50 protein-coding genes, 1 tRNA gene and 2 pseudogenes (2 of these 53 cut by a window edge) are annotated in these 55,862 nt (G+C 71.6%); 30 read left to right on the forward strand and 23 right to left on the reverse strand.

Annotated elements, in window-relative coordinates; genetic code table 11:
* From ACFYNX_RS20950 to ACFYNX_RS20965, 4 genes are all read left to right on the forward strand, one after another.
* Positions 1-523 carry the 3' end of a hypothetical protein gene (locus tag ACFYNX_RS20950; RefSeq protein ID WP_388663173.1) on the forward strand. Its footprint begins 611 nt before the window's first position, so the window shows 523 of its 1,134 coding nt (coding positions 612-1,134); its start codon lies off the left edge, out of view; its stop codon occupies positions 521-523.
* Between the two features lie 171 nt (positions 524-694).
* Positions 695-1,231 carry a hypothetical protein gene (locus ACFYNX_RS20955; RefSeq protein WP_388663175.1) on the forward strand — a complete coding sequence of 179 codons (537 nt, stop codon included), beginning with the start codon at positions 695-697 and terminating at the stop codon, positions 1,229-1,231.
* Between the two features lie 119 nt (positions 1,232-1,350).
* The gene (locus tag ACFYNX_RS20960; protein WP_388663177.1) at positions 1,351-2,025 is read left to right on the forward strand and encodes a class I SAM-dependent methyltransferase; all 675 of its coding nucleotides are present in this window, start codon (positions 1,351-1,353) and stop codon (positions 2,023-2,025) included.
* A gap of 74 nt (positions 2,026-2,099) precedes the next feature.
* Positions 2,100-3,272, forward strand: coding sequence for a serine hydrolase domain-containing protein (locus tag ACFYNX_RS20965; RefSeq protein ID WP_388663179.1), 1,173 nt, complete (start codon positions 2,100-2,102; stop codon positions 3,270-3,272).
* Here the strand turns inward: ACFYNX_RS20965 and ACFYNX_RS20970 are convergent.
* From ACFYNX_RS20970 to ACFYNX_RS20990, 5 genes and pseudogenes are all read right to left on the reverse strand, one after another.
* Positions 3,208-3,477, reverse strand: coding sequence for a hypothetical protein (locus ACFYNX_RS20970; RefSeq protein ID WP_388663181.1), 270 nt, complete (start codon positions 3,475-3,477; stop codon positions 3,208-3,210). The genes ACFYNX_RS20965 and ACFYNX_RS20970 overlap by 65 nt on opposite strands.
* Positions 3,478-3,533: 56 nt before the next feature.
* Positions 3,534-5,189, reverse strand: coding sequence for a relaxase/mobilization nuclease domain-containing protein (locus ACFYNX_RS20975; RefSeq protein ID WP_388663183.1), 1,656 nt, complete (start codon positions 5,187-5,189; stop codon positions 3,534-3,536).
* The gene (gene mobC, locus ACFYNX_RS20980; RefSeq protein WP_388663185.1) at positions 5,190-5,636 is read right to left on the reverse strand and encodes a plasmid mobilization relaxosome protein MobC; all 447 of its coding nucleotides are present in this window, start codon (positions 5,634-5,636) and stop codon (positions 5,190-5,192) included.
* 314 nt (positions 5,637-5,950) lie between these two features.
* Positions 5,951-6,733 (reverse strand): annotated as a pseudogene (locus tag ACFYNX_RS20985) (DUF2637 domain-containing protein); the annotation flags it as partial.
* Between the two features lie 193 nt (positions 6,734-6,926).
* Positions 6,927-8,129, reverse strand: a complete 1,203-nt coding sequence (locus ACFYNX_RS20990) for a DUF3631 domain-containing protein (RefSeq protein ID WP_388663423.1) — start codon at positions 8,127-8,129, stop codon at positions 6,927-6,929.
* 293 nt (positions 8,130-8,422) lie between these two features.
* On the opposite strand from ACFYNX_RS20990, the gene ACFYNX_RS20995 reads away from it, so the two are divergent.
* The 3 genes from ACFYNX_RS20995 to ACFYNX_RS21005 all read left to right on the forward strand — a co-directional run bounded on the left by ACFYNX_RS20995 (position 8,423) and on the right by ACFYNX_RS21005 (position 10,962).
* Complete coding sequence (locus ACFYNX_RS20995; RefSeq protein WP_388663187.1) at positions 8,423-8,917, forward strand: helix-turn-helix domain-containing protein; 495 nt, start codon at positions 8,423-8,425, stop codon at positions 8,915-8,917.
* Positions 8,918-9,062: 145 nt separating this feature from the next.
* Complete coding sequence (locus ACFYNX_RS21000; protein WP_388663425.1) at positions 9,063-9,419, forward strand: helix-turn-helix domain-containing protein; 357 nt, start codon at positions 9,063-9,065, stop codon at positions 9,417-9,419.
* 28 nt (positions 9,420-9,447) lie between these two features.
* Complete coding sequence (locus tag ACFYNX_RS21005) at positions 9,448-10,962, forward strand: LacI family DNA-binding transcriptional regulator (RefSeq protein WP_388663189.1); 1,515 nt, start codon at positions 9,448-9,450, stop codon at positions 10,960-10,962.
* Between the two features lie 183 nt (positions 10,963-11,145).
* On the opposite strand, the gene ACFYNX_RS21010 is transcribed toward ACFYNX_RS21005, so the two are convergent.
* Genes ACFYNX_RS21010 through ACFYNX_RS21020 form a run of 3 tightly spaced genes read right to left on the reverse strand, consistent with a single transcriptional unit; the run spans position 11,146 to position 14,913 of the window.
* Positions 11,146-11,892, reverse strand: a complete 747-nt coding sequence (locus ACFYNX_RS21010) for a hypothetical protein (protein ID WP_388663191.1) — start codon at positions 11,890-11,892, stop codon at positions 11,146-11,148.
* Positions 11,893-11,921: 29 nt separating this feature from the next.
* Positions 11,922-14,450, reverse strand: a complete 2,529-nt coding sequence (locus ACFYNX_RS21015; RefSeq protein ID WP_388663193.1) for a hypothetical protein — start codon at positions 14,448-14,450, stop codon at positions 11,922-11,924.
* 16 nt (positions 14,451-14,466) lie between these two features.
* Positions 14,467-14,913 (reverse strand): hypothetical protein, encoded by a 447-nt coding sequence (locus tag ACFYNX_RS21020; RefSeq protein WP_388663195.1) that lies wholly within the window; start codon positions 14,911-14,913, stop codon positions 14,467-14,469.
* A gap of 1,134 nt (positions 14,914-16,047) precedes the next feature.
* Between ACFYNX_RS21020 and ACFYNX_RS21025 the strand changes: the two genes are divergently transcribed.
* Positions 16,048-16,707 carry a helix-turn-helix domain-containing protein gene (locus ACFYNX_RS21025; protein WP_388663197.1) on the forward strand — a complete coding sequence of 220 codons (660 nt, stop codon included), beginning with the start codon at positions 16,048-16,050 and terminating at the stop codon, positions 16,705-16,707.
* A 316-nt stretch (positions 16,708-17,023) separates the two neighbouring features.
* On the opposite strand, the gene ACFYNX_RS21030 is transcribed toward ACFYNX_RS21025, so the two are convergent.
* Together ACFYNX_RS21030 and ACFYNX_RS21035 are read right to left on the reverse strand one after the other, a co-directional pair.
* Positions 17,024-17,097 (reverse strand) — tRNA-Pro (locus tag ACFYNX_RS21030).
* 99 nt (positions 17,098-17,196) lie between these two features.
* The gene (locus ACFYNX_RS21035) at positions 17,197-18,135 is read right to left on the reverse strand and encodes a metallophosphoesterase (RefSeq protein ID WP_388663199.1); all 939 of its coding nucleotides are present in this window, start codon (positions 18,133-18,135) and stop codon (positions 17,197-17,199) included.
* 73 nt (positions 18,136-18,208) lie between these two features.
* On the opposite strand from ACFYNX_RS21035, the gene ACFYNX_RS21040 reads away from it, so the two are divergent.
* Positions 18,209-18,673, forward strand: a complete 465-nt coding sequence (locus ACFYNX_RS21040; protein ID WP_365539360.1) for a GatB/YqeY domain-containing protein — start codon at positions 18,209-18,211, stop codon at positions 18,671-18,673.
* A gap of 75 nt (positions 18,674-18,748) precedes the next feature.
* On the opposite strand, the gene ACFYNX_RS21045 is transcribed toward ACFYNX_RS21040, so the two are convergent.
* The gene (locus ACFYNX_RS21045) at positions 18,749-20,968 is read right to left on the reverse strand and encodes a transglycosylase domain-containing protein (protein WP_388663201.1); all 2,220 of its coding nucleotides are present in this window, start codon (positions 20,966-20,968) and stop codon (positions 18,749-18,751) included.
* Between the two features lie 516 nt (positions 20,969-21,484).
* Between ACFYNX_RS21045 and ACFYNX_RS21050 the strand changes: the two genes are divergently transcribed.
* Positions 21,485-21,829 carry a WhiB family transcriptional regulator gene (locus ACFYNX_RS21050; protein WP_062754170.1) on the forward strand — a complete coding sequence of 115 codons (345 nt, stop codon included), beginning with the start codon at positions 21,485-21,487 and terminating at the stop codon, positions 21,827-21,829.
* 95 nt (positions 21,830-21,924) lie between these two features.
* Here ACFYNX_RS21050 and ACFYNX_RS21055 read toward each other — a convergent pair whose 3' ends face one another.
* Both ACFYNX_RS21055 and ACFYNX_RS21060 read right to left on the reverse strand, forming a co-directional pair.
* Positions 21,925-23,376 (reverse strand): ArsA family ATPase, encoded by a 1,452-nt coding sequence (locus ACFYNX_RS21055; RefSeq protein WP_388663427.1) that lies wholly within the window; start codon positions 23,374-23,376, stop codon positions 21,925-21,927.
* Between the two features lie 86 nt (positions 23,377-23,462).
* Positions 23,463-24,425, reverse strand: a complete 963-nt coding sequence (locus ACFYNX_RS21060) for an ArsA family ATPase (protein ID WP_388663203.1) — start codon at positions 24,423-24,425, stop codon at positions 23,463-23,465.
* A 169-nt stretch (positions 24,426-24,594) separates the two neighbouring features.
* Here ACFYNX_RS21060 and ACFYNX_RS21065 point away from each other — a divergent pair, with 169 nt between their 5' ends.
* The 5 genes from ACFYNX_RS21065 (at position 24,595) to ACFYNX_RS21085 (ending at position 28,337) form a co-directional block, all read left to right on the forward strand.
* Positions 24,595-24,753 carry a DUF4177 domain-containing protein gene (locus tag ACFYNX_RS21065; RefSeq protein WP_106969341.1) on the forward strand — a complete coding sequence of 53 codons (159 nt, stop codon included), beginning with the start codon at positions 24,595-24,597 and terminating at the stop codon, positions 24,751-24,753.
* Positions 24,750-25,220, forward strand: coding sequence for a RidA family protein (locus tag ACFYNX_RS21070; protein ID WP_161373010.1), 471 nt, complete (start codon positions 24,750-24,752; stop codon positions 25,218-25,220). The genes ACFYNX_RS21065 and ACFYNX_RS21070 overlap by 4 nt, the downstream gene beginning before the upstream one ends.
* Positions 25,221-25,550: 330 nt before the next feature.
* Complete coding sequence (locus tag ACFYNX_RS21075) at positions 25,551-26,438, forward strand: NUDIX hydrolase (protein ID WP_365539352.1); 888 nt, start codon at positions 25,551-25,553, stop codon at positions 26,436-26,438.
* Positions 26,435-27,265 carry an MBL fold metallo-hydrolase gene (locus ACFYNX_RS21080; RefSeq protein WP_125666146.1) on the forward strand — a complete coding sequence of 277 codons (831 nt, stop codon included), beginning with the start codon at positions 26,435-26,437 and terminating at the stop codon, positions 27,263-27,265. The genes ACFYNX_RS21075 and ACFYNX_RS21080 overlap by 4 nt, the downstream gene beginning before the upstream one ends.
* A 187-nt stretch (positions 27,266-27,452) precedes the next feature.
* A complete protein-coding gene (locus ACFYNX_RS21085; protein ID WP_125666148.1) occupies positions 27,453-28,337 on the forward strand; it encodes a prohibitin family protein in 885 nt (294 codons plus the stop codon).
* Between the two features lie 99 nt (positions 28,338-28,436).
* Here ACFYNX_RS21085 and ACFYNX_RS21090 read toward each other — a convergent pair whose 3' ends face one another.
* Positions 28,437-29,111, reverse strand: a complete 675-nt coding sequence (locus ACFYNX_RS21090) for a Crp/Fnr family transcriptional regulator (protein ID WP_015034542.1) — start codon at positions 29,109-29,111, stop codon at positions 28,437-28,439.
* A gap of 255 nt (positions 29,112-29,366) precedes the next feature.
* Between ACFYNX_RS21090 and nth the strand changes: the two genes are divergently transcribed.
* From nth to ACFYNX_RS21105, 3 genes are all read left to right on the forward strand, one after another.
* A complete protein-coding gene (gene nth / locus ACFYNX_RS21095; protein ID WP_388663429.1) occupies positions 29,367-30,323 on the forward strand; it encodes an endonuclease III in 957 nt (318 codons plus the stop codon).
* A 157-nt stretch (positions 30,324-30,480) separates the two neighbouring features.
* On the forward strand, positions 30,481-31,215 hold the full coding sequence (locus ACFYNX_RS21100) for an NUDIX hydrolase (RefSeq protein WP_388663208.1): 735 nt from the start codon (positions 30,481-30,483) through the stop codon (positions 31,213-31,215).
* Positions 31,216-31,263: 48 nt separating this feature from the next.
* Positions 31,264-32,463: a MarP family serine protease gene (locus tag ACFYNX_RS21105; protein ID WP_365539339.1), complete on the forward strand. Its 1,200-nt coding sequence runs from the start codon at positions 31,264-31,266 to the stop codon at positions 32,461-32,463.
* Between the two features lie 54 nt (positions 32,464-32,517).
* Here ACFYNX_RS21105 and ACFYNX_RS21110 read toward each other — a convergent pair whose 3' ends face one another.
* From ACFYNX_RS21110 to ACFYNX_RS21135, 6 genes are all read right to left on the reverse strand, one after another.
* Positions 32,518-32,709 carry a hypothetical protein gene (locus tag ACFYNX_RS21110; protein WP_125664514.1) on the reverse strand — a complete coding sequence of 64 codons (192 nt, stop codon included), beginning with the start codon at positions 32,707-32,709 and terminating at the stop codon, positions 32,518-32,520.
* Positions 32,710-32,864: 155 nt separating this feature from the next.
* The gene (locus tag ACFYNX_RS21115) at positions 32,865-33,803 is read right to left on the reverse strand and encodes an alpha/beta hydrolase (RefSeq protein WP_365539336.1); all 939 of its coding nucleotides are present in this window, start codon (positions 33,801-33,803) and stop codon (positions 32,865-32,867) included.
* The gene (locus ACFYNX_RS21120; protein ID WP_388663211.1) at positions 33,800-34,306 is read right to left on the reverse strand and encodes a phage holin family protein; all 507 of its coding nucleotides are present in this window, start codon (positions 34,304-34,306) and stop codon (positions 33,800-33,802) included. The genes ACFYNX_RS21115 and ACFYNX_RS21120 overlap by 4 nt, the downstream gene beginning before the upstream one ends.
* Before the next feature lie 36 nt (positions 34,307-34,342).
* Positions 34,343-35,734 (reverse strand): Na+/H+ antiporter NhaA, encoded by a 1,392-nt coding sequence (gene nhaA / locus ACFYNX_RS21125; protein WP_365539330.1) that lies wholly within the window; start codon positions 35,732-35,734, stop codon positions 34,343-34,345.
* A gap of 273 nt (positions 35,735-36,007) precedes the next feature.
* Positions 36,008-37,963, reverse strand: a complete 1,956-nt coding sequence (acs, locus tag ACFYNX_RS21130; RefSeq protein ID WP_125664522.1) for an acetate--CoA ligase — start codon at positions 37,961-37,963, stop codon at positions 36,008-36,010.
* A 358-nt stretch (positions 37,964-38,321) separates the two neighbouring features.
* Complete coding sequence (locus ACFYNX_RS21135) at positions 38,322-40,781, reverse strand: SulP family inorganic anion transporter (RefSeq protein WP_388663214.1); 2,460 nt, start codon at positions 40,779-40,781, stop codon at positions 38,322-38,324.
* A 317-nt stretch (positions 40,782-41,098) separates the two neighbouring features.
* On the opposite strand from ACFYNX_RS21135, the gene ACFYNX_RS21140 reads away from it, so the two are divergent.
* A complete protein-coding gene (locus ACFYNX_RS21140) occupies positions 41,099-42,427 on the forward strand; it encodes a hypothetical protein (RefSeq protein ID WP_388663216.1) in 1,329 nt (442 codons plus the stop codon).
* 28 nt (positions 42,428-42,455) lie between these two features.
* On the opposite strand, the gene ACFYNX_RS21145 is transcribed toward ACFYNX_RS21140, so the two are convergent.
* Positions 42,456-43,430 (reverse strand): ATP-binding protein, encoded by a 975-nt coding sequence (locus tag ACFYNX_RS21145; RefSeq protein WP_365539318.1) that lies wholly within the window; start codon positions 43,428-43,430, stop codon positions 42,456-42,458.
* Between the two features lie 102 nt (positions 43,431-43,532).
* Here ACFYNX_RS21145 and ACFYNX_RS21150 point away from each other — a divergent pair, with 102 nt between their 5' ends.
* A complete protein-coding gene (locus ACFYNX_RS21150; RefSeq protein WP_365539314.1) occupies positions 43,533-44,351 on the forward strand; it encodes an oxidoreductase in 819 nt (272 codons plus the stop codon).
* Positions 44,352-44,702: 351 nt separating this feature from the next.
* Here the strand turns inward: ACFYNX_RS21150 and ACFYNX_RS21155 are convergent, their stop codons facing one another.
* Positions 44,703-45,572, reverse strand: a complete 870-nt coding sequence (locus ACFYNX_RS21155; protein WP_388663219.1) for an HAD family hydrolase — start codon at positions 45,570-45,572, stop codon at positions 44,703-44,705.
* Positions 45,573-46,109: 537 nt separating this feature from the next.
* Between ACFYNX_RS21155 and ssd the strand changes: the two genes are divergently transcribed.
* From ssd to ACFYNX_RS21190, 7 genes and pseudogenes are all read left to right on the forward strand, one after another.
* On the forward strand, positions 46,110-47,180 hold the full coding sequence (gene ssd / locus ACFYNX_RS21160) for a septum site-determining protein Ssd (RefSeq protein WP_388663221.1): 1,071 nt from the start codon (positions 46,110-46,112) through the stop codon (positions 47,178-47,180).
* Entirely contained in the window at positions 47,177-48,352 is a 1,176-nt protein-coding gene (locus tag ACFYNX_RS21165) for a TadA family conjugal transfer-associated ATPase (protein WP_388663223.1), read from the forward strand. Before ssd ends, ACFYNX_RS21165 begins: the two co-directional genes overlap by 4 nt.
* Positions 48,346-49,221, forward strand: a complete 876-nt coding sequence (locus tag ACFYNX_RS21170; protein WP_388663225.1) for a type II secretion system F family protein — start codon at positions 48,346-48,348, stop codon at positions 49,219-49,221. Before ACFYNX_RS21165 ends, ACFYNX_RS21170 begins: the two co-directional genes overlap by 7 nt.
* A complete protein-coding gene (locus tag ACFYNX_RS21175; RefSeq protein ID WP_388663431.1) occupies positions 49,221-49,997 on the forward strand; it encodes a type II secretion system F family protein in 777 nt (258 codons plus the stop codon). Before ACFYNX_RS21170 ends, ACFYNX_RS21175 begins: the two co-directional genes overlap by 1 nt.
* Before the next feature lie 66 nt (positions 49,998-50,063).
* A complete protein-coding gene (locus ACFYNX_RS21180; RefSeq protein ID WP_388663227.1) occupies positions 50,064-50,324 on the forward strand; it encodes a DUF4244 domain-containing protein in 261 nt (86 codons plus the stop codon).
* A 103-nt stretch (positions 50,325-50,427) separates the two neighbouring features.
* On the forward strand, positions 50,428-50,871 hold the full coding sequence (locus ACFYNX_RS21185; protein ID WP_388663229.1) for a TadE family type IV pilus minor pilin: 444 nt from the start codon (positions 50,428-50,430) through the stop codon (positions 50,869-50,871).
* Between the two features lie 116 nt (positions 50,872-50,987).
* Positions 50,988-51,185 (forward strand): annotated as a pseudogene (locus ACFYNX_RS21190) (Rv3654c family TadE-like protein); the annotation flags it as partial.
* A 40-nt stretch (positions 51,186-51,225) separates the two neighbouring features.
* On the opposite strand, the gene ACFYNX_RS21195 reads toward ACFYNX_RS21190, so the two are convergent.
* Positions 51,226-53,877 carry a DEAD/DEAH box helicase gene (locus ACFYNX_RS21195; protein WP_388663231.1) on the reverse strand — a complete coding sequence of 884 codons (2,652 nt, stop codon included), beginning with the start codon at positions 53,875-53,877 and terminating at the stop codon, positions 51,226-51,228.
* An 80-nt stretch (positions 53,878-53,957) separates the two neighbouring features.
* Here ACFYNX_RS21195 and ACFYNX_RS21200 point away from each other — a divergent pair, with 80 nt between their 5' ends.
* The 3 genes from ACFYNX_RS21200 to ACFYNX_RS21210 all read left to right on the forward strand — a co-directional run.
* Complete coding sequence (locus ACFYNX_RS21200) at positions 53,958-54,311, forward strand: STAS domain-containing protein (RefSeq protein ID WP_030205962.1); 354 nt, start codon at positions 53,958-53,960, stop codon at positions 54,309-54,311.
* A gap of 15 nt (positions 54,312-54,326) precedes the next feature.
* The gene (locus tag ACFYNX_RS21205) at positions 54,327-54,785 is read left to right on the forward strand and encodes an ATP-binding protein (RefSeq protein ID WP_365539290.1); all 459 of its coding nucleotides are present in this window, start codon (positions 54,327-54,329) and stop codon (positions 54,783-54,785) included.
* Positions 54,786-54,942: 157 nt separating this feature from the next.
* A protein-coding gene (locus ACFYNX_RS21210; RefSeq protein WP_388663234.1) for a sodium-translocating pyrophosphatase crosses the window boundary here: on the forward strand, positions 54,943-55,862 show its 5' portion. 1,417 nt of this gene lie beyond the right edge of the window; only the first 920 of its 2,337 coding nucleotides appear in the window; it begins with the start codon at positions 54,943-54,945; its stop codon lies off the right edge, out of view.

Below are 55,862 nucleotides of genomic sequence, written 5' to 3' on the forward strand. Positions count from 1 at the left end.
ACGGGTGCTGCCGTGGCCGTCGGCGGCTGCCTGCGGCTTCGGGCTCCTCGACGCGCTCGGCCTCTTCGAGCCCGTCGCCGACCGGCTCCGCGCCGGGGAACTCATGCACCCCACCCAGGACCAGCGGGTCACCAACGCACTCCTGGCCGGACGGCGCGAGCCGCTGTGGCGGGCGAGCGGCAAGGAGATGAAGCCCCAGTTCTTCCCCGACCAGCTCGACACCTGGCTCGGCATGACCCTGGCCACCGAGGGCCGGGCCGCCGGTCTGCTCTTCCCGCAGATCACCCCGGGCGGCGAGGCGCGGCTCCTCGACGAGCCGCGCCGCCTGGGCGAGGCGGACTTCTTCACCGCCGGTACGGAGGACCGCTACCCCGACGTGTTCGGGTTGCTGCCCATGACCGGCGGCTCCGCCGGTCTCGCGGACCGGCTCGCCGCCCTCCCGCACCAGGCCCTCGCCCTCGGCCACGACACGAGCGCCAACGCGGCCCTGCTGGAGAAGACGGCCGACGCCCTTCTCGACTGAGGCCCCGCCCAAGAACCTGTTCCGGCCGGGGTGACATCGGTCCGTCACTTTGCCCACGGCCCCCATCCGGGACACCTCCACCTCACCGGCCTCGACAGGGCCGGTGAAGCGGGACGGTCGCGACGACCACCCCGCATCGCACCACTCGACCCTTTCGAGAGGAGCACCACCATGACCGTTCTCGCCGAGAACCCCGCCACAACCCCCACGACCCGCGCGGAGACCACAACCGCCGCGACCCGCTCGCGGGACCCGAAGGAGCTGCTCAACGCCGTCACCCCGCACCTCCGGCACCTGACGGTGAACGTCCTCGACAGCGGCCTGACCGTCTGGGAGCGCGAGGTCGCCCTCCTCCTGCGCGATGAGGTGATGGTCCGCGACCTCGCCGAGTGCATCCTCGGCAACGCCGTGATGTACATGGTCGCGTCGATGGAACACCCCGACGTCCACCTTGGCGTCGGCAAGGTCGTCGACATCGGCGTCCACCAGGTCATCCTGGACACCCCGGTCTACTTCGCCCTCTGCGACCTGTACAACGAGGGCCGCTACAAGCACCACGCGCCCTTCATCCAGCGCCGCAACGACGGCACCGTGACCGACACGGCCGCCTTCCTCCGGTCCATCGGCTTCGCCCCCGACGAGGAGCTGTGGGCGCGCGACGGAGCGGACTGCTCGCCGTGCGACTCCAAGGTCCCCGACTCCCACTGACCGGGTGACCGGCGGCCGGAAACCGCCGACGTCCCGGACGAACCGCCCTAGGGTGGGGCCCCGCCGCCGCGCACACGGGTGGCGGGGCCGCCTCCCGTATCCCCCGCGAGGACACGACCATGACCACCGCCCCGCACAACTACGAGCACGAACGCGCTCTGTGGGACACCTTCGCCGAGAGCGCGTGGAAGGATCCGTCCAACGGCGACCCGGTGTTCCGATGGACTCAGTACAAGGATCACCCCGCCGACCCCGGCCCCGGCCTCCTCGGTGAACCCGGCACGGTCCTGGAGATCGGCAGCGGTACGGGACGAGCCTTGGCCCACCTCGCCGGCCGGGGCGTCAAGGCCACCGGCATCGACCTCTCTCCGGTCGCCGTCGCCCGCTCCACCGAGAAGTACAGCCACCTCGGCATCGAGTTCGTGTGCGCCGAGATCCTGGAGCACCTGGCCCAGGACCCGCGCACGTACGACGCGATCTACTCGGCCTTCGGCGCCGTCTGGTTCACCGACCCCGCCCTTCTCTTCCCGCTCGTCACCCAACGCCTGAACTCTGGTGGCGTGTTCGCCTTCTCGCAGCCGCCGGCCATTCCCGGTGCCTACGGCCCGCAGGGCATGTACAAGGGCGGCTTCGCCGGCCCCGCCATGTACACCTACCGCTACAGCCACACCCCCGAGACCTGGGCCGGTCTCCTCTCCGACGTCGGCCTCACCGATGTGTCCGTCACCGTCCTCGACGCCCCGGCCGAGGGCCACATCGGCACCCTCATCGGCCGTGCCGAGAAGCCCCGTTGACGCAGCCGGATCTCCTTCCCCGCGTACGTGCATCGTCCTTCGGGGAAGGCGGTCGCGCTGCGAGGATGAGGGGCATGACGATCATCGACGGTGAAGTCGCGCCCGGGTTCGAGCCGGTCCGCGAGGCGTTCGCGGTGAACTTCGCCCGGCGCGGGGACATCGGCGCGGCCGTGTGCGTCTACCGGTACGGCCGGCCGGTCGTCGACCTCTGGGGCGGCATCGCCGACCCCGAGACCGGCCGCCCGTGGACACGGGACACCTTGCAACTGGTCTACTCGGCGACCAAGGGCGCCACCGCGACCGCCGCGCACATGCTGGTGGAACGCGACCTGCTCGACCTCGACGCCCCGGTCGCTTCGTACTGGCCGGAGTTCGCCGCGAACGGCAAGGCCGACATCCCCGTGCGCTGGCTGCTGTCCCACCAGGCGGGCCTGGTGGCCCTGGACGAACCGCTTCCCGTGGCGGACGCCCTGGCCTGGAACCCGATGACGGCGGCGCTGGCGGCCCAGCGCCCGCAGTGGACCCCGGGCACGGCCCACGGCTACCACGGCCGGACCTGGGGTTGGCTGGTCGGCGAGGTCATCCGCCGCGTCTCCGGCCGGACGCCGGGCCGCTTTTTCGCCGATGAGATCGCCACCCCCCTCGGACTGGACTTCCACATCGGCCTGCCGGCGAGCGCACGCGCCCGGGTCAGCCGCATGGCCTACCGGGGCCCGTCCGTCGACCTCACCACCGTCCCCACCGCATCCGTCCCGGCGGAACTCCGCGAGCAGGTCGCCGCCTGGCGCGACCCCGACTCGCTCAGCAACCGCGCCTTCGCCGTCACCGACCCGGCCGCGATCGACTTCGACGCCCCGGAGGTGCAGGCGGCGGAGCTCCCCTCCTCCAACGGCATCGGCACCGCCCGCTCCCTCGCCCGCATGTACGCCGCGACCATCGGCGAGGTCGACGGCGTACGCCTCCTCACCCCCGCCACCCTGGCCTCGGCCGCCGAGGAACAGGCCAACGGGAAGGACCGGGTGATGCTGCTCCCGAGCCGTTTCGCGAGCGGCTACATGCTGCCCACCGAAGGCAACCCCATGACCGGCCCGAATGCCTTCGGCCACACCGGCCGCGGCGGCTCCCTCGCCTTCGCCGACCCCGATCACGGCCTCGCCTTCGGCTACGTCATGAACCACATCGTCAGCGGGTCCGACGACGAACGCGCGACAGCACTGGTCGACGCGGTTCGGAAGGCAGCGTCGTAAGCACCGCATCGCTGGAGAAGGTCAGCGCTCGGGGGTCGTCGCCGGTGTAGGTGGTGAAACAGGGTTCGACGCCAGCGACCTCGCAGATGGCGAGCCGGCTGCGGCCATCAAGGAGGACACCTTCCACGTCGAGGACGATGTCCTTGCGCAGGCCCTCGGCCTTGATGGATTCGGCGAGATCGAGTAACTCGCCAGGATCGAGCATCGGGAAGATGTCGGCGGCGGAGTGAATCTTCAGGGGGTGCTCCTTGAAGGTGGAGTTCAGCGCGTGCGGCGCTGCTGGCTGGTGGCGGTGTTGGTCGGGCGGTAGGCGGCCGACGGGGGTATCGGGGTACCGCTGGTGGTGACGGCGGTCAGGTTGGCGAGGCGGTGGAGCCGCCAGGTGAGGACTTCGCTGACGCTGGTGGCGGTGTCGGTTTCTCGTCGGGCGGTGGCTTCGGTGAGGAGAGCGGCGGGCTTGTGGCCCGCTGCTTCGGCTCGGTCGAGGGTGGCAGCAAGAGCGGGCCAGCCGGGCTCCGCGAGGATCCGTTCGGCTAGTTCGGGAAGAACTCGGCGCAGGGCGAACTCCTGTCGTCGGCGTAGTGACTCGGCCAGCCGTGTTCCTTGCTGTCGGAGCACGGTCAGTGGCTCGGCGGCCTGGGCCTGATAGGCGGCGCGGAGGTGGCCGGCGGCCTGGCGGGCGGCTTCGGCCTGCTGGGTATGGCCGTGGGTGCGGTGCCAGTGCTGGGCGGCGATGACCGCGAGCAGGAGGGCGTCGAGGACGATCGTGAGGAGGGCTCCATCCTTCGGGGCGGGTTCGCGCAGGATCGCCTTAACCGCCCGGCGGGTGGTTTGGGCCTGCTGATGTCGGGCGCGGATCTGGGACCGGCTGGCTCGTTCGAAGGCGATGGCGGCCTGGACGAGCTGCGGCCGGATTCCGGCGGGGGCGATCAGGGGAAGCACGTCGAGGGCTTCGGCGAGGACGGTGATGTGGGCCTGTCCGGTCTCGTCCTCGCCGTGGGCGAGGTGGTCGGGCGTCCGGTCGACGGCGCGTGCGAGTCGCCGCCAAGCCGGAGCCTCGCTTAGCTCCGTCGGCGTTGCCTCGGTGGTCGTGAGGCGTTCGGCGATCTTGGGGTAGGAGAGGTCGGCGGCGAGGGTGGAGCCGGAGAACCAGACGGGTTCGCCTTGGGCGTTGGTGTCACCGTCGAGGGCGGTCCTGTAGCCGCGGACGTCCCCGGAAGGAAAATGCTGGACGTCGATGAGGGCTCCGGCCCCTTCGACGAGCCGGAAGAACTCCTCGGTGGTCGTAGCGGCCGAGACGGCAGTGCGGACGATGGTGCGCAGGTGCTCGCGAGAGGTCCGGGCGTTCCCTGTTCGATGGGCCTTCTCCTGCTCGGCGCGGGTGGGACGTTTCGCGGCGGTGCGGTCGCCGCGCGGGACCTGCCGTAGGCCGTACTCCTTCTCGATGGCGACGAGTTCCTTGTCGGCGCGCAGGAAGTCGTTCCAGTTGCGGGGCGGGCGGAGGTCGCCCCGGACCTTGGTGGCGACGATGTGGATGTGGTCGTCGGCGTGGCGGACGACGACCCAGCGGCAGGCGTCGGGGTCGCCGGCCGGGGCGATGCCGGTGGCGTTCAGGACGCGGCGGGCGATGGTGGCCCACTCGTCGTCGGCCAGGTGGCGGTCTTCGGGGGCGGCGCGGATCGAGCAGTGCCAGACGTGGTTCTTCGGCGCCTTGGCGCCGGCCTGCTTGACCCGCAGGTCAAGGACGGCGGCGAGCTGAGCGAGGGTGGCGTCGGGGTCGCGGCCGGGGTCGGGGACGAAGCCGTCGAAGGAGGCGACGAGGTGAGGGTCGGCGTGCTCGTTGGCGCGCCCGGGCCCGTAGAGGTAGTTCAGGACGCCTCGGGTTTTGTGGCCGGGCTTGACGATGTTCGCGATCAATCAGGCCGCCCGGCGGTTCGTGGCAGCCACATCCGCGGCGGCGTCGACCGCCGTGATCGTCTGCTTCACCACAGCCACGAGCCGGCGGGCCTCGGCGAGCACGGCGGCGTCCACCGGGTGTGCATCGCCGCCGGAGTTGTAGCGGTGGGCGATCTGGTTCACGTTCGTGCCGATCCTGGTGAGCTCGGTACGCAGGGCTGCGTACTCGTCGACCAGGTCGTCGTTGGCGGTCCGCCCGGCGGGCAGGGCGAGATCGCCGTTCAGGTGGGCCATGACGACGGCACCGACAAAGTGCGCTCCGGCCAGGTTGTGGCGGCGGGCCTCGGCGAGGATCGCCTGCTTCTCGTCGACGCTGTAGCGGACGTCGACACGCTCTGTGCGCTGCACGTCCTGGCGGACGCGGCGGCGGGCGACACGACGCAGCGCGGCTTCGTCGGCGGCACGCACGGCCCCTGTCCCCGGTGCGCCCTCGCACCGGGGACCTGCCTCCGCCACCCCCGGGGCGGAGGCTCCCGCGTTGGACCGACCCTTGGACGGTCCAACGCCATACCTTGCTCCGCCCGGGGCAGAGGTGGTGGTCGGCTGCTGGGTGATGGACGGGGAACTGGGGAGGGGTTGTTCGTGCATGCGCGGGCTCTCCGATCGTGGGGGCGGTGACTGCGGAAGTGGTCTCGCCTCGGAGGAATTCCGAGGCGAGTGTCCGGTGGGTGGAGAGGCTCTGGCCTATCCGGCGACCTCGGTGGAGGACTGGTCGCGAACGCCTGGAGCAGGGCCTTGGCCTTCTCCAGGCGTTCGCGGCGGCCGGGCCTGAGGCCCTTGTCGCGGATGGTCGTCTCGATGTGGCGCCGGGAGACGCGGCCGTCACGTCCCAAGGGAGCGGTACGGCCGATCTCGACCACCTCCTCCCACGTGGCCATCGGCCGCTGATCGCCACGCTTGACGGGCGCTTTCTCGGGCTGGGCCACTTGTTCGGTGGCCTTCTCGGACTCCCCGGCGACGTGGGCGTCTGACGCCGGCTCCTTAGCGGCCACCGCCGCGCCACCTTCCGGAGTGGTGGCCGCCGTGATGTGGCGGCCCTCGTCGTGATGCTCTGCGTGGGCGGGGCGGCGCTGGACGAGGAGGTAGAGGTGGACGGCGCCGGCGAGGGCGAGCGGGGCGATGGCGGAGATGGCGCCGACGGTGATGTCGTCGAGGGCGAGCCCGCCCGGGCGGGTCTGCTGGTTGAGGCGGATGGCGTGCAGGACGTTGGCCCAGATGCTGGTGACGGTCGCGATGCCGACCAGGGCCGAGACGTATAGGCGGGGCTTCAGCGGCGCGCTGCGCAGGACGAGGAGGGCGCCGATGCCGATGGCGATGAAGCCGTCGATGACGAGGGGGAAGGCGTAGGTGAGCAGCCGGTGGATGTGGCTGGCGGCGGCCATTTGACGCAGGGCGTCGTAGGAGAGCGCGAAGGCTGACAGGGCCAGGAGGGCTACGCCGGTACGAATGGCGAGAGCCAGTGGCGTCGGCACGGAGACGGTCGGGGTGGGGGTGGGGGTGGTCAAGCGGTGTGCTCCAGGGATGGGTGTAGCCACCGGGTGAGTGGGTGGCCGTGAGCAGTGGGAACTCGTCCCACTCGTCCCGCCGCTGGTCAGGGCAGGTACGGGTGGGGCGGTGATGTCGGGTCGACTCGTTGCGGGTCGGTGACTCGTCCCCGCGCTGACCTGCGCGGGGACGAGTGGGACGAGTCGGGGAGGGTCAGGCGCCGGGCTCGGCCGGGAGGGTGGTGACTGCCTCGGGCGGGCAGTAGCGGGTCCAGGCGTCGGTGAACTGGGCGCGGGTGAAGCCCTTGGCCTGGTGGCCGCCGGGGAAGCGGCGGTTGGCCGACTTGATGCCGTAGTCCTGGAGCAGGATCTGCAGCCCGCGCGGGGTGAGCCCGTTGGGACCGTGCTCGGCCCAGGGCGCCTCGGGGTCGGCGTTGAGGATGTCCAGGAGGCGGCCGGTGCGGAGCACCGGCTGGTCGCCTTCGGAGGTGAAGGCACGGCGGATGTCGGCGAGGATGCGGATCTTCAGGCCACCGTCCTCGTCGCGCCCGGACTCGTAGTCGGTCATGGCCGTGCACGCGGTGCGGGCCAGGACGGGCCAGCGCCCGCCCGCGAGGTCGGCGACGCTGACCAGCGGCGCCCACGTGTCGGCGGCACGGTCCTCGACCGGCAGCTTCGGCTCCAGAGCGAGAGCCTTCTCGCGTACGGAGGCCAGCCAGGCCGCCAGCCGTGTGCGGAGCTCGCGTACCGCCAGGTCGTCGCGGCCGTAGCGCCAGAAGCTGACCTTCTCGGTCTCGGCCCGCCGCCGCATCCGGATGACGACCGACCGGTCCATGATCGTGTCGGGCAGATCGCCGATGCCGGCGAGGGCGGCCATGGCGAAGGTGGGGAACTTGACCACCTCGTGGCTGGGGCCGGTGACGCGCAGGGTGGGACGGTTGCGCTGGTGGCCGGCGTTGAGCAGGCCGCGCATCTCCTCGTTCTTCTCCGCGACCTTCGCGCTGCCGAAGATCGTGTCGACCTCGTCGACCAAGAGCGTGGGCGGGTCGCCCTCGCCGATCGACCGGAAGATCGCTGCGGCGGAGGCGTTGACCGTGATCAGCGGCTCGTGGACCGCCTCGATCAGGACTTCGAGGAGCCGCGACTTCCCGCACCGTTTGGCCGGTCCGACCACCGCCAGGCGCGGCGCGTGCTGCCACACGGTCTGCAGGTGGGTCGCCGCGGCCCACAGCGTGGTGGCGGTCAGGGCTTCGTCGCTCGGCATGACGACATAGCGCCGGATCGCGTCCCGGACCAAGTCCAGGACTTCCACGCCCTCGGGGTCCGCAGTGGGCGACGGGCTGTTCGGCCGGCCGGGGATCGCCGTCGGCGGCCACTTGACGGGAAGCGATGGCGTGTTCGGGGTGGCTTCGTCCATACTGGACATCGAGCTCCTCAATCTGCAGGCCATATGGGACGGCAATCCCGGCCTTGCGATCGGTCGTTCAGGGATGGGCGGTGTGAGGTTTGCGCTTTGAGCCCCTCGGTGTCTTCAGCACCGGGGGGCTTTCTGTTTGTCGGGCTAGGTGATGGCGGTCTCCAGTGGATCGCAGCGGTGCGGCACATCTATCACTATGCACTAGGCATAGCGGCTTTGCAAGCGGCAGAACATGGTGTACCGTCTAGGGTGATGCGAATTGCAGAAACATGCTGCAAGAGGAAGGAGGAGGAATGTCTGACGACGACCACGAGGACGAGCCCGAGGGCGTCCTGCTCAAGGGCGAGGACAACGCCGCCAAGCGGATCAAGGCCGAGCGCGAGCAGCGTGGCTGGAGCACCACCACGCTCTCCGACCGCCTCAACGAGGCCGGCTACGAGATGAACCCGTCGGCGGTGTGGCGGATTGAGAACGGCAAACGCCGCATCAACCTCGACGAGGCCATCGGCTTCGCCGAGGTCTTCGGGGTCTCGCTGTCCAACCTCGTCGGCCCCCCTGCCCTGGCCGCCGCCGGCCGCGCCATGGAGCTGATCGACACCGTCGTGGCCGCCAACGCGGCCGCCCAGAGAGCCCAGCACGCGTGGCGCAGGGCGACCAACGACCTGGCCGCCTACCTCGACGACCACCCGGGCATCCGCGAGGAAGCCGACGTGATGGTCAGCAACGCCATCGCCGAGAACACCATGAAGATCAACCAGGAGGAGTTCGGGCTCCCGCCTCAGCCGTAACCCGCTCCTCCGGCCGCCCTGGACCGCAAACCCCAGGACCCGGCCGCACCACACGCCCATCCCATCCCTGAACGACACCGGTCCGGCCGGGGTTGCCGCCCCACCCGCCGAGGCCAGGAGAGGACCCCGCTTGCGCCACACCGCGATACCCCACGCCTCCGCACAGCCCCGACACGCCGATACCGTGCCGTCGCGCCTCTACCTTCCCGAGGACGTCGCTGCAGTGCTCGGCTGCTCCGCCTGGTGGGTCAAGGACCGCGCCCGCCGACGGCTGATCCCGTACACCAGGGTTGGTCGGTCCTACCGCTTCACCGGCGAACACCTCGCGGAGATCATCCGCATGCACGAAGCCCAGCCCGCCGTGCCTCAGCAGCCGACTCCGACCGCTGTTTCCAAGGCGCCCCGTCTGGCCTCCCCGTCCACCCCGCCTGTTCCCGTGGTCCGGCTCCGAGCCAGGCCCCCGCGCCGAGTCAGCCAGGGCCACTTCGGGACCGCTGCGTAGCGCGAGGACGTAAGGACGGGAGGAACACATGGGATTCGCGGAGAAGCGCGGAAACTACTGGCGCGGCCGGTACAAGGTCGCGCCCGGCAAGCACCTCACGGTCGCCGACGAGCAGGGCAGGACCATCAGGTTCGCCACCAAGGGCGAGGCCCAGCGGGCCGCGAGCGAGGCCGAGAACAAGTACCGGCGTGGCGACTGGCGCGATCCGGCCCTTGGCCAGGAGACGTTCGGCGAGTATGCGAGCCGCTGGTACGAGGCCCAGGACCTGGCCGCCTCGACGATGCAGAACTACAAGCGCCACATCGAGGAGCACCTGCTCCCCGACTTTGAGGACAAGGCTCTCGTCGGCATCCTCCGCACGGACGTCGAGCTGTGGGAGAAGAAGGAGCGGGCCCTGTACGCGGCCTCCAGCGTCAAGACCTGGCGCTCGACGCTCCACCTAATCCTCGAAGACGCGATCGACGAGGGCCTGATCACTTCCAACCCGGCTGCCAGGCGGCGCGGGCGCGGCAAGCGCGCCGGCCGCTCACGCGACCGTGGACCGGAGAAGGTCATCACCGACGCACTCGGCATCCTGCTCATCGCCGAACGCGCCTCCCTGCTCTCCGGCCGCGACGACGAGTTCGTCGCCGTGGTGCATAAGGGCTACACCGGCGTGCGCTGGGCAGAATTGGTCGGCCTGGAGACAGAGTTCACCCGCCCCGGATCGTTCCGCGTCGAGTGGCAGCTGTACGAGCTGGACACGGGCGAGCTGGTGCGCGTCCCACCCAAGGACGACAGCTACCGCACCATCGACTCGCCGAGCTGGCTCTCTGCCATGGTCGCCAACCACATAGCCCGTACGAAACCGACGCCCTGCCCCTGCCACGGCAAGACCTACGTCTACCGAGGTCTCGGCGCAGCCCGTACCAGTAGCCACCAGGGAGCCAAGCTCGCCGACGTCGCCCGCCGCGCTGGCGTCTCCACGGGCACGGTGTCCAACGTCCTCAACCATCCCACCCGCGTCGCCGAGGCCACACAGGCGAAGGTGGAACAGGCCATCGCGGACCTCGGTTTCATACGTGGCGGCATGGTGTCCGAGCACGCGGCCCACTGGCGCCGAAACGGCTTCGCCACCTGGCTGTTCACCCCAGCGGTCTCCGGCTGGTACCCGAAGAAGGCACCTCAGGAGGCACGCCCCGTCCCGCTCCTCGGTGAACCGTGGCCCGGCGTCCCGTCCCGGGGCCGTAACGCCACCGACCGGGCCGACGCCTGCTGGGTCCCCATCGCCAAGGGCCTCACGCCCCATGGCCTCCGCCACACCCACCGGACGATGATGGAAGACCTCGGTACCGAGAAGGTCCTCATGGACGAGCGCATGGGCCACATCGACGGCTCTGTCTCGGCCCGCTATGCCCATGTCACTCCTGGGATGCGCCGCCGCCTCGTGGCTGGCCTGACCGAGCAGTGGGAGGCGGCGCTCGACGCCCGCCTAGTGATGTGCCCCACGTCACCGGTGCGCGTACTCAACGACCTACTGCAGGCACGTCTCGCCATGCACTGACTTCCCATTACGTATCGTCGCTGCGGTGGCCGTGAAGGCGGTATCCCATCTCGGCTGGGTGCCGCATGACCCGTGCGAGGCGCCAGGCGGCGTCATAGGACAAACGACCACGCTCCCGTAGGCGCAGCCGCAGAGCTAACACGCTGGTGACAGGGGCAAGCGCCCAGCGCAGTGCAGCAGTCTTCACCGCACCTCACCCGAGATGAGCGCGAGGCGGTGGGCGGTGTGCTCGTCGCCGAACGCGCGGACAGCGTCGACAAGGAGGGTGAGCAGTTCTCTGCGCCCTTCCTCCGTCAGACCGGCAGCGAAGTTGTGGAGCAGCTGTGCCACCGTCACCCACTGCTGGCCTGGCTGCCACTGCTGCACCTCTCGCACCAGGTCGTCGAGGTCGGTGCCCGTCGGCGGGCCTCCGAGCCGGGACCAGTGCTTCGACGCTCCCTCCAACAGTCCATAGAGGCGGGCGGCGGCCGGGTTGGCGAGGATCTCCTCCCGGAGGAACGCCTCGCGGGCGCGGACCTGCCGTCGTGCCAGCTCGTCCAGCTCATGGTCGTACCGGATGCGTTCCTCCTGCCGCCGGTACTCTTGCTGCACGCATTCCGAGTGGAGAGCGGCCCTCCGCGTGGTGTCGTCCACGTTGATGCGTACGTGCACGTCGGTGACCACCACGCCGTCGGCCACGAGGGGCAGCTTTGCCCGGACGGCGATGGTGATGTCCTGTTCGGCAGCTTCGGGACGGAGGACGTCACAGGACTCGGCCGCCCTCTCGATCGATCTCCTCGCAAGTCGTGGAGCCGTATGCCGATTCGCCGGCGTGGTGGCGTCGGCGCGGTGCCAGGTCACCCGGACCTCGGTGGTGAAGAACAGCAACGGGTCTGTGCTCTTGACGCGGTCCGTGAAGACGGATGTCCAGCGAGCGTCCTCTTGTGTCATCGGCACAGGTGCTTTGGCGGTCCGGCGTCTCATGCGGCGTCGACCTCCGCAACACCCTGAGGCTCATCACCGGGAGCGCTTGGCGGGGCGTACTGAGACACGACCGGCTCATTACGCCGGGCGATGAGGTCCTGGTCGAGCAGGGCAGACAGTTCGCGTTTGAGGTCCTCCTTCTCCTCGGTGTAAGGGCGGTCCTGCCCCTGCACCCACCATTGGGCGGAAGTTCGCAGAGTTTCGCGAAGGGTTGGCCCCTCGGTGCCTGGAACGTTCACGGCCTGGCGCAGGGTGTCGAAGACGACGGACTTGAGTTCATGCCGTTCCAGTGCCGCGTCCAGCCACGTGAAGACGGCTTTATCGAGGTCGCGTTCCCCTGTTGGCCCTGCGGCCTGGCGCAGCAGAGCGCGCCAGCCCGTCACTAGCCCTTGCACACTGGGGCGGAAGGAGTCCTCCTCGTCGATGTTCTCTTCGAACATGGCTTGGAGGAGTGGCGGAAGGCCGGTTGCCTCGGGCGGGGAATTCAGGGCCAGCGCGGTGAACGTTCGGTGCCCGACGGTCTGGCTTGTCGTGTCCGACTTGCACCAATCGACGACGTACCCGAACAACATCTGCCGTACGGTGGCGTCCTCCCAAAGGACGCGTACCGCCTCGCGTAACACGTCGAGCACGTCGGGACGACCTTGCGCTGCCACATTCCTGAGCCGCCGTAGCGCCTTGGCGGTATGCCGGCGGCCGAACGTGCCCGTACACACTTCTACAACGGCTCTCTGCAGGTGGGGCTGGCTTCGGTTCGACCAGGCGAGCAGCATGGAGTGGATATAGGGAGCGCTGGCGGCATGGATGGCTGCGGAGTCCAGAAGTTCAACGGCCAGCGGCCATAGCTCCTTGGTGGTTCCGTGCTTGTACCACTCCTCGACTATCCGCTCCAGCGGAGTCTGCCGCCGATGGCGAACGGCCCATTGCAAAGCGAACTGGCCCACGCGCTCTGCCAGGGCAAGCCGACCATCCTTGCTGATGATCTCTAGGGCTTCTCTGCTTGTGCTGGTGTCAAGGACAGGTGCCTGCGCGAGCCACTTCAAGAATGTGGTGCGAGCCAGAGGGCGGTCGTTCCAGAAGTACTCGATGACGGCGTCGTCCCAGTGCGGGCGGGTGAAGGTGAGGGTGCCGTCATGTTCACGCTCTGCTCCGATGGCCCTCGTCATAGCGATGACTCCGGGTTCCCGCTGTCCGTCCACCTCCACCTCTGCGCTGTCGAGCTGTTCGGTCAGCTTTGCCGCGCTGGCGTAGACATGCCCGACCGGATCGCTGCGCAGAACAGCCGCAGCCAGTAGGAAGTTGCGCTCGAAGCTGGTACGGGATCGCCCCTCGGGCTCGTGCCACGTGTACAGCGCGTCTTCCCAGTTGCTGTGGGCGGACGCGACGTTGGCCACTTGCTCCTCGAACGTCAGGCGGGGGGAACCGTCCCGCTGATGCCTGAGCGCGTGGCCTGGATTGGATGCATCTACGGCTGCGGATTGGGCCGCCCGGTGCTCTTCCAGCATGAGGTGCACGAGGTTGAGCACATCGGTTGGGGCCTGGTTGGTAAGAAGTGGCTTGATGCTTGGGTGACCAAGCCACTGATCTGCTGGAAAGTCGGGCTCCTGTCCGAGTAGCCAGCGCTCGGCGATGTCACGTGGATCCACCGTGCCTAACTCCGGAGCGACGCCGTCCGGCGCCCCATGGCTTATGCGTCTCCACTGCTCGGGGCGAGTGAGGACGATCAGTCGGCAGTCACGCCGCTGCAGGCGCTCGACGAGCTTGTTCAGGTTGGCCCCGAAGGAGTCCTCGACCGCGAAGTCATCTTCGTCTGGCGGTAGTTCCAGCAGGTACCCGCAACGGTGGTCGTGTGGAAGGCGCCTGGTTGGGAAGTGCTTGGAGCCGCCGAAGGGCAGCGGCCGCACTTCGGCGATGACGCCCTCATTCAGGAGATGAGCGAACAATGCGTAGGCGGTGAAGGTCCGGCTGCTGTTGTGCGGGCGGCTGATGACCAGGACGGAGCCCGCTGCACGCAGGGCTTCAAGAGCTTGCTTGAAGGAGCTGGGAGCCAGTCGGTCCTCGTAACGGGGCTCGGCGTACACCTCGTGGACTACGGCCAGGTACTCGGGCGAGATCGGGGCGTGCGAGTCGAGGGTCTGCTCGTACACGTACTTCGTGCCGACTTGTTCGCCGTTGTTGATGAAGGCTCGTTGCAGCACGGCGGCCTGCCCGACCGCCTCGACCGCGTCACGCGTCGGTGCCCACACCGTAGGCCGCCGCGGAAAGCTGTCGTCGGAGGGGCGCTCGGCGTCCGCGGTCTCTGCCGACGCCTTGATTGCTGGCGCGGTCGACGCATCGTTGCTGGGCGGGTCGGGAGGGAAAGGTGGCAGCTCGGGAAGGCTGGTCGGTTCGATAGCTGGATTCTGCGGTCCCGACGCGGGTTGCGCCCAGGGTGCCGGCGGCTTGCCCTCTCGCCCGTCGCTTTCCGTGGACGGGGGCAGGGCCTGCGGCGGGCGCTCTCCAGTAAGGCTGTCATCGAAGCTCATGCTGTTGCCGCCTGCCTCAGCCGATCGTGCCTTTTACCTCAATGCCTACCTGTTCGCCCGTCTCCTCGATGGTCCCGGCCTCCTGATCGACGCGTGCCCGTCCGCGTTCCGTGATGTCACCGCCGACGCGCATACCGACCTGCTTGCCGCGAAGGGATTCGGCCCTCTGCGAGACCTCCACCCCGGGCCGGTCCGCCTCCTTCTCATCGCCAAAGGGCAAGCGGCGCCCGTATACCTCCTCCAGGTCCCGACGAAGGCGTCCCAGAAGCTCCCGCAATTCGTTGTCGTCGCCCTGGAGAAACTCGGGCCGTGACAGGTAGACGCGGAGCGCGCCATGGGCCCCGGTGATGCGTGCGACGCGCTCGTCAGTGAGTGCGGGGGGCCTGACCAGCAGGGGCTGCGGCTGCTCCGGCACTTGCTCCGGCTCTTCCACCGGTACTCGACCTGCACGCCGCTCCAACACCGCACTCGCTCGGTCGAAGAGAAACCTGACCGCCTCGGTCAGCAGCGTTCCGGCAAGGACGGGAAATGCCAACGGGTCCATGTGCGTGCTTCCTCCCCCTGAGCCCGTACGACAGCCGCAATTCCCATCGGTAGGTGCGACCGGCATGTACGCGGGCAAAAACGGGCTTCACCGTACGAGGGTGATCAAGAGGAAGGACAGATGGGAAATCGGTCTCTTGGTGAGGTGGCCGAGGAGCAGGTGTTGACATTCGGTAGCGGCGCCATATCGCCTGGGTGATGAGTCGGTGGCTTCAAGCGTTTGCCCCAGCAGCTCTCGTCCTCGGCTGGAACCACACGATGTTCGATCTGTGTTCGCGCTGGGGTGGTGTCCGATTCAGGATGCCGGATGCCCATGCCGCCGGTGGTCGACGGTGTTCATGGAGTGAGGCGGCCGCATGAAGCCTGCGGGGGCATCGGACCCACGGCGGGGGTGCCTACTCAGGGGCCAGCGGGACCCTCAACGCAGTCCGGTGTGCTGCGCCCGTGGCGGAAGCCAGGCTGGGTCGACGCCTTGGGGAACCTGGCCATCAGACCCCGCCAGCAGTAAAGGTGGACCTGGACAAGAACGGATCAAAATTCCTTGAAAAGGACGCTGACCAGGAGGGGGGTGAGTCTGTCTTTTGATTCGGGTGCAGACGTCCACAGTCTGGCCACACCCTGGGGAGTGGCCCCAGGTCCTGCGAGCCTGAGACGATCGAGGCATCGACGGGGGCATTTGTAGCTCCAAGTCCCTGCACATGCGGTGCGATTGAGACGTCGACCTTCCGACTCACTTCTGGAGAGGCCTCATGTCTAGTTTTCCTTCGCGCGATGGCGCATTCGCCGAGTACACCTTCTGTTCTACGGGGTCCCCGGAGGGGCGGTGGGCTACGCCGCCAGTGCTGGTCGTGATCGTCGTACTCGTATCAGTGCTAGCTGTTCACGCTGGCCCTGACCACGCGGTTTCGGGTACGGCCGCAGTACTGGCCTCAGCCTTGGTCGAGTTGCTGGTCGGTAATCACGCTGCGCGCGCCAGGGCAGAACAGGGTTCGTAGCAGTGGGTCGGTGCGCCAAGAGCATCGACGTCGATGCAGGGCCTCGACTGCGCGAACTGGTGGAATACCTGCGTGAGCTTAAGGCTACGAGCCGTTTCACTTACCGCGAGATGGCCAGGCGCACAGGGCCCAAGCCCTATTACTGCGGTGCTTCGACGCTCAGCCAAGCAGTCACTGGGTCTCGGCTTCCTCGGCTCCAGGTCGTGGAAGCCTATGCTCGCGCAGTTGGTGATCGCGCCGACCACCAGGCGCGTCAGCTTCGCGTGGGGCAAGCCCGTCAACTATGGAAGGCTGCGGCCATTGAAGAGGCTCGTCCACTTCAGGTAGACCGTGGGCGTCGGCTCCGACAGATCCGTACGCCGGAGGCTCTCGGCCAGGGCCTAGCGAGGCTCCGCGCGCGGGCAGGCCAGCCGTCTCTGCGCGAGATCGAACGAGAGACCGCTGCTCGTGGACACCGAGTGCCGCGATCGACATGCCGGCTGATCTTGGCTGGGTGCGTCCTGCCCACCTCGGAGCAGTTGACAGTCCTCCTGTATGCCTTCGCTGTCACCGAAGCTGCCTCCATGGGCTGGCGTATCGCGCTGAGCCGGATCGCGACGAGCAGGGACCCTACGCCGATCTGGCCCGGTGGGTGTGTGTGCCCAGACGGAGACCCCGCCGTTATCGCGTTTCTCGAACGTCGTGATCGCGACGAAAGGATCAAGCGGAAGACCGGGTAACTCCGCCAGGACGAGGACTACGACGCGTGGCTGGAGGTGCGAGCTGCCAAGGCTTTCTATCGGCGCTGGTGGGACTACCTGGACGAGGACGAGCTGGATCAGTTTGAGCAGAGTGGGTGACTGCCCCTACAGGCTGGATGGCATGCCGAAGGCCGCCAACAAGCGGTGACTGGGAGCGGCGAGCAGGGCGGCCACGGAGACGTGGGGGTCAGGTTTCTGGGCTCGGCTCCCAAACGGCTCCCAAGGTGAGCCCGGAAACCACTCAGGGGCCCGACCCGCTCTCGCGGATCAGGCCCCTGACCTGGTCTTACGGCTGTCGGGGTGGCGGGATTTGAACCCACGACCTCTTCGTCCCGAACGAAGCGCGCTGCCAAGCTGCGCTACACCCCGATGTCGCTGCTCTGCGTGTTCACGTCGCGGCGACATCGATTACTTTAGCCCACGCGCGCGCTGAGGCGAAATCCGGTATTCGGGGGCGTCGCCCCGGGGTCAGGGGCGGGCCGTCAGGGTGAGGAGGGTGGCCTCCGGGGGGCAGGCGAAGCGGACCGGGGTGTAGCGGTTGGTGCCGCAGCCCGCCGAGACGTGCAGGTAGGACGTGTGGCCCCCGGCCGTGTGGGTGGAGAGGCCCCGCGCCCGGTCCGTGTCCAGGTCGCAGTTGGTGACGAGCGCCCCGTGGAGGGGGACGCGGAGCTGGCCGCCGTGGGTGTGCCCGGCCAGGACCAGCTCGTACCCGTCCGCCGTGAAGGCGTCCAGGGAGCGCAGGTACGGGGCGTGGACCACGCCCACCGTGAAGTCGGCGTCCGGGTCCGGGCCGCCCGCCACCCGCTCGTACCGGTCGCGCTTGATGTGCGGGTCGTCCAGGCCGGTGAACGCCAGCTCGGCCCCGGACAGCTTCAGCCGGCCCCGGGTGTTGGTGAGGTCCACCCAGCCCGCCGCGTCGAAGGCGTCCCGCATCCCCTCCCAGGGGTTGTGGACCGCGCCGACGGCCGGCTTGTTGCCGTTGAGGCCGTGGCGGCCCTGCGCCTTCTCCAGGAGGTAGCGGGCGGGGTTGCGCAGCTTCGGGCCGTAGTAGTCGTTCGAGCCGAAGACGTACACGCCCGGGAACTCCATCAGCGGCCCGAGCGCGTCCAGGAGCTCCGGCACCGCCTCGGTGTCGGAGAGGTTGTCGCCGGTGTTGACGACGAAGTCCGGGCGGAGCCCGGCGAGCGACTGGAGCCAGGCCCGCTTCTTGCGCTGCCCGCTCACCATGTGGATGTCGGAGACCTGGAGGACCCGCAGGTCGCCCATGCCCCGGGGGAGGACCGGGACCGTCACCCGGCGGAGCCGGAAGGAGCGGGCTTCGAAGCCCGCCGCGTAGACGAGTCCGGCCGCGGCCGTCGCCGTGAGACCTGCCGTGATCTTCAGGGGGATCCCGTACCGTGCGCGCATCCCCCCATCGTCGCAGACCCGTGCGGGGGAAATGCGCGGGCGGTGGGGGTGCGGCACCTGCCACACTTGGGTCATGACCACGCTCAAGGCGAAGCTCCATGACGACCTCAACGCCGCGATCAGGGAGCGCGACGAACTGCGCTCCTCGACCCTGCGGCTGACCATCACCGCGATCACCAAGGAGGAGGTCGCCGGCAAGACCAAGCGCGAGCTCTCCGACGACGAGGTGCAGAAGGTGATCGCCAAGGAGGCGAAGAAGCGCCGCGAGGCCGCGGACGCCTTCGAGCAGGGCGGTCGCCACGAGTCCGCCGAGCGGGAGCGGGCCGAGGGCCTCCTCCTCGACGCGTACCTGCCGAAGCAGCTCAGTGACGAGGAGCTCGACGGGATCGTCGCGGCGGCCGTCGAGGAGGCGAAGGCCGCGGGCGCCGAGGGGCCGCGCGCCATGGGCGCCGTCATGAAGATCGTGAACCCGAAGGTGGCCGGCCTGGCGGAGGGCGGCCGGGTCGCCGCCGCCGTGAAGAAGCTGCTCGCGGGCTGATCCGCGCAGAACGTACGAGAGAGGGCGCCCCCCCGTCGCGGGGGGCGCCCTCTCTCGTACGCGGTGGGGCCGGTCTCAGTCGAACAGGCCCTGCGGGAGCGTGATCCCGGGGATGTTCGGCCTGCGGTCGCCGGGCTTGCCGTCACGGGGCTTCTTCGGCTTGTTCGGCTTCCCCGGCTTGTTCGGGCCCTCGTCCCCCTCCTTCTCCTCGTCCTTGGGCTTGTCGGCCCGCGGCACGGAGACGGGGGTGAAGGACGGGGTCTGGCCGGCGTCCAGCGCGCCGGTCATCGCGATCTTCCAGATCGGACCGGGGAGGCAGCCGCCGCAGACCTTGTCGTAGTACTCGCCGCCGATGGTGATCCGGAACATCGACTGCTTCTCGCCGACGTCGTCGCCGACCCAGACCGCGGTGGAGAGGTTCGGGGTGTAGCCGACGAACCAGGCGTCCTTGCGGTCGTTGGTCGTACCGGTCTTGCCCGCGTTGTCCCGGTCGCTGAGGCCGGCCTTCGTACCGGTGCCGTCCTCGACGACGCCCTTCAGCATCTGGTTGACCGTGTCGGCGGTCCGGTCGCTCATCGCCCGCGAGCACTTCGTCTGCGGCACGTTGAGCTTGTCGCCGTTGGCGGTCTTGATCGACTCGATGGCGATCGGGGTGCAGTACAGACCGCGGTTGGCGAAGGTCGCGTAGGCGGACGCCATCGACAGCGGGGTGCTGACCTCACCGCCGAGGGTGATCGAGGCGTTCTCCTCGATCGGCTTGCCGTCGCCGCGCTCGTAGCCCAGCTTCTTCGCCATCTGGATGGTCTCGCACAGACCGGTCTGCTGCTCCAGGAGCGCGAAGTAGGTGTTGATGGACTTGCCGAGCGCTCCCGTCATGTCCCAGGTGCCGGCCTCTTCCTCCATCTCGTTCTGCAACTGCCACTTGTCGTAGCCGGTGGGGGTGCCCTTGCAGGTGCGGAAGGAGCTCTTCTCCAGCTCGATCTTCCACGGTGTGGTGTACGTCTGCGCCGGGCTGATGCCCTTCTCCAGGGCCGCGGCGGCGGTGATCGGCTTGAAGGTCGAGCCGACCTGGAAGCCGTACGTGCTGCCCCCCATCCGGTTGCTGACGGCGAGGTTGAGCGTCGTCTCGTTCTTCTTCGGGTCCAGGCCGTACGGGCGGGACTGGCCCATCGAGAGGATCTTGCCGGTGCCGGGCTGGACCTGCACCACCGAGGCGGCGACCGGGTCGTCCTTGTTGACCTTCGCGATGGCGGCCTCGTTGGCGGCGGCCTGGGCGCGCGGGCTGAGCGTGGTCCTGACGGTGAGGCCGCCCAGGTTCCACAGCTTCTGCCGCTCCTCGGACGTCTTGCCGAAGACCGGGTCGCTGAGGATCGTCTTGCGGACGTAGTCGCAGAAGAAGCCGGCGCCGTCGACGGCGGTGATGCAGCCGTTCTTCGGGGTCTTCACCTTCAGCTTCAGCGGGGCGGCCTTCGCCGCGTCCGCCTCGGCCTGGCTGATGTCCTTCACGTCGGCCATCCGCTGGAGGACCACGTTGCGGCGCTTGGTCGCCTCTTCGACGTCGTTGATCGGGTCGTAGCGGCTGGGCGACTGCACGAGGCCGGCCATCATCGCCGCCTCGCCGAGGCTCAGGTCGGCGGCGTGCTTGGAGAAGTACCGCTGGGAGGCGGCCTCGATGCCGTACGCCTGCTGCCCGAAGAACGTGATGTTGAGGTAGTTCTCCAGGATCTTCTTCTTGCCCAGCTCCTCCTCGACCTGGATCGCGAACTTCAGCTCGCGGACCTTGCGGCCGATGGTCTGCTGGGTGGCCTGCGCGACCTTCTCGGGGTCGTCGCCGGCCTCCTCGACGAAGACGTTCTTCACGTACTGCTGGGTGAGGGTCGACGCGCCCTCGGAGACCCCGCCGGACTGCGCGTTGCGGTTGATCGCGCGCAGCACGCCCTTGAGGTCGATCGCCCCGTGCTCGTAGAAGCGCCCGTCCTCGATCGCGACGATCGCCTTCTGCATGTACGGGGAGATCTTCTCGATCGGGACGACCGTCCGGTCCCGCGAGTACACCGTGGCGATCAGGCCGCCCTCGGAGTCGAGGATCTTGGTGCGCTGACTCAGCGGCGGGGTCTTCAGGTTCGAGGGGATCTCGTCGAACCCCTCGACCGTGCCCTTCGCGGCCAGCCCGAGTGCCCCGGCCGCGGGCAGGGCGATGCCTGCCAGCACGGCTCCCGCGAGCACACTGACACCGAGGAACTTGGCGGCCTGCTGGGTCCCGGTCAGACCACCGCCCGAGCGCTTCTTTGCCATGGGGGGCAGCCTAATCCGTAGACATGAGCGAACAGCGGGAGCGGGGGCCCCTCGGAGCGTTCGGGTACCGGACCGTGACATCCGGGAGCCGATCGGGGCGCGCGCGTGCCCAGGTTTCCATTCGCCGGACACGCGCCCAGGCCTTGGCCTAAGCTGCTCACAACTGTCACAGCAGTGCGGTCCGACAACAAGGCCCGGTTGTGACGTCGGCATGAATTTCCGTGACCCCGAAACACGGGAAGCTCGTGTCCGATTCCGGCACATGCGTCACGCGGCGTCCCAAGTGATACCGCTGAGGAAGGGCATATCCACGAGGTATGTCCGCTATCCCACGCATGTCCATCGATCACTCCCCTGGGTGATCTGACGCGCACGCATAGTCCGTTCGGGCCATTCAAGATTGGGCCCGAAGGGGGTGTTGCGCTGTGTCCACCTTCCGTAACGTCCCAACTGGCAGCGGTGAATATGCCGCTGCCGCCGTGGGGGAGCCTCGATTCGGGAGAGGACGGCGCCGGTATGGGCTGGGTAGCTGACTGGAGTGCGCAGGCGGCCTGCCGCACTACCGATCCGGATGAACTTTTCGTGCAGGGAGCGGCGCAGAACAGGGCCAAGGCGGTGTGCACCGGATGCCCGGTGCGGACCGAGTGTCTCGCCGACGCCCTCGACAACCGTGTGGAGTTCGGCGTGTGGGGCGGCATGACGGAGCGCGAGCGCCGCGCCCTGCTGCGCCGGAGACCGACCGTCACCTCGTGGCGCCGGCTCCTGGAGACCGCGCGCACGGAGTACGAGCGGGGGGCGGGCCTGCTGCCCGTGGCGATGGACGACGACGCGACGTACGAGGAGTACGCGGCGGTCGGCTGAACGCGCCGGGGCGTGCGCCCCCGACGCGCGGAAACCCTCCGGGCGATTCGGCCGATTCAGTCGAACCGCATCGGTCCGGAGAGGGCGGAGACGGCTCAGGCCGAGGGCGTTCGCCCGCCGGTGAGCCGGTCGCCGATGGCCCGCAGCCCGGCGAGGTCGTGCACATCGCCGGGCAGGGCGGCCACTTCCGCCACCGCCACTTCGGGGTGGCGCGCGGTGAAGCGGTCGCGCGTGTGCTGCTCGCGCGCGAGCACCCGCATGCGCTCGGCATGCAGGTACAGGAGCCCCGCGGTGAGCTGCCGTACGTCTACGGCGTCGTCCGCGGTGTCGTCATGTGTGTCACGTGTGCGGTGTGCGTCGTGCTCGTCGTGCGTGTCGCGTGCTTCAGGTGCGTCGGCGTGCTGTGCGGCCGGACCGGTCGCGGCTGTGGGGGCAGCCTCGGATCCGGCGGGTACGGCAGGGGTGACGGGTGCGGAAGGTGCGGCGGCGGTGGCGAGTCGGGACGGCTCGGGGTCGGTGGCCGGGGAGCCACGCTGACCAGTCTTCCCGTCCCCCTGATCCACAATGCGACCCCCGTCAAGATTTTCCGCGGCGGCCCGCGCCCGCTCCGCCGAGAGGCCGGCGGCCCCGCTGCCGTGCACGCGGTTGAGGACGAGACCGGCCAGCGGCATCCGCTCCGCGGCCAGCCGCTCCACGAAGTACGCGGCCTCGCGCAGCGCGTCCCGCTCCGGCGTGGCCACCACCAGGAAGGCCGTGCCCGGGGCCTGGAGCAGCTTGTACGTGGCGTCGGCGCGGGTCCGGAAACCGCCGAACATCGTGTCCATCGCCGCCACGAACGTCTGCACGTCCTTGAGGAACTGACCCCCGAGCAGCTTTCCGAGCGTCCCCGTCATCATCGACATGCCGACGTTGAGGAACTTCATCCCGGCCCGGCCGCCCACCTTCGCCGGGGCCATCAGCAGCTTGATGAACTTCCCGTCCAGGAAGGACCCGAGCCGCTTCGGCGCGTCCAGGAAGTCCAGGGCCGAGCGGGACGGCGGGGTGTCGACGACGATCAGGTCCCACTCGTCCCGCGCCCGGAGCTGGCCCAGCTTCTCCATCGCCATGTACTCCTGCGTACCGGCGAACCCGGCCGACAGGGACTGGTAGAAGGGGTTCTCCAGGATCGCCCGGGCCCGCCCGGCGTCCGCGTGCGCCTCGACGATCTCGTCGAAGGTCCGCTTCATGTCGAGCATCATCGCGTGCAGCTCGCCGCCGTCGGAGCCCTTGATCCCCTCCACCTTGCGCGGGGTGTTGTCGAGGGAGTCGATCCCCATGGACTGGGCGAGGCGGCGGGCCGGGTCGATGGTGAGGACGACGACGCGCCGCCCGCGCTCCGCCGCCCGCACGCCGAGGGCCGCCGCCGTGGTCGTCTTGCCGACCCCGCCCGCGCCGCAGCAGACGATGATGCGGGTGCCCCGGTCGTCGAGCAGCGGGTCCAGCTCCAGGACGGGGGCGGTGTCGATCCCGGCGGCCGCGGCCGTCTCGCCCTCGTCGTTCCCGGCCATCCCGTGCTCGCCCGCACCGGCCGTCCCGGGCTCGCCGGGGACGAGGGGGGTCTCCTGCCCGTCCGTGGCGGTCGCCGTCTTCTCCGTCACGCGCCCACCCCTTGCCTCCGCAGTTCCTTCGCCAGTCGGTAGAGCCCCGCGATGTCTCCCCCGTCGCCCAGGTACGGCAGCTCGTACGCCGGGACGCCGACGCCGTCCAGGACGGTGCGCTGCGCCCGCTCCAGCTCCACCCGCCGGGCGTGCTCGGCCGCTTGGTCGAGGAGCGGCTCGACCAGGCGCGCGGAGCCCGCGACGCCGACGGAGGCCAGGGTCTTCGCGATCGCCTCCCGGTGGTCGCCGGAGGCGGCCCGTACCGCCGCGGTGTCGAGGACGTGGGGCCGGACCATGTTCACCACGACCCGCCCCACCGGCAGTTCGGCCGCGCGCAGCTCCGCGATGCCGTCCGCCGTCTCCTGGACCGGCATCTCCTCCAGGAGGGTCACCAGGTGGACCGCCGTCTCGGGGGACTTGAGGACCCGCATGACGGCCTGCGCCTGGTTGTGTATCGGGCCGATCCTGGCCAGGCCCGCCACCTCGTCGTTGACGTTCAGGAAGCGGGTGATGCGGCCGGTGGGCGGCGCGTCCATGACCACGTGGTCGTAGGTCGGGCGGCCGTCCTTCTCCCGCCGCCGGACCGCCTCGCACGCCTTGCCGGTCAGCAGGACGTCCCGTACGCCCGGGGCGATCGTCGTCGCGAAGTCGATCGCGCCGAGCTTCTTCAGGGCCCGCCCCGCGCTGCCCAGCTTGTAGAACATCTGGAGGTAGTCGAGGAGCGCGCGCTCGGCGTCGATCGCCAGCGCGTACACCTCCCCGCCGCCCGGGGCGACGGCGATCTTGCGCTCCTCGTACGGAAGCGCCTCCGTCTCGAAGAGCTGTGCGATGCCCTGCCTGCCTTCGACCTCGACGAGGAGGGTCCGCTTCCCCTCCGTCGCGAGGGCGAGGGCGAGGGCGGCGGCGACCGTCGTCTTACCGGTACCGCCCTTGCCGCTGACGACCTGGAGCCTGCTCACGCTGTCGAGCCTAACCACTGGCGGCCGCGCCCAATCAGGAGGCCGCCCCCGAGAACCTCCCCAGGGGCCGCCTCGGGGTCGCGCGGGAGAGCCCTCGCAGACCCCCTCCGGGACCCCTCGGAGAGCCGCCTCGGGAAGCCGCCCCCCGGCAGCGGATACAGTCGGGCCCATGACCAAGTGGGAGTACGTCACGGTGCCGCTTCTGGTGCACGCGACCAAGCAGATTCTGGACACCTGGGGCGAGGACGGCTGGGAGCTCGTCCAGGTCGTGCCCGGGCCGAACAACCCCGAGCAGCTCGTGGCCTACCTGAAGCGGCCCAAGTCGTGAGCGGGGCCGTCGAGGCGAAGCTCGCCGAGCTGGGCCTGACCCTGCCGGAGGTCGTGCCGCCGCTGGCCGCGTACCAGCCGGCCGTGCAGTCGGGCGTGTACGTCTACACCTCGGGCCAGCTCCCGATGGTGGCCGGCAAGCTTCCGGTGACCGGCAAGGTCGGCGCCGAGGTCACCGCCGAGGAGGCCAAGCAGCTCGCCGCCACGTGCGCGCTCAACGCCCTCGCGGCCGTGAAGTCGGTCGCCGGTGACCTCGACCGCGTCAAGCGCGTCGTGAAGGTCGTCGGCTTCGTCGCCTCCGCCGCCGACTTCACCGGGCAGCCGGGCGTGATCAACGGCGCCAGCGAGCTGCTCGGCGCCGTCCTCGGCGAGAAGGGCGTGCACGCGCGCAGCGCCGTCGGCGTGGCCGTGCTGCCGCTCGACGCGCCCGTCGAGGTCGAGGTCCAGGTCGAGCTGACCGAGGCCTGACCGCCCCGCGGGCAGTACGCGTGAACGGCCGGCCGCCCCCACCGGGGCGACCGGCCTTCGCGCGCGTGGTGCCCCTGTGCCTTTCGGGAGCGTGGGTGTGGGTCCCCCGCGTCTTGTCGGGCCCGCGTCCTGCGGTCCCCCGTGCGTGGCACCCCCGTGGCCTCTCGGACCCGTGCGTGGCACCCCGTACGCCTTGCGCCCCCACGCGCGTGGCACACCTTCCGCTTCCGCCCCCGCGCGTGGCGCCTCCCCGCCTTCCCGCCCCGTGCCTTCCGGCCCCCGTCCCGGCTCGCCCTCGTGCATTCCCGTCCTTGCGCATAGCATCCGGCCATGTCGAATGGTCAGTCGAAGCAGTCGAACGGACAGTGGTACCCGCCGGAGTGGCCCGACCGCATCCGCGCCCTCGCCGCCGGTGAGCTGACCCCGGTGGTGCCCCGGCGCGCCGCCACCGTCCTGCTCCTGCGGGACGGGGGAGCCGGGCCCGACGTCCACATGCTGCGCCGCCGCACCTCGATGGCCTTCGCGGGCGGCGCGTACGCCTACCCCGGCGGCGGCGTCGACCCGCGCGACGAGCACCCGGTGCGCTGGGCGGGTCCGTCCCGGGAGACCTGGGCGGCCCGGCTCGGCCTCGACGACCCTGCGGAGGCCCAGGCCGTGGTCTGCGCCGCCGTGCGCGAGACGTACGAGGAGGCGGGCGTGCTGCTCGCCGGGGAGACCGAGGACGGGGTCGTCGGGGACACGACCGGCGAGGACTGGGAGCGGGACCGGGAGGCGCTCGTCGCCCGCGAGCTGTCCTTCGCCGACTTCCTCGACCGGCGCGGGCTCGTCCTGCGCTCCGACCTGCTCGGCGCCTGGGCCCGCTGGATCACGCCCGAGTTCGAGCAGCGCCGGTACGACACCTGGTTCTTCGTGGCCGCCCTCCCGGCCGGCCAGCGGACCCGGAACGCCTCCACCGAGGCCGACCGCACGGTCTGGATCCGCCCGGCGGAGGCCGCCGCCGGCTACGACCGGGGCGAGCTGCTCATGATGCCGCCGACGATCTCCACCCTGCGCACCCTGGAGCCGTACGGGACGGCCTCCGAGGCCCTCGCGGCGGCGGAGGCGCGGGATCTGGCCCCGGTGCTCGCCCAGGCGCGCCTGGAGGGCGAGGAGCTGGTCCTGAGCTGGCCGGGCCACGAGGAGTTCACCAAGATCGTCCCGGCCGGAGGCGCGCGATGAGCGACGCCGCCGCCCTGCCCGGGCAGCCGCGCGGGCTCGTGGTCACCGGGCCCGCGACCGACCGCGCCGTGAACGTCCTGGCGCCCAACCCGTCCGCCATGACCCTCGACGGCACCAACACCTGGCTGCTCTCCGAGCCCGGCTCGGACCTGGCCGTCGTCGTCGACCCCGGCCCGCTCGACGAGGGCCACCTGCGGAACGTGATCGACACCGCCGGGAAGCTCGGCAAGCGGGTCGCGCTCACCCTCCTCACCCACGGCCACCCGGACCACGCGGAGGGCGCCGGGCGCTTCGCCGAGCTGACCCGGACGCCCGTGCGCGCCCTCGACCCGGCGCTCCGGCTCGGCGACGAGGGACTCGGCGAGGGGGACGTGGTGACGGTCGGCGGCCTGGAGCTGCGGGTCGTCCCGACGCCCGGCCACACCTCGGACTCGCTCTCCTTCCACCTCCCCGCCGACCGGGCGGTCCTGACCGGCGACACGATCCTGGGGCGCGGGACGACGATGGTCGCGCACCCGGACGGGCGCCTCGGGGACTACCTGGACTCGCTGCGGCGGCTGCGCTCGCTGACCGTCGACGACGGGGTGCGCACGGTCCTGCCGGGCCACGGGCCGGTCCTGGAGGACGCGCAGGGGGCCGTGGAGTTCTACCTCGCGCACCGGGCGAGCCGGCTCGCCCAGGTCGAGACGGCGGCCGAGAACGGCCTCCGCACGGCGCCGGAGGTCGTCGCCCACGTGTACGCGGACGTGGACCGCTCCCTGTGGCCGGCGGCCGAGCTGTCGGTGCGGGCGCAGTTGGAGTACCTGCGGGAGCGCGGGCTGATCTGAGGGGCGCAGGGCCTTTCGGGGACCTGGAAGGGGCACGCCCGCGCGTGGGGGCGTGCCGGGCGGAAGGGTCCTCGTGTCACGATCCTGAACCAGGAGGTGCCCCGGGTCTCAACCCCCGGCGACCCGTGTTTTACGCTCCCTTTACATCTGGTCGTGGCTCCGGCCATAGCTTTCGGGGGGAACGCCTGTGTTCGTCGTCGCCATCCTGCTGTTCATAGCCGCAGTGGTGCTCTACTTCGTCGCCCGCGCGCAGGACTCGAAGGGGCTGAAGCTCGGCGCCCTCGGCGCCGTGATCGCCGGTCTCTTCTCGCTGATCACGAGCATGACGTACGTGATCAGCGCGTACGAGGTCGGTGTGCCGGTCGCCTTCGGCAAGGTCGGCACGCCCATGACCTCGGGCCTGCACCTGAAGTCGCCGTTCACCAACGTCACCACCTTCTCCACCCGCCCCGTCGACCTCAACCTCTCCGACAAGGACGTGGTCGAGGTCCGCTCCTCGCAGGGCGGTGTCATGTACGCCGAGGTGACCGTGAAGTGGGCGGTCGTCCCGGGCAAGTCCGTCGAGCTCTACAAGCTCGCGGGCAGCGAGGACGCCATCCAGCAGCGGCTCGTCTTCCCGGACAGCCGCGAGATCGTCCGCAACGTCTTCGCCCGCTACACGAGCGAGCAGGGCTACGCCTCCGACCGCGAGAAGATCAACGCGGAGATCGCCACCCTGGTCAAGGAGCGCCTGGCCCCGCGCGGCATCGACGTGACCACGGTCAACCTGCGCAACGTGAAGCCCTCGGAGGCGCTCCAGGGCCAGATCGACCGCAAGATCCAGCAGCAGCAGGCCACCGAGCGGGCCACCGAGGCCGCCCGCACCGCCAAGGCCGAGTCCGACCGGCGCCGGATCGAGGCGGAGGGCATCGCCCGCGCCAACAAGATCCTCAACGACTCGCTGACGGACAAGGTCCTGATGAACCAGTGCATCGACGCCTTCAAGGAGGCGGCGGCGAAGAACCCGGTCTACACCGTGCCCTGCGCGAACGGCGCCTCGGCCCCGGTGATCGTGGACGGTTCGAAGCGCTGATCCCGCACTGACCGACCGTACGCGCGTACGCACGCGGAAGGCCGCCCCCGTGGACCGGGGGCGGCCTTTTCCGTACGTACGCGCGCGTGCTCGGGTCGTCTACCGCGAGCGCTTCGCGAGGCGCTCCACGTCGAGGAGGATCACGGCGCGGGCCTCCAGGCGCAGCCAGCCGCGCTGGGCGAAGTCCGCGAGCGCCTTGTTGACCGTCTCGCGGGAGGCGCCGACGAGCTGGGCCAGCTCCTCCTGGGTGAGGTCGTGGACGACGTGGATGCCCTCCTCCGACTGCACGCCGAAGCGGCGCGACAGGTCGAGGAGCGCGCGGGCGACACGGCCCGGCACGTCGGAGAAGACCAGGTCGGACATCTGGTCGTTGGTTTTGCGCAGGCGGCGGGCGACCGCGCGCAGCAGCGCGGTGGCCACCTCGGGGCGCGCGTTCAGCCAGGGCTGGAGGTCGCCGTGGCCCAGGCCGAGCAGCTTGACCTCGGTCAGCGCGGTCGCGGTGGCGGTGCGCGGGCCCGGGTCGAAGAGGGACAGCTCGCCGATGAGCTCGCCGGGGCCGAGGACGGCCAGCATGTTCTCGCGGCCGTCGGGGGAGGTGCGGTGCAGCTTCACCTTGCCCTCGGTGACCACGTACAGGCGGTCGCCGGGGTCGCCCTCGTGGAAGAGCGCGTCGCCACGGGCGAGCGTCGCCTCACTCATCGAGGCGCGCAGCTCGGCAGCCTGCTCGTCATCGAGCGCCGCGAAGAGCGGGGCGCGCCGCAGAACGTCGTCCACGAGTTCTCTCCATACTGTCGACCTGCTCACGGGATCCGGATCCCATGATGCCGGACGTACAAAACAGTGCGATCAATCACAACAAGTTTGACGCACCGCGCCGCACTTCCGTACGTCAGGGGCCCGATCGGGGGCTGATCGGCCGTGCCCGGGGCAGATGTCGGTGGCGGCCCCTAGGCTGGCCGCGTGTCCAACTCGCCGGTGAGAGCGCAGGCCAAGGGGGCTGTAAGAGTGTCGGCCGAAAGTAATTCCGCCGTGGGCGAACACGGTGCGTCGAAACGGGTGAAGGCGACAAATCGGAAGTCTGCGTCCGAGCCGGGAAGCGCGGCCGCACCCCGACCGAGCAAGCCCGAGACGGCCCGCGCCGCCACGTCCGAGACGGCCCGCGCCGCCAAGTCCGGGTCGAGCCGCGCCGCCAAGCCCGAGACGAGCCGCGCCGCCAAGCCCGAGTCGCGGCTCGCGATGGTCCGCCGGGCGCGCCGGATCAACCGCGAGCTGGCCGAGGTCTATCCGTACGCCCACCCGGAGCTCGACTTCCGCAACTCCTTCGAGCTGCTCGTCGCCACGGTCCTCTCGGCCCAGACCACCGACCTGAGGGTCAACCAGACCACCCCCGCCCTCTTCGCGAAGTACCCCACGCCCGAGGACCTCGCCGCCGCCGTGCCCGAGGAGGTCGAGGAGCTGATCCGGCCGACCGGTTTCTTCCGCGCCAAGACGAAGTCGATCATGGGCCTCTCCGCCGCCCTCAGGGACGACTTCGGCGGCGAGGTGCCCGGCCGCCTGGAGGACCTCGTCAAGCTCCCCGGCGTCGGCCGCAAGACCGCCTTCGTCGTCCTCGGGAACGCCTTCGGGGTCCCCGGCATCACCGTCGACACCCACTTCATGCGCCTCGCCCGGCGCTGGAAGTGGACCGAGTCGGACGACCCGGTGAAGATCGAGGCCGAGGTCGCCACGATCTTCCCGAAGAGCGAATGGACCATGCTCTCCCACCGGGTGATCTTCCACGGCCGCCGCATCTGCCACGCCCGCAAGCCCGCGTGCGGCGCCTGTCCGATCACCCACCTCTGCCCGTCGTACGGGGAGGGCGAGACCGATCCCGAGAAGGCGGCGAAGCTGCTCAAGTACGAGAAGGGCGGCTTCCCCGGCCAGCGGCTCAACCCGCCGCCCGGCTACCCGGGCCGCCCGGCGCCGCCCCTGGGCGCGAGCGGCTGAGCCCGGCGAGCCACCGCACGCACCGGCGAGCCACCCGCACGCCTCGGCGAGCACCCGCACGCCCCCGGCGAGCCACCACCCGCCCCCGGCCGGGGAGAGGCCCCGACCCGGGAACGATCCCGTCCGTCCATCGCGTTGTGAACCAACGGGGGTGCCTATGACGCGCACTGAAGAAGAGACCCAGGGGCACGAGCCCCACGGGTACGAGGCCCGCGGGCTCGGCACCGGCGGCCTCGTCAGCCGCGACGGCCTGCCCGCCTGGCTCGCCCCCGTCGACCGGGCCGCCCGCACCGTCCGGCCCGAGCAGTTGAGCCGCTTCCTGCCGCCCGCGAGCGGGGACGGCCGCCAGTCCGCCGTCCTCGTCCTCTTCGGCGAGGGCGCGCGGGGCCCCGAACTGCTCCTCATGGAGCGCGCCGGCACCCTCCGCTCGCACGCCGGGCAGCCCTCCTTCCCCGGCGGCGCCCTCGACCCCGAGGACGGCGCCCCCGAGGACGGCGGACTGCTGCGCGCCGCCCTGCGCGAGGCCCAGGAGGAGACCGGGCTCGACCCCGCCGGAGTCCAGCTCTTCGGCGTGCTGCCCCGCCTCTACATCCCGGTCAGCCGCTTCGTCGTCACCCCGGTCCTCGGCTGGTGGCGCGCCCCGAGCCCGGTCGACGCCGTCGACCCCGGGGAGACCGCCCGCGTCTTCACCGTGCCCGTGGCGGATCTCACGGACCCCGCCAACCGCGCGACCACCGTCCACCCCAGCGGCCACAAAGGCCCGGCGTTCCTGGTCGAATCCGCCCTGGTCTGGGGTTTCACCGCCGGAGTGATCGACCGGATCCTCCACTTCGCCGGCTGGGAGCTGCCCTGGGACAGGTCCAGACAGGTCCCGCTCGACTGGCGCTCATGACAGGCTGACCCCGGGGCGACCGGAAACGAATCTGCGAGGCTATTGACGGTGAACGTGCTGGACATCTTGTTGCTGCTCGCCGCCGTGTGGTTCGCGATCATCGGTTACCGCCAGGGATTCGTCGTCGGCATCCTCTCCGTGATCGGATTCCTCGGTGGCGGTCTCGTCGCCGTCCTGCTGCTCCCGGTCCTCTGGAACGAGCTGACCGACAACAGCGAGGTCTCCACCACGGCGACGGTCGTCTTCGTGATGATCGTCATCGTCTGCGCCTCCGTCGGCCAGGCCTTCACCACCCACCTCGGCAACAAGCTCCGCCGGCACATCACCTGGTCGCCCGCGCGCGCGCTCGACGCCACGGGCGGCGCCCTGGTCAACGTCGTCGCGATGCTGCTCGTGGCCTGGCTGATCGGCTCGCTCATCGCCAACACCACGATGCCCACCCTGGGCAAGGAGGTGCGGAGCTCCAAGGTCCTGCTCGGCCTGGAGCGGGTGATGCCGGAACAGGCGTCCGGCTGGTTCGCCGACTTCCGCTCCACCCTGGCCCGCAGCGGCTTCCCGCCGGTCTTCAGCCCCTTCGTCAACGAGCCGATCACCCCGGTCACGCCCCCCGACCCGGCGCTCGCGAACAGCCCGGTCGCCGACCGCGCCCAGCGCTCCATCGTGAAGGTCGTCGGCACCGCGCAGAGCTGCGGCAAGGTCCTCGAAGGCACCGGCTTCGTCTTCGCCGAGCGCCGCATCATGACCAACGCCCACGTCGTCGGCGGCGTCGACGAGCCGACCGTCCAGATAGGCGGCGAGGGCAGGCTCTACGACGCCAAGGTCGTCCTCTACGACTGGCAGCGCGACATCGCCGTCCTGGACGTGCCGGACCTCAAGGCCCCGCCGCTCGTCTTCACCGACGAGGATGCCCGGAGCGGGGACGGCGCGATCGTCGCCGGTTTCCCCGAGAACGGCGCGTACGACGTGCGCTCGGCGCGCGTCCGCGGCCGGATCAGCGCCGACGGACCCGACATCTACAGCCGGGGCCAGGTGAACAGGGACGTGTACTCGCTGTACGCGACGGTCCGCCAGGGCAACTCCGGCGGCCCGCTCCTCACCGAGGACGGCGAGGTGTACGGCGTGATCTTCGCCCGCTCCCGCGACGACGCGAACACGGGCTACGCCCTGACGGCCGACGAGATCCGCGGGGACGTCGAGCGCGGCCGGACCGCCGTCCAGCAGGTCGACACCCGGGCCTGCGCCCTCTGATCCCCGCGTACTCCCCGTACTCCTTGTGCTGTGCCCCCCGGAGGGCCCCGAAGATCAGTCGCGGGGGTGCCTGAGCCGGGCCGAGACCCAGCGGGCCCGGCGGCGCAGGATGCGCGAGATCCCCACCCCTTGCACGGCGTGCGTACGGCCCGGCTCCGGAGGTCCACCCCTTCCGAGGGGTCCCGGTCCGGCGGCCGAGCCGCGGTCGCGTGCTGTCGTGTCACCGTAGTCGTGCGTCCAGCCCATACCCGGACGTGTGCCCGGGGCCCAAGGTCGGTAACCTCCCCGGAGCCCGCCAATCGGAGTATGCGCCGGGCACATGGCCGTTCGAGGCAACTCCGTTCGTCGGACAGGGGTCCGACGGCGAGTCAGCGGCCCGGCGGGACGGGGTCGACGGTCCGTCAGCGGTCCGGCTCGGGGTCCTTCAGCCAGTTGACGAGCTCCGTGGTGAAGGCCACCGGGTCCTCCTCGTGGGGGAAGTGCCCGAGGCCGTCGAAGAGCCGCCAGCGGTACGGTGCCTCCACGTACTCGCCCGAACCGGCCGCGCTGCGGGTCCGCATCACCGGGTCCAGGGAGCCGTGCAGGTGGAGCGTCGGCACCCGCACCGGCCGCTTCATGCGCCGGTTGAACTGGACGCCGTCCGGACGGGCGAGCGAGCGGACCATCCAGCGGTACGGCTCGATCGAGCAGTGCGCCGTCGACGGGACGAGCATCGCCCGCCGGTACGTCCCGATCGCCTCCTCGTCGACGATCGGCTGCGGCCCCGACCAGTCCCGGATCAACTCCCCCACGAGCGCGGCGTCGTCCGCGACGAGCCGGCGCTCCGGCAGCCACGGCCGCTGGAAGCCCCAGACGTGCGAGCCGGCCCGCGACTGGGCGAAGTCGGAGAGCATCGCCGAACGCCAGCGGCGCGGGTGCGGCATGGAGGAGACCACGAGCCGGCGCACCAGCTTGGGCCGCATCACGGCCGCCGTCCAGGCAAGGTAGCCGCCCAGGTCGTGCCCGACGAGCGCCGCGTCCGGCTCGCCGAGCGAGCGGACGACGCCGGTGATGTCGAGGGCCAGGTTGGCGGGGTCGTAACCCCGGGGGGTGCGGTCGCTGCCGCCGACCCCGCGCAGGTCCATCGCGACGGCCCGGAACCCGGCCTCGGCGAGGGCGGGCAACTGGTGGCGCCAGGTCCACCAGAACTGCGGGAAGCCGTGCAGGAGCAGCACCAGCGGCCCGTCGCCCATCTCGGCGATGTGGAAGCGGGCGCCGTTGGCGGCCACGTCCCGGTGGGTCCACGGCCCGTCGAGCCGTACGGGTCCGCCGCCGGCGGTGCTGCTCTCGGGAAGGGTCATACGGACGAGCGTGCCACAACGGTGCCCTTGTCCTGGTCAACGGAGCCCTTGACCAGGGCCTTGGGCGCCTCGGGACGCGGGTGCGGCTTGACGTTCTGCACGATCGCGGCCGTCTGCTTGGCGGACGCGATGGACTTCTCCGGCGGCTTGACCTTCTTGAACTTGGAGTACGCGAAGAGGCCGAGGAGCCCCGCGAGCAGCACGTTCGCCGTGAAGGAGAGCAGGAAGCACCAGACGAGGTTCCAGCCCCCGTTGCCGTTGTGCCCGCCGGTCCAGGTGTTGATGGCGTACGCGAGGGCGAAGCTCAGCATCGGCAGCGAGAACAGCAGCACCACGGCGGCCGCGATGCCCGCCCCGCTGCCGATCGCGCCCCGCTTGACGTCCTGGCGGATCTCGGCCTTCGCCAGGGCGATCTCGTCGTGCACCAGTGCCGACATCTCGGCGGTCGCCGAGGCGACCAGTTGGCCGAGGCTCGGCTCGCCCTTGTCGTACAGGTCGCTCATCGCTGCTCCCTCTCCTCGTCTACGGTCCGACTCAGATCATGCCGGACGGTCGGCCTCCTCGCTCGATGCCCCCGCCAGTTGGGCGCGCTGTCGGTGTTCGGCGGCCTTCCTCTCGTGGATCGCGGCCATCCGGAGGTGGTATTCCGGGCTGTTCTCCTCGTAGATGTCCGGGATGCCGTCCTCGTCCTCGTCGCGCTCCTCGTCGGCGTAGAGCGCGTCGTACTTCCGCACCCGCAGCTTCAGCAGGACCGTGGCGAGGACGGCCGCGACGAGCGAGCCCGTCAGGACGGCGGCCTTCACCTGGCTGGTGAGCGCGGGGTCCCCGGCGAAGGCGAGCTCGCCGATGAGGAGCGAGACGGTGAAGCCGATCCCGGCGAGGGTGGCGAGGGCGAAGACGTCCGGCCAGTTCAGTTCGGGGTTGAGCTCGGCCCGGGTGAAGCGGGCGGTGAGCCAGGTGCCGCCGAAGATGCCGACGGCCTTGCCGACGACGAGGCCGAGGACGACGCCGAGGGTGACCGGCTGGGTGAAGACGTCCCCGAGCGACTTGCCTGAGACGCTGACGCCGGCGGAGAAGAGGGCGAACAGCGGCACCGCGACACCGGCCGAGAAGGGGCGGACCAGGTGCTCGATGTGCTCGCCGGGGGAGTGCTCCTCGCCCTCCCGGGTGGTGCAGCGCAGCATCAGGCCCATGGCGACGCCGGCGATGGTGGCGTGGACGCCGCTGTTGTACATCAGGCCCCAGATCACCAGGGCGAGCGGCACGTACACGTACCAGCCGCGGACCCCCTTGCGGAGCAGCAGCCAGAAGACGGCGAGGCCGGCGAGGGCGCCGCCGAGCGCGGCGAAGTTCAGGTCCGTGGTGAAGAAGACCGCGATGATCAGGATGGCGAAGAGGTCGTCGACGACGGCGAGGGTGAGCAGGAAGGCGCGCAGCGCGGACGGCAGTGAGGCGCCGATCACGGCGAGGACGGCGAGCGCGAAGGCGATGTCGGTCGCGGTGGGGACGGCCCAGCCGCCGAACGCACCGCCGCCGAGGACGTTGACCAGGGTGTAGACGAGGGCGGGCACGGCCATGCCGCAGAGCGCGGCGACGACGGGGAGCGCGGCGGCCCGGGGGTCGCGCAGCTCGCCCGCGACGAGTTCGCGCTTGAGCTCGACGCCGGCGACGAAGAAGAAGACCGCGAGGAGGCCGTCGGCCGCCCAGTGCTCGACGGAGAGGTCGAGGCCGAGGGCGGCGGGACCGAAGTGGAGGTCCCGCACGGACTCGTAGCTGTCGCTCAGGGGGGAGTTCGCCCAGATCAGGGCGGCGACGGCGGCGAGGAGGAGCAGCACGCCGCCGACGGTCTCGGTGCGCAGGGCGTCGGCGAGGTAGCGGCGCTCGGGCAGGGGGAGCAGGCCGAGGAACTTGCGGTCGGTGGGCGCGGACATGCGGGGGACCTCCGTCGGGCGGGCAGGGCGAAGCACATGCCGACCAGACTTCCCGGCGCACCTGGGTCTTTCTGTCGCGTTTCTGACGCGACCCTCACCCTACCCAAGGAGGCGGTGGGGCATCCGGCGAGAAGCAGCCTAGGGAGTTTTTACCGGTTCGTCCCCTCGGGGAGGCGCGTGGGGGCACGGGGAAGGCCCGCCCCGAGACCGGGGCGGGCCTTCCCTTCGGTGCGTACCGATCCGTACGTACCGCTCGTGCGTACCGGCTGCGGCTCAGTCCTCGCTGGAGGTGGCCGGGAGCTGGGTCTGGATGAGCGACATGACCGAGGAGTCGGTCAGCGTGGTGACGTCGCCCAGCTCCCGGTTCTCCGCCACGTCGCGCAGCAGACGGCGCATGATCTTGCCCGAGCGGGTCTTCGGCAGCTCCGCCACCGGCAGGATCCGCTTCGGCTTGGCGATCGGGCCGAGGGTCGCGCCGACGTGGTTGCGCAGCTCGGCGACGAGGTTGTCGTCCTGGGTCGCGGTGCCGCGCAGGATCACGAAGGCGACGATCGCCTGACCGGTCGTCTCGTCGGCGGCGCCGACGACGGCCGCCTCGGCGACGGCCGGGTGGGAGACGAGGGCCGACTCGACCTCGGTCGTCGAGATGTTGTGGCCCGAGACGAGCATGACGTCGTCGACCCGGCCGAGCAGCCAGATGTCGCCGTCCTCGTCCTTCTTGGCGCCGTCGCCCGCGAAGTACTTGCCCTCGAAGCGGGACCAGTACGTGTCGATGTAGCGCTGGTCGTCGCCCCAGATGGTGCGGAGCATCGACGGCCACGGCTCGGTGAGGACCAGGTAGCCGCCCCCGCCGTTCGGCACCTCGTTGGCCTCGTCGTCCACGACGGTGGCGGCGATGCCCGGCAGCGGGCGCTGGGCGGAGCCCGGCTTGGTCTCGGTGACGCCCGGCAGCGGCGAGATCATCATCGCGCCGGTCTCGGTCTGCCACCAGGTGTCCACGATCGGGGTCTTGCCGGCGCCGATGTGCTCGCGGTACCAGACCCAGGCCTCGGGGTTGATCGGCTCGCCGACCGAGCCGAGGACGCGCAGGCTCGACAGGTCGAACTTCGCGGGGATGTCGTCGCCCCACTTCATGAACGTGCGGATCGCGGTCGGCGCCGTGTAGAGGATCGTGACGCCGTACTTCTGCACGATCTCCCAGAACCGGCCCTGGTGCGGAGTGTCCGGGGTGCCCTCGTACATGACCTGCGTCGCGCCGTTGGCCAGCGGGCCGTAGACGATGTACGAGTGCCCGGTGACCCAGCCGATGTCGGCGGTGCACCAGTAGACGTCGCTCTCCGGCTTGAGGTCGAAGACGGCGTGGTGGGTGTAGGCGGCCTGGGTGAGGTAGCCGCCGGAGGTGTGCAGGATGCCCTTCGGCTTCCCCGTGGTGCCCGAGGTGTAGAGGATGAAGAGCGGGTGCTCCGCCTCGAAGGCCTCCGGGGTGTGCTCGGCGGACTGGCGGGCGACGATGTCGTCCCACCAGACGTCGCGGCCCTCGGTGAAGGCGGTGTCCTGGCCCGTGCGGCGGACCACGAGGACGTGCTCGACCTGCGGACACTTGGCGACGGCCTCGTCGATGGCCGGCTTGAGGGCGCTCGGCTTGCCGCGGCGGTAGCCGCCGTCGGCGGTCACGACCAGCTTGGCGTCGGCGTCCTGGATCCGGGAGGCCACGGCGTCGGCCGAGAAGCCGCCGAAGACCACCGAGTGGGCGGCGCCGACGCGGGCGCAGGCCAGCATCGTGACGGCCGCCTCGGGGATCATCGGCAGGTAGACGGCGACCCGGTCGCCCTTGCGGACGCCCAGCTCGGTCAGGGCGTTGGCGGCCCGGGAGACCTCGTCCTTGAGCTCGGCGTAGGTGATCGCGCGGCTGTCGCCCGGCTCGCCCTCGAAGTGGATGGCGACCCGGTCGCCGTGCCCGGCCTCGACGTGCCGGTCGACGCAGTTGTACGCCACGTTCAGCTCGCCGTCCGCGAACCACTTGGCGAACGGCGGGTTCGACCAGTCCAGGGTCTCGGTCGGTTCGGTGGCCCAGGTCAGCCGCTTGGCCTGCTCGGCCCAGAAACCCAGCCGGTCCGCCTTGGCCTGCTCGTACGCCTCCGCCGTCACATTGGCGTCCGCAGCCAGCTCGGCGGGCGGCGCGAAGCGGCGCTCCTCGCGGAGCAGATTGGCCAGGCTTTCGTTGCTCACGACATCTCCCTTTCCCAGGGCGTCCTCTGTGCGTATGTGTCCCGCGTCATAGCTCATCAGTCAGATGCCCGGGTGACAAGAGCAACCAGGAAATTGGTTTAGACCTGTGGGTGGCTCGACGTGGGTGGCCCCTTCTTCCCGAGCGGTGGGAGAAGGGGCCACACAGTCTCACGGACGGACGGTGCCGATGGTTCAGGGCGCGTGCGGCCCGGCGACGTGCGCCGGAGGGCGTGCGCCCTGGCGGCGGGGCCCTGGGAGGGGGCGCCTGGGCGAGAGGAGGTGTCTGGGCGGGAAGGGGTGTCCGGGCGGGGGAAGGTGCCCGGATGAGGGAGGCGCCCGCCCGGAAGGGAGTGCCCGCTCAGGAGGCGCGCGCTGTTTCCAGGCAGGCCGTCGGGCCTGTGGCCGCCTCGGCCTCCGCGTCGGCCTCCGGCCCGTTCTCCGGCCCGTTCTCCGGTCCGGTCCCCGGCCCGGCCGGCAGGGCGGTCGGCATGACGCGGGTGAAGACGTCGTCGTAGGCGTCGTGGCCGTGCGGCTCGTCCGTACCGCTGAGCAGGTACGCCTGCGCCTCGCCCACGTGGAAGTACATCCCGTGCAGCGTGAGGCTGCCGTCGGCGAGCCGGCGGGCCACCGGCTCGTACGCCCGCAGGTGCTCCAACTGCTGGACGACGTTGGTCAGACAGAGCTGCTCGACCGCGTCGGCCGGCAGGCGCCCCGCGATCCGGGCCCAGGCATGACGTCTGCTCGCCATCCGCTCCAGGCTGGGCCGGCCGTGCCGGAGCCAGCGGCGCAGCGGGGACGCCGGATCGTCCGGGCCGGCGTTCATGAGGGCCTGCATCGCGCCGCAGCCGGAGTGGCCGCAGACGGTGATCGACTCGACCCGCAGCACCTCCACCGCGTACTCGATCGCCGCCGCCACCGAGTCGTCCCCGCTCTCCTCGCCGGGGAGCGGGACGAGGTTGCCGACGTTGCGCACGGTGAAGAGGTCGCCGGGGCCGCTCGCCGTGATCATGCTGGTGACCAGGCGGGAGTCGGCGCAGGTCAGGAAGAGCTGCGAGGGACGCTGGCCCTCCCGGGCGAGCCGGGCCAGCTCGTCCCGTACGAGCGGAGCGGTGTTCCGCTGGAACTTGCCGATGCCGCTCGCCAGCTTCAGCCCCGGCGCGGGCCGGTCCGCCGCTGTCTCGCCGGACTCCTGCCGCTCGGCCGGCGGCTCCCCGCACTGGTGGTTGTGCCAGGGGGTCCAGGGGCGGCAACAGGAGTGCGGGGCCGCGCCGGGGGAGGGCTCGGCGATCCGGGTCCCGGAGGGCCCGGTCGTCTCGACCTTGCCGCCGTGGGCGAGGTGCCCGGACGTCCAGTCGCTCAGCGTCTCGTACGCCGCGTGGTCCATGAAGGACCCGTCCAGCTCGACCACCACGTCGGAACCGGGAGGCAGTTGGTGCAGGGCCCGGCTCAGACGGGGCACGGCGAGGAAGGTCAGTTGGCCCCGGACGCGCAGCAGTTGGCGCCCGTCGCGCTCCTCGCGGGTGATCCGGGTGCGGGTGAGCCGGTGCAGGGCGACCGCGACGGCCACGCCGATGCCGAGGGCCACGCCCTCCAGGATGCCGATGAGGACGACTCCGGCCAGCGTCACCACGTAGACGACGACTTCACGGTGACGGGTGACGGTGCGGATGTGGGTGATGCTGACCATCTGGATGCCGACCACCATCACGAGGGCGGCGAGCGCGGGCAGCGGGATCAGGTCGAGCACGGGCACGAGCAGCAGGGCGGCGAGCACGATCCACAGGCCGTGCAGCATGGTGGAGGCGCGGCTCACCGCGCCCGCCGAGACGTTGGCGACGCTGCGGACCGCGACCCCGGCGACCGGCAGGCCGCCGAGCGCGCCGGAGACCACGTTCGCCATGCCCTGGCCGGCGAGTTCGCGGTCGAGGGCGGTGCGCGGGATGCCCAGGCCGTGGTCCGGGCGGGCGGCGACGAGCTTGTCGACCGCGACGGCGGAGAGCAGCGACTGCACGCTGGTGACGAGGGTGATCGTGAGGACGCCGGCGGCGATGCCGAGGACCGGCCCCTCGGGCATCCCCGGCAGGGCGTGGCTGCTCCAGGACGGCAGGTCGACGCGGGGCACGGCGAGACCGGCGAGCACGGCCACCGCCGTCGCGCCCGCCACCGCGACGAGCGCGGCCGGGGCCTTGCGCAGGAGTCTTCCGGCGCGGCCCGGCAGGCGCGGCCAGCAGAGCAGCGCGGCCACGGTGAGCGCGCTGATGGCGAACGAGGCCGGCTGGACGTGCGCCAACTGGGCGGGCAGACCCAGGGCGTTGTCCACGGCGGAGCTCTGGGGGGTGCCGCCGAGCACGATGTGCAGTTGCGCGAGGGCGATGGTGACACCGATGCCGCCCAGCATGCCGTGCACGATCGCGGGCGAGACGGCGAGCGCGGAGCGGGCCACGCGCAGGGCGGACAGGCCGAGTTGGGCGAGCCCGGCGAGGACGGTGATGGCGCAGGTGGTGCGCCAGCCGTAGAGCCGGATGAGCTCGGCGGTCACGACGGTGAGGCCGGCGGCGGGGCCGCTCACCTGGAGCGGGGAGCCGCCGAAGCGGCCGGCGACGAGTCCGCCGACGGCGGCGGCGACCAGGCCGGCCTGGAGCGGGGCTCCGGTGGCGAGCGCGATGCCGAGCGAGAGCGGCAGCGCGATCAGGAAGACGGCGATCGACGCGGACACGTCGACGGAGGCGATGCGGAAGCGGCGCGGCCCCTCCGGGGGGCTGTGCGGCCGCTGGACGCGGGGTCGGGTGGTCGTGCGGTCAGGGGTGCAGAGGGTCATGTTCCCGTCTCCTCCGGGGCGGCGCGGTCGCGGCTCGTGCGGGACGAACGCGGGGCTCGCGGCCGTGGGTCACGGCGTACAGCGGCGGGATGTGCGCTAGGGGCCTCTCGACGCGAGGCCCTTCGAAGAAATCATCAACGCTCGGTAAATGGATCGTAATGGAGAGTAAAGATCCTGGCAGTACTTTCCGGGCAAATGGTGCAGTGGTTCACCTGTTCTGGTGATTAGTGCGTATTACTCCGCTTGTCGTTTCATCTGCCCGGCCGTCGCGGTGCGACGTTGACGCCGCTCGCACGGAACCGAGGAGAGGTGGGCGGATGACTGCCGCCGGGAGAAGGACCACTGCCCAGAAGAGGGTGCTCGCCGCCGGCGCCCTCGCCGTCGCCCTGATCGCCGGCGTCGCCGGCTGCTCGGGCTCCGACGGGGACGCCACGAGGGGAACGCAGGGCGGCGGCCCGGGTGCCAAGAAGGGCCCGGGCGCGGCCCCGCAGACGGTGCCCCGGCTGATCGGCGACGGCTCGACCGCCTTCACCGGCGCCCAGCCGAAGCAGCCGGCCTGGCAGCGCCTCAAGCCGGGGGAGGCCCCGCCGCAGTTCGTGGTCTTCTCGTGGGACGGCGCGGGCGAGGACAGCCAGAAGCTGTTCTCCCACTTCCGCCAGGTGGGCAAGAAGTACAACGCCACCATGACGTACTTCCTCAGCGGCGTGTACCTGCTGCCCGAGGACAAGAAGAAGCTGTACGACCCGCCGCAGCACGGTGCGGGCCGCTCAGACATCGGCTTCAACGACACCGAGGGCATCCGCGCCACCGTCCGCGAACTCCGCGGGGCCTGGCAGGACGGCAACGAGATCGGCACCCACTTCAACGGGCACTTCTGCGGCCCCGACGGCGGTGTCGGCACCTGGTCCGTCGAGGAGTGGAAGAGCGAGATCAACCAGGCCAAGTCCTTCGTCAAGACCTGGAAGACGAACGCCGGCCTGCGCGCCGAGCAGCCGCTGCCCTTCGACTACGACAAGGAGCTCGTCGGCGCCCGCACCCCCTGCCTGGAGGGCCGGAAGAACTTCGTCCAGGCGGCGGCGCAGATGGGCTTCCGCTACGACACCAGCGGCGTCAACGACCAGATCTGGCCCAAGAAGGACCTGGGCCTCTGGGACCTGTCGATGCAGCTCGTGCCCGTCCCCGGCCGCGCCTTCCAGACGCTGTCCATGGACTACAACTTCCTGGTCAACCAGTCCCCCGGCACCACCCAGGGCGACCCCTCCCAGCACCGGTACTGGGGCAACCAGATGCGCGACGGCCTGGTGCAGGCCTTCGAGCGCTCCTACCGGGGCAACCGCGCGCCGCTGATCATCGGCAACCACTTCGAGTCCTGGAACGGCGGCACGTACATGAAGGCCGTCGAGGAGACCATCGCCACCGTCTGCGTGCAGAAGGACGTCAGGTGCGTCTCCTTCCGCCAGCTCGCCGACTGGCTCGACGCCCAGGACCCCGACGTCATCGCCAAGATGCGCGCCCTGAAGGTCGGCGAGGCCCCGGCGGCCGGCTGGAAGCAGTTCCTCTCCGCACCGGCCGCCCCCGCTTCTCCGGCCGCTCCGGCCTCCCGGCCGGCGGAGCCGGTGGGCGCCGCCGCTCCCGCGGCGGGCTGACCCGGCCCGTCGGGCCCGGCGGGAACCGCTACACCGCCAGCGGCTCGCCGAGGACGAAACCGGGGTCGACCTGCGCCGCCAGGTCGACCCCGGTCCTGGCGCTGCCCCAGCTCTCCGCGTTCCGCAGGTGGAAGTGGACCATCTGCCGCGTGTACCGCTCCCAGTCGCGGTGGGCGTACGAGTCGTCCGCCGCGTCCTGGAGGGCCTGGAGCGCCATGCGGTTCTCCGCCTCCAGGAGCTCGAAGCGGGACGGGCGGCCCTTCTCCATCGCCCGGACCCAGTCCGAGTGGCCCACCGTCACGAGCAGGTCCTCTCCGACCTCCTCGCGCAGGAAGTCGAGGTCGTCCGGGCCCTGCACCTTGTTGCCGACGACCTTGAGCGCGACGCCGAAGTCCCGCGCGTACTCCTTGTACTGGCGGTAGACCGAGACCCCCTTGCGGGTCGGCTCCGCCACCAGGAAGGTCATGTCGAAGCGGGTGAAGAGGCCGGAGGCGAAGGAGTCCGAGCCCGCCGTCATGTCGACGACCACGTACTCGTCGGGGCCGTCGACCAGGTGGTTGAGGCAGAGCTCCACCGCGCCGACCTTCGAGTGGTAGCAGGCGACCCCGAGGTCCGACTCGGTGAAGGGGCCGGTCGCCATCAGCCGGACCTCGCCGTCGTCGAGCCGGACCGGACGCGCGCACGCCTCGTACACCGGGTTGTCCTCACGGACCCGCAGCAGCCGGGAGCCCGCCCCGGGCGGCGTCGTCTTGATCATCGTGTCGGCGGAAGTGATCCGCGGGTTGGTGCCCCGCAGGTACTCCTTGATGAGCGGCAGGTGCGCGCCCATCGCGGGCAGCGCGGCGGCCTCCGCCTCGGACAGGCCGAGCGCGGCGCCCAGGTGCTGGTTGATGTCCGCGTCGACGGCGACGACCGGAGCTTCGTTGGCGGTGAGGTGACGGATGAAGAGCGAGGACAGCGTGGTCTTGCCGCTGCCGCCCTTCCCGACGAAAGCGATCTTCATGTTCACCTAGGGTAGCCGCACGATCGCCGCACGTGGTCGGGTTGCGTGAAGAAGACCACTCCATCGTGGGGCGGGGGCGCCGGACGCGTAGCCTCCCTACCTATGAGTACGCACGCCTCTGACCCCCTGGCCGCGCTCGCCTCCCTGCCGGGCGTCGCCGACGCGGTGGACTCCGTACGCAAGGCCGTCGACCGGGTCTACGGCCACCGCGTGATGCGCCGTCGCAGCAACGAGATCTCCTCCGAGGCGGCGCTGCGCGGAGCGCGCGGTTCGGCCGCCCTGTCCGGTGCCGACTGGGCCCTGGAGGAGGTCCGCCGACGCACCGACTTCAGCGCCGACCCCGAGGCCCGCACGGTCGGTGCCGCCCTGCGCCTGGGCGCCGAGGCCGGACAGCTCCTCTCCATCTGGCGCCAGTCGCCGCTGCGCGTGCTCGCCCGCCTCCACCTGGTCGCCGCCGGCGAACCGGACGACTCGGTGGGGCGGCCCCGGCTGGACGGCGAGAAGGTCGACGAGCCGCTGGTCGAGGGCCCGGTGCCGACGCCCGCCGAGGTCGCCGGACGGCTCGACGGCCTCGCGGAGCTGATCGTCGCGGGCAGCGGGGCCCCGGCGCTCGTGACGGCCTCCGTGGTGCACGGCGAGCTGCTCGCGCTGCGCCCCTTCACCTCGTACAACGGCCTGGTCGCGCGGGCGGCCGAGCGGATCGCGCTCGTCGGCAGCGGTCTCGACCCCAAGGCGGTCTGCCCGGCCGAGGTCGGCCACGCGGAGCAGGGCCGGGCCGCGTACCTCGCCGCGTTCGAGGGGTATCTGTCGGGAACGCCGGAGGGCGTGGGCGCCTGGATCGCGCACTGCGGGCGTTCGGTGGAGCTGGGTGTCCGGGAGTCGACGGCCGTCTGCGAGGCGCTCCAGCGCGGCGCGGCCTGAGGGCCGCCTGAGAGCGGGGGGCCGAGCCCGGGTCCGGGGCCGAGCCCGCTTCCGGGGCTGAAAAGGGTTGCGGCGGTACCTCTTCAGGTACCGCCGCTGGCACGTCCACCCAGTTACCAAGCGTCCTCGATATGTGCCCATCAGGCCGGGAACTTTGCCCGTGGCCTGGTGCGGCTGGCCCGTAATCGACGGGTCGACGTCGCGTGGGTACCTAGTTTTCGTGCTAGGTCCGTGGGGCCTTCATGCTCAACAGGTGATCCTCTCGGATGTCCCAGGTCTCGCGGGCCTGATTCCTTTTTACTCCTCTTGGGGTGGAAGCGAAAGTGCTGGTTCCACTTCTCTGGGTTTTGCTCAAATTCGGGCAAAGCCGCCAGGGGTCCGAGAGGCGGCGGGGGCGGCCTGACGGCGTCTGGCGGCGTACCAGACGAGCCCGGCTCCTACGGCTGCCGCCCCCACGGCCGCCGCGGCGACGAGCGCGGGCCGGGGCGGCATCCGGAAATCGGGCAGCCGCTGCTTGAGGCGGACCGGCTTCTCGAAGGAGAGCACCGGCCACTCCCGGGCGACGGCCTCGCGGCGCAGTGTCCGGTCGGGGTTGACCGCGTGCGGGTGGCCCACGGCCTCCAGCATGGGGATGTCGGTCGCCGAGTCGCTGTACGCGTAGCAGCGCGAGAGGTCGTAGCCCTCCGACTCCGCGAGCTCCCGGACGGCCTCGGCCTTCGTCGGCCCGTAGGCGTAGTACTCCACCTCCCCGGTGAAGCAGCCGTCCTCGCCGACCACCATCCGGGTGGCGACGACCCGGTCGGCCCCGAGCATCTCGCCGATCGGCTCGACCACCTCGGCGCCGGAGGTCGAGACGATGACGACGTCCCGGCCGGCGGCGTGGTGGGCCTCGATGAGGGAGGCCGCCTCGTCGTAGATGATCGGGTCGATCAGATCGTGAAGGGTCTCGGCGACGAGTTCCTTCACCTGGGCGACGTTCCAGCCTTTGCAGAGCGCGGAAAGATATTCGCGCATCCGCTCCATCTGGTCGTGATCGGCCCCGCCCGCCAGGAAGACGAACTGGATGTAGGCCGTCCGCAGGGCGGCGCGGCGGCTGATCAGCCCGCCCCGGTAGAAGGACTTGCTGAAGGTCAGCGTCGAGGACTTCGCAATGACCGTCTTGTCCAGGTCAAAGAAGGCGGCTGTGCGCGGCAAGGAGTGGTTTTCCACGAGCCCGAGCATAGGTGCCCGCCATTCGGCGTACGCTGGGGTGCGTGGGTTTGCCTGAGAAGCCTCTCGGGTACACCATGGAAGTCACGGATCGTTCGCGACCGTGCTACCCCGGTCCGGCTCCTCCCCCCCCGAGTCGGCCGGAGAGACGACCCCCGCTCTCCCCCCCGGCGGGGGTCGTCGCATGTCCAGAGCCGTTTTGGGCCTGTGGAACATCGCCCGCTCCCTTCTCTTCGCCCCTCGGCCACGGGTTGGCCATCGGGCTGTCGCACTCTCGATTCCTCACTCAGAGTAACCAGTGGGATGCGTTCCGGGCAGCCCCCGGAGGGGTGGCGCGGTTATTCACAGGCCCTCACTTATCCACAGTTTTTCGGTGAGATCCCCACGATTTCCTGGATGGCCCCACGGTGATTCCTGTCGCGAAGTGCGCGGCCGGAGGGAATCACGAGAGGGGCGTGTGCCGTGGACGCATCCAGGACTTCAGGGGCAGGGGCAGGGGTCGGAGGCGCGGGGCGGGGCCCGTCGGCGCAGGGGGCCGGGGCGCGGGGCGTGGACGAGGTGCGTCGGGCCGGGCCGCTGATCGTCACCGAGGACCTCGGGCTGCTCGATGACCTCCTCCGGCTGTGCGCGGCGGCCGGGGTCGAGCCCGAGGTGCACCACCGGGTGCCGGAGCGGCGGGCGAGCTGGACGGACCCACCGCTCGTCCTGGTCGGTGACGACGCCGCCGCCCGCTGCCGGGGAGCGGTGCGCCGGCCGGGGACCGTCCTCGTCGGGCGCGACCCGGACGACCCGGAGGTGTGGCGCCTCGCCGTGGAGATCGGCGCGGAGTGCGTGCTGCGGCTCCCGGACGCCGAGGGCCTCCTCGTGGACCGCATCGCCGACGCGGCCGAAGGGGTGGGCCGGCAGGCGCTGACCGTCGGCATCGTCGGCGGCCGCGGGGGCGCGGGCGCCTCCACCCTGGCCTGCGCCCTCGCCCTCGCCGCCGCCAGGACCGGGCGGCGCACCCTCCTCGTCGACGGCGACCCGCTGGGCGGCGGCCTCGACGTGCTGCTCGGCGGCGAACGCGAGGAGGGCAGGCGGTGGCCCGACTTCGCCGCCTCGAAGGGCCGGCTCGCGGGCGGTGCCCTGGAGGAGTCCCTGCCGTCGGTGCGGGGCGTCCGGGTGCTGAGCTGGGGCAGGGAGCCCGCGCTGCCGGTGCCGCCGGAGGCCGTGCGGTCCGTGCTCGCCGCCGCGCGCCGCCGGGGCGGGGTCGTCGTGGTCGACCTGCCGCGCGGGGGCGACCTGCCGACCGCCGAGGCCCTGGCCCAGCTCGACCTCGGACTGCTCGTCGTACCTGGGGAGTTGAGGGCCGTTGCGGCGGCCCACCGGGTGGCCGCGACCCTCGGGGCGGCCGTGCGCGACCTGCGGGCCGTGGTGCGCGGGCCGTACGCGACGGGGCTCGACGAGCGGTGGGTCGCCGACGCACTGCGCCTGCCGCTCGTCGGCGAACTCCCCTACGACCCGGGGATCGTGGCCGACCAGGACGCGGGTCTTCCACCGGGCGCCGAGCCCCGGGGGCCGCTCGGCCGCTTCTGCGCCGCCTTCTGGGAGCACGCGCTCACCCCCGGCGGTGCGGCATGACCGGGAACCGGGACGAAGGCGGCGGCACGGGACTGCTGGACGCCGTGCGGCAGCGGCTCGCGGCGAGCGGGGCCGAACCCACCCCGGCCCGGGTCGCGGCGGCGCTGCGGGCCCAGGGACGGCTGCTCGGCGACGCGGAAGTGCTGGGAGCGGCGGAGGAGCTGCGGTGCGAACTGATCGGCACCGGACCGCTCGAACCGCTCCTCGCCGACCCGGCCGTCACCGACGTCCTGGTCTCCGCCCCCGACCGGGTGTGGGTGGACCGGGGCGCCGGACTCGAACGGGTCCCGGTCTCCTTCCCCGACGCGGCGGCCGTCCGCAGGCTCGCACAGCGCCTCGCGGCCGTCGCCGGACGCAGGCTCGACGACGCCCGCCCCTGGGTGGACGCCCGGCTCCCCGACGGCACCCGCATGCACGCGGTGCTGCCGCCGGTGGCGGTCGGCTCGACCTGCCTCTCGCTGCGGGTGGTGCGCCCGCGGGCCTTCTCCCTGGAGGAACTGACCGCGGCGGGCACGGTGCCGCCCGGCGGCGCCGCGGTCCTGCGGGCCCTGATCGACGCCAGGGTCTCGTACCTCGTCAGCGGCGGCACGGGCACGGGGAAGACCACGCTCCTCGCCTCCCTGCTCGGCCTGGTGGGGGAGCGGGAGCGGATCGTGCTGGCCGAGGACTCGGCGGAGCTGCGGCCCGACCACCCGCACGTGGTGCGCCTGGAGGCCCGGCCCGCCAACCAGGAGGGCGCCGGGCTCGTCACCCTGCGGGACCTGGTCCGGCAGGCGCTGCGGATGCGGCCCGACCGGCTGGTGGTCGGCGAAGTGCGCGGCGGGGAGGCCGTGGACCTCCTGGCAGCCCTCAACACGGGCCACGAAGGGGGCAGCGGGACGGTGCACGCCAACACGGCGGCGGACGTACCGGCGCGGCTCGAAGCCCTGGGGACGGCGGCCGGGCTCGACCGGGCCGCCCTGCACAGCCAGTTGGGCGCCGGGCTCTCCGTCGTGCTCCACCTCGTACGGGACCGGGACGGGCGGCGTCGGATCGCCGAGATCCACGTCCTGGAGCGCGACCGGGAGGGGCTGGTCCGGACGGTTCCCGCCCTGCGCTGGGGCGCGTCCGGGTTCGCGCGGGAGCGTGGCTGGGAGCGGCTGAGGACGCTGATCGGAGGGGGAACGTGGTGACGGCGGAGGCGGTACGGGGCGTGGCGCAGGGCGCGGCGGTGCTCTGCGCGGGGCTCGCCCTGTGGTGGGCGGTCGAGCGGCGGCGCGGGACCGGCCGGGCGCGGGCGGTGCTCGCGGGCGGTGTGCCCGAGGAGGCCGGCCGGGGGACCTGGCCGGTGGCGGTCGCGCACGGGTGGGCCCTGCTGCGGGGCAGGCGCGCGTGGCTGTGCCTGCCGGTGGCGGGAGTCCTCGCGCTGCTCGGGGAGTCGCCGCTGCCGCTGGTGGCGGGGGCGCTCGCGGTGCCCCTGGTCGGGCGGCGGCTGCGGGCCGCCGGACGGCGCAGGGAACGGGAGGCGCGGGCCGAACGGGTCGTGGCCCTTTGCGGGGCGGTCGTCGGGGAGCTGCGGGCCGGCTGGCAGCCCGCGCAGGCGTTGTCCTTCGCGGCCCGGGAGACCGGAGCCCTGGGCGACGAGGAGGCACGGGTGCTCGCGGCGGCCCGGTTCGGCGGGGACGTGCCGGAGGCCCTGCGCAGGGCGTCCCGGCAGGACGGTGCCGACGGCCTCGCGGGCATGGCGGCCTGCTGGCAGGTGGCCGTCGACGGGGGCGCCGGCCTGGCCGCCGGGCTCGACCGGCTGGAGGCCTCCTTGAGGGACGGGCACGAGCAGCGGGAGCGGCTGCGGGCCGAACTGGCCGGAGCCTGGGCCACGGTGACCGTTCTCGCGCTGCTCCCGGCGGCGGGGCTCGCCCTCGGCACGGCGCTCGGGGCCGACCCCCTGCGGGTGCTGCTCCACACCCCGGCGGGTCTGGGCTGCCTGGCCGTCGGCGGGGCCCTGGAGGCGGCCGGCCTGTGGTGGGCCGCGCGGATCGTACGGGGAGGCGAGCGGGCGTGATGCCGCTGGACGTTCTTCAGGCGGGGGCGCTCCTGACGGCGGCGGTGTGCCTGTGCGCGCAAGGCGTCCGCGAGGCGCTGCGCGAGCTGGGGGCGCGCCGGACGCGGAGGCGGACGCGGAACCTTCTCGGGGTGCCGGCTCCGCCGCCCCGGAAGGCCCGGGCGGGGTTGCCGCCGTGGGTGGGGCTCTGGGCGGTGCCGGTCGTGGCGGTCGGGCTCGGCTGGGTGCTCTTCGGCGGGATCGCCGGCCTGGGCGTCGGAGTCCTGGTGGCCTGCGGGGTACGGAGACGGCTCCCCGGGCGCCGGGCGTCGACCGATCCGGACGGTGGCGAGGAGGAGGCGGTACGGCATCTGCCGCTGGCGGCCGACCTGTTGGCGGCCTGCGCCGTCTCGGGGGCCGGGCCCGGAGAGGCGGCGGAGGCGGTGGGCCGGTCGCTGGGCGGCCTGCTCGGGGAGCGCCTGTCCCGCACGGCGGCCGAACTGCGCCTCGGCGGCGAACCGGCCGAGGTGTGGGGGAGGTTCGGCGCGATACCGGGTGCCGCGGGACTCGCCCGTTGCCTGGAACGGGCCGGTTCCTCGGGGGCGCCCTCGGCGGAGGCCGTGGCCCGGTACGCGACGGCCCTGCGAGCCGCCCGCGCCCGTACGGCGGCGGCCGGTGCGCGCCGGGCCCAGGTCCTGATCAGCGCGCCCGTGGGGCTCTGCTTCCTGCCGGCCTTCCTGGCGGTGGGGGTGGCCCCGGTGGTGATCGGCCTCGCGACGGGCCTGCTGCACGGATGAGAACGACGACGACACGCGACGACATACGACGAGACACGACGAGTGGAACGGAACGAGGAGGACGACATGGCAGGGACAGGGACAGTGAAGGTGAAGTCGGCAGCGGTGGTGACGGTGGTGACGGCCGTCCTGGGGCGGGCCGGCGGATGGTGGCGGGCGCGACGGGAGGCGGCGCGCCGCGACGCGGGGATGAGCACGGCCGAGTACGCGGTGGGGACGATCGCGGCGGCGGCGTTCGCCGCGGTGCTCTACAAGGTCGTGACCAGCGGAACGGTCTCGGGAGCGCTGGAGTCGATGATCGGGAAGGCGCTCGATGCGTCGTTCTGAGGCGCGTCGTTCTGGGACGGGCCGTTCTGGGACGGGCCGTTCTGGGACGGGTCGTTTCGGAGCGTGCCGTTCCGACCGGGGCTTCGCGACCGTGGAGGCGGCGATGGTCCTGCCCGTCCTGGCGCTGTTCACGGTGACCCTGCTCTGGGCCCTCGCCGCGGCCGCCGCGCAGCTCAAATGTGTGGACGCGGCTCGGGCGGGCGCGCGGTCGGCGGCCCGTTCGGAACCGGTGGCCGCCGCGGAGACGGCCGCGCGGTCCGCGGCGCCCGAGGGCGCCCGGGTGTCGGTGACGCGCTCGGGGGAGCTGTGGCGGGTGACGGTGGAGGCGGCGGCCCCCGGCCCCCGGGGCCTGGGCCTCACCCTGCGGGCGGACGCGGCGGCCCTCGCGGAGGACACCGGCTTCCTCGCGGAGGGCGGCGCGGCGGTGGGTGACTTGGGGTCCGGGACCTCGGGGACCGGGGATTCCGGGCTCGAGGATTCCGGTACCGGGGGCTCGGAAGCAGGAGTTTCAGGGGCCGGGGTCTCGGAGCCCGGGGGACCGCCGTGAAGCCCGGCCGTCACTCACCCGGCCGTCACTCACCCGACCGTCGTGGACCCGGCCGTCGGGACGACCGGGGCGCGGCGACCGTGTGGACGGCGTTCGCGGCCTGCGTGCTGTGCGTGGTGTTCGGGGCGCTGCTCGCGCTGGGCCAGGCGGTGGTGGCCCGGCACCGGGCCGGAGGGGCCGCCGACCTGGCCGTCCTCGCCGCCGCCGACCGGGCCCTGTGGGGCGAAGCCGAGGCGTGTGCCACCGCCTCCCGGGTGGCCGGTGAGCAGGGCGCCGAGCTGGTGCGGTGCGCGGTGCGGGGTGAGCTCGCCGAGGTGACCGCGCGGGTGGTGCGCGGCCCGTACCGGCCGGAGGTCAGGTCCCGGGCGGGGCCTCAGGAGCCCCTGCGGGGTCCGCCGGAGCCGCCTCCCGATCCTCCGGGGCCCAAGGACCCTGCGGAGCCGGCGCCCGAGCCTCAGGCGCCTGCCGTCGGCCTTCCTCCGCCTCCCGGGCACCCTCCGGAGCCGCCTCCCGGTCCTCTGGAAGCGCCTCTCGGCCCTCCGGGACCGTTTCCCGGTCCTCCGGGGCCCCGCGGAGGAGTTCCGTGAGGAGGCGGACCGCGCCGCGTTTGTGGAGGGGGTCGTTGCCGTTGCCGCACTTCGGGGACTGGACGCAGGACGGGCAGCCCGCCTCGCACTCGCAGGAGGCGATGGCCTCCCGGGTGGCCGTCAGCCAGGCGCGGGCCGTGTGGAAGGCCCGTTCGGCGAAGCCCGCGCCGCCCGGGTGCCCGTCGTACACGAAGACGGTGGGCAGCAGGGTGTCGGGGTGGAGCGGCACGGAGACGCCGCCGATGTCCCAGCGGTCGCAGGTGGCGAAGAGCGGCAGCATGCCGATGGAGGCGTGCTCGGCGGCGTGCAGGGCGCCGCCGAGGATCTCCGGGTTGATCCGGGCGGCGTCGAGCTGGTCCTCGGTGACCGTCCACCACACGGCACGGGTGCGCAGGGTGCGGGGCGGCAGGTCGAGCTTGGTCTCGCCGAGCACCTCGCCCGTGATGAGGCGGCGGCGGAGGAAGGAGACGACCTGGTTGGTGACCTCGACGGAGCCGTAGCAGAGGCGGCCGGCTCCCCAGGGGATCTCGGTGTCGGTGTCGAGGACGGAGACGGAGGTGGTGTCGCGGGCGGTGGTGGAGTACGGCGGGACGGCCTCCTCCACGAGGGCCACGGAGTCCTTGAGGTCGAGCTCCCGCACCAGGTAGGTGCGGCCCTGGTGGAGGTGGACGGCGCCCTCGTGGACGGAGGTGTGGGAGGCCGCCTCGTCGACCGTGCCGAGGAGGCGGCCGGTGCCGGCCTCCACGATCCGCACGGGGCTGCCGCCGCCGCCCCGGATGTCGGTGAGGTCGGCGGCCCGCTCGCGGCGGGTCCAGTACCAGCCGGTGGAGCGGCGGCGCAGCAGGCCGGCGGTCTCCAGTTGGGGGAGCAGGCCGGGGACGGCCGGGCCGAAGAGGGCCAGGTCGGGTTCGGTCAGCGGCAGCTCCGCCGCCGCGGCGCACAGATGGGGGGCGAGGACGTAGGGGTTGTCGGGGTCCAGGACGGTCGACTCGACCGGCTGCTGGAAGATCGCCTCGGGGTGGTGGACCAGGAAGGTGTCCAGCGGGTCGTCCCGGGCGACCATGATCGCGAGGGCGCCCTCGCCCGAGCGGCCGGCGCGGCCCGCCTGCTGCCAGAGGGAGGCCCGGGTGCCCGGGTATCCGGCGATCAGGACGGCGTCCAGGCCCGAGACGTCCACGCCCAGCTCCAGGGCGGTCGTGGCGGCCAGGCCCAGGAGTTCCCCGGAGTGCAGGGACCGTTCCAGGGCGCGGCGCTCCTCGGGCAGGTAGCCGCCCCGGTAGGCGGCGACGCGGCGGGCCAGGGCGCGGTCGGTCTCGGCGAGCCGCTCCTGGGCGATCACCGAGATCAGCTCGGCGCCGCGCCGGGAGCGTACGAAGGCGACCGAGCGGACGCCCTGCCGGGTCAGGTCGGTCAGCAGGTCCGCGGTCTCGGCGGTGGCCGTGCGGCGCACCGGCGCGCCGCGCTCCCCGTGCAGCTCGGTCAGCGGCGGCTCCCAGAGGGCGAAGACCAGCTCGCCGCGCGGGGAGGCGTCGTCGGAGACCTCGGTGACCGGCAGGCCGGTGAGGCGGCCGGCGGCCCGGGCGGGGTCGGCGGAGGTGGCCGAGGCGAGGAGGAAGACCGGTTCGGAGCCGTACCGGGCGCAGATCCGGCGCAGGCGCCGCAGCACCTGGGCGACGTGGGAGCCGAAGACGCCCCGGTAGGTGTGGCACTCGTCGATCACGACGTAGCGCAGGGCGCGCAGGAAGGAGGACCAGCGGGGGTGGGAGGGGAGGACGCCCCGGTGCAGCATGTCGGGGTTGGTCAGGACGAGGTTCGCGTACTGGCGGACCCACTCGCGCTCCTCGACCGGCGTGTCGCCGTCGTAGAGGGCGGGGCGGATCCGGTTGCCGAGCGGGGCGGCCAGTTCTTTCACGGCGCGCCGCTGGTCGGCGGCGAGGGCCTTGGTGGGTGCGAGGTAGAGGGCGGTGGCCCCGCGTCCGTTGGGGGCCTCGGAGCCGTCCAGGAGGGTGGTGAGGACCGGGGCGAGGTAGGCGAGCGACTTGCCCGAGGCGGTGCCGGTGGCGATCACCACGGACTCGCCGTCGAGGGCGTGCTCGGCGGCCTCCGCCTGGTGGGCCCACGGGTGCTCGATCCCGGCCTCCCGGATCGCCGCGATCACCTCCGGACGGATGCGGCCCGGCCAGACCGCATGACGACCCGCCCGGGCGGGCATGTGCTCCGTATGAGTGATGCGCGCGGCCCGGCTCTCGCCCGAGGAGAGCCGGTCCAGGACCATGCCGGGAGAGGGGCGGCTGCCCCTGTCCCCGGCGGGACGACTGGGGCGGTGATTCTTGGCCATCGGCATCGAGTGTGTCACTGCCATGACGGACAATGCTTCCAAGGCGTCGTGCATGGCTGTGCGTAAGTGATTGAATGCCATCGCGGCTGGCGATCCGTTCCTCGGCCCCGTCCGGGAGCCCCGAGAGAACGATCGCCCGATAGCAAGGTGCTGGAGGATCCGTGGACCTGTCCCTGTCGACTCGCAATGTGACCGGCGCTGGTGGTGACCGTACGGTCGTCGAGGTCGGTGGCGAGATTGATGTGTATACCGCGCCCAAGCTGCGCGAGCAGTTGGTCGAGTTGGTGAACGACGGCAGTTACCACCTGGTCGTCGATATGGAGAGCGTGGACTTCCTCGACTCCACCGGCCTCGGTGTGCTCGTCGGCGGCCTGAAGCGCGTCCGTGCCCACGAGGGCTCACTGCGCCTCGTCTGCAACCAGGAGCGCATTCTCAAGATTTTCCGGATCACGGGCCTCACCAAGGTGTTCCCGATCCACACCTCGGTCGACGAGGCCGTCAACGCCGTCGACTGAGCCCGGGGGGTTCGCATGGCCACCGTTGAACTCCGCTTCAGCGCCCAGCCCGAGCACGTCCGGACGGCCCGCCTGGTGGCGGCCGCGGTGGCGCGCCGGGCGGGGGTGGACGAGGCGCTCCTCGACGAGGTGCGCCTCGCCGTCGGCGAGGCGTGTTCCCGTGCCGTCGGGCTGCACCGCAGCAACGACGTCACGACCCCCATCCGGGTCGCCCTGACCGAGGAGGAGAAGTCGTTCTCCATCGAGGTCGGCGACGAGGTGCCGGGCGCGGGGGTGGCGGCGGCCGATGCGGTCGGGGTGCCCGGCGCGCGGGCCGCGGCCCCGGCCGAGGACTTCGACGACGCCGACGGCGAGGACGAGATGGGCCTCGCGGTGATCCGCGGGCTCGTCGACGACGTCGAGGTGAGCGCCGGCGCGGACGGCGGCACCCTCCGTATGACCTGGCCGGTGAGCACGGCGGACGTCCTGTCCTGAGGCGTTCCGGTCCTGCGGGACGCGCAAGCGGTAGAAATTCGAGGAGGGGCCCGCGATGCGGGCCCCTCCTCGTCACTCTTCTCCCGCCTTCGGGACAGCCGCGCGGGGGGTTCCGGGTCCCCGTATGTGCCGGTTCGTCTCCCTATGATCCGTCCCCATGGACCGATCCGTCCCCATGGACCCCCCTCCCCCCGTCTCCCTCGCCGCGGCGGTGCTCACGAGCGGGAACCGGACGATCGTGGTCGTCGTCGCGGCCGTCGCCCTCGCCGCGCTGGTCGTCGCCTGGTTCTTCGCCCGCCGGGTGCTCGCGGCCGGTGAGGGCACCGAGAGGATGCGGGAGATCGCCGCCGCCGTGCAGGAAGGGGCCAACGCCTACCTCGCGCGGCAGCTCCGTACCCTCGCCGTCTTCGCCGCCGTCGTGTTCCTGCTGCTCCTCGCGCTGCCCGCCGACACCTGGTCGCAGCGGGCCGGGCGCTCCCTGTTCTTCCTGGTCGGGGCGTTGTTCTCGGCGGTCACCGGGTACCTCGGCATGCGACTCGCCGTACGGGCGAACGTCCGGGTCGCCGCGGCGGCCCGGGACGCCGCTCCGGCACCGGGCGAACCGGAGCGGGACCCGGACGGGGCCGCGCACCGGGCCGTGCGGATCGCCTTCCGCACGGGCGGGGCCGTCGGCATGTGCACCGTCGGCCTCGGGCTGCTCGGCGTCGCCTGCGTCGTCCTCGTCTACGCCGCCGACGCGCCCAAGGTCCTGGAGGGGTTCGGACTCGGCGCGGCCCTCATCGCCATGTTCATGCGCGTGGGCGGCGGCATCTTCACCAAGGCCGCCGACGTCGGCGCCGACCTGGTCGGCAAGGTCGAGCAGGGCATCCCCGAGGACGACCCGCGCAACGCCGCCACCATCGCCGACAACGTGGGGGACAACGTCGGCGACTGCGCCGGCATGGCGGCCGACCTCTTCGAGTCCTACGCCGTGACCCTGGTCGCCGCGCTGATCCTCGGCAAGGCCGCCTTCGGCGACCACGGCCTCGCCTTCCCCCTGATCGTCCCCGCGATCGGCGTGGTCACCGCCGTGATCGG

The organism is Streptomyces sp. NPDC007872, assembly GCF_042868165.1.
Classification (GTDB): Bacteria; Actinomycetota; Actinomycetes; order Streptomycetales; family Streptomycetaceae; genus Streptomyces.

Excerpts from the sequence above, each read along its gene's own strand:
- ACFYNX_RS20955 (WP_388663175.1), top strand. The coding sequence starts at position 695 with ATGACCGTTCTCGCCGAGAACCCCGCCACAACCCCCACGACCCGCGCG.
- ACFYNX_RS20960 (WP_388663177.1), top strand. The coding sequence starts at position 1,351 with ATGACCACCGCCCCGCACAACTACGAGCACGAACGCGCTCTGTGGGAC.
- ACFYNX_RS20965 (WP_388663179.1), top strand. The coding sequence starts at position 2,100 with ATGACGATCATCGACGGTGAAGTCGCGCCCGGGTTCGAGCCGGTCCGC.
- ACFYNX_RS20970 (WP_388663181.1), bottom strand. The coding sequence starts at position 3,477 with ATGCTCGATCCTGGCGAGTTACTCGATCTCGCCGAATCCATCAAGGCC.
- ACFYNX_RS20990 (WP_388663423.1), bottom strand. The coding sequence starts at position 8,129 with ATGGACGAAGCCACCCCGAACACGCCATCGCTTCCCGTCAAGTGGCCG.
- ACFYNX_RS20995 (WP_388663187.1), top strand. The coding sequence starts at position 8,423 with ATGTCTGACGACGACCACGAGGACGAGCCCGAGGGCGTCCTGCTCAAG.
- ACFYNX_RS21005 (WP_388663189.1), top strand. The coding sequence starts at position 9,448 with ATGGGATTCGCGGAGAAGCGCGGAAACTACTGGCGCGGCCGGTACAAG.
- ACFYNX_RS21010 (WP_388663191.1), bottom strand. The coding sequence starts at position 11,892 with ATGACACAAGAGGACGCTCGCTGGACATCCGTCTTCACGGACCGCGTC.
- ACFYNX_RS21015 (WP_388663193.1), bottom strand. The coding sequence starts at position 14,450 with ATGAGCTTCGATGACAGCCTTACTGGAGAGCGCCCGCCGCAGGCCCTG.
- ACFYNX_RS21035 (WP_388663199.1), bottom strand. The coding sequence starts at position 18,135 with ATGCGCGCACGGTACGGGATCCCCCTGAAGATCACGGCAGGTCTCACG.
- ACFYNX_RS21040 (WP_365539360.1), top strand. The coding sequence starts at position 18,209 with ATGACCACGCTCAAGGCGAAGCTCCATGACGACCTCAACGCCGCGATC.
- ACFYNX_RS21045 (WP_388663201.1), bottom strand. The coding sequence starts at position 20,968 with ATGGCAAAGAAGCGCTCGGGCGGTGGTCTGACCGGGACCCAGCAGGCC.
- ACFYNX_RS21050 (WP_062754170.1), top strand. The coding sequence starts at position 21,485 with ATGGGCTGGGTAGCTGACTGGAGTGCGCAGGCGGCCTGCCGCACTACC.
- ACFYNX_RS21055 (WP_388663427.1), bottom strand. The coding sequence starts at position 23,376 with ATGGCCGGGAACGACGAGGGCGAGACGGCCGCGGCCGCCGGGATCGAC.
- ACFYNX_RS21065 (WP_106969341.1), top strand. The coding sequence starts at position 24,595 with ATGACCAAGTGGGAGTACGTCACGGTGCCGCTTCTGGTGCACGCGACC.
- ACFYNX_RS21075 (WP_365539352.1), top strand. The coding sequence starts at position 25,551 with ATGTCGAATGGTCAGTCGAAGCAGTCGAACGGACAGTGGTACCCGCCG.
- ACFYNX_RS21080 (WP_125666146.1), top strand. The coding sequence starts at position 26,435 with ATGAGCGACGCCGCCGCCCTGCCCGGGCAGCCGCGCGGGCTCGTGGTC.
- ACFYNX_RS21100 (WP_388663208.1), top strand. The coding sequence starts at position 30,481 with ATGACGCGCACTGAAGAAGAGACCCAGGGGCACGAGCCCCACGGGTAC.
- ACFYNX_RS21110 (WP_125664514.1), bottom strand. The coding sequence starts at position 32,709 with ATGGGCTGGACGCACGACTACGGTGACACGACAGCACGCGACCGCGGC.
- ACFYNX_RS21115 (WP_365539336.1), bottom strand. The coding sequence starts at position 33,803 with ATGACCCTTCCCGAGAGCAGCACCGCCGGCGGCGGACCCGTACGGCTC.
- ACFYNX_RS21120 (WP_388663211.1), bottom strand. The coding sequence starts at position 34,306 with ATGAGCGACCTGTACGACAAGGGCGAGCCGAGCCTCGGCCAACTGGTC.
- nhaA (WP_365539330.1), bottom strand. The coding sequence starts at position 35,734 with ATGTCCGCGCCCACCGACCGCAAGTTCCTCGGCCTGCTCCCCCTGCCC.
- ACFYNX_RS21135 (WP_388663214.1), bottom strand. The coding sequence starts at position 40,781 with ATGACCCTCTGCACCCCTGACCGCACGACCACCCGACCCCGCGTCCAG.
- ACFYNX_RS21140 (WP_388663216.1), top strand. The coding sequence starts at position 41,099 with ATGACTGCCGCCGGGAGAAGGACCACTGCCCAGAAGAGGGTGCTCGCC.
- ACFYNX_RS21145 (WP_365539318.1), bottom strand. The coding sequence starts at position 43,430 with ATGAAGATCGCTTTCGTCGGGAAGGGCGGCAGCGGCAAGACCACGCTG.
- ACFYNX_RS21150 (WP_365539314.1), top strand. The coding sequence starts at position 43,533 with ATGAGTACGCACGCCTCTGACCCCCTGGCCGCGCTCGCCTCCCTGCCG.
- ACFYNX_RS21155 (WP_388663219.1), bottom strand. The coding sequence starts at position 45,572 with ATGCTCGGGCTCGTGGAAAACCACTCCTTGCCGCGCACAGCCGCCTTC.
- ACFYNX_RS21165 (WP_388663223.1), top strand. The coding sequence starts at position 47,177 with ATGACCGGGAACCGGGACGAAGGCGGCGGCACGGGACTGCTGGACGCC.
- ACFYNX_RS21175 (WP_388663431.1), top strand. The coding sequence starts at position 49,221 with ATGCCGCTGGACGTTCTTCAGGCGGGGGCGCTCCTGACGGCGGCGGTG.
- ACFYNX_RS21180 (WP_388663227.1), top strand. The coding sequence starts at position 50,064 with ATGGCAGGGACAGGGACAGTGAAGGTGAAGTCGGCAGCGGTGGTGACG.
- ACFYNX_RS21185 (WP_388663229.1), top strand. The coding sequence starts at position 50,428 with ATGGTCCTGCCCGTCCTGGCGCTGTTCACGGTGACCCTGCTCTGGGCC.
- ACFYNX_RS21195 (WP_388663231.1), bottom strand. The coding sequence starts at position 53,877 with ATGGCATTCAATCACTTACGCACAGCCATGCACGACGCCTTGGAAGCA.
- ACFYNX_RS21205 (WP_365539290.1), top strand. The coding sequence starts at position 54,327 with ATGGCCACCGTTGAACTCCGCTTCAGCGCCCAGCCCGAGCACGTCCGG.